Source organism: Fretibacterium fastidiosum, from assembly GCF_964642095.1.
Taxonomy (GTDB): Bacteria; Synergistota; Synergistia; order Synergistales; family Aminobacteriaceae; genus Fretibacterium; species Fretibacterium fastidiosum.
In genome coordinates, this window is the sequence record NZ_OZ209244.1 from 743,451 (window position 1) to 800,145 (window position 56,695).

Genomic DNA, 56,695 nt, shown 5'->3' on the forward strand with positions numbered 1-56,695 from the left:
GCCGTCCGGAGCGTCGAAACGGGCCGCCTCCACGACGAATCCACCCCCGATGGAGTAGTAGGCGTTCGAGTGGAGCTCCGTGCCGTCGGGCCCCAGGGCGTGCAGGACGAGGCTGTTTTCGTGCAGCGGCAGCTGCTTCGGGAGAAAGGCGATGTCGCGCTCCGGATCGAAGGGGATGGAACGCCCGTCCTCCAGGCGGGGGAAGGCCCCCAGGGGCAACCGACGGGTGCGGTCCACGAGGTCCACGAACTCCTGAATGACGTCCGGGTCTGCCTCCTCAGGCTTGACGCCCCAGAGCCCCAGCAGCACGGCGCGGTCCGTCATGTGCCCCTTCCCCGTCAGGGCCAGGGAGCCGTGGAGGTCGCAGCGGACGCTGCCGACCCGCTCCAGGAGCCCCATGGCCCTCAGCTCTTCGAGGAAGCGCAGCGCGGCGCGCATGGGCCCCATCGTGTGCGAACTCGACGGACCGATGCCGACCCTGAAGATGTCAAAGACGCTCTGCATGGCGGGCCTCGTCAGTCAGCGTGTCCGGTCCGCGCAGGCCGGACCTGCCCCGGTCCGGAGGGAAGGGCGCCCGCGAGGACCCGCGCAGCGCCCGGCAGCAGAGCAACGTCAATCCAAAACGCCATAACTCTCACGTCTCCTCATCATAATAAGGTTATTAGGATAGGGCTGCAGCCCCTCCGCGTCTCCCGAACGATACGGTGGAAGGGCGTGCGAATAAAAATTGCGGCCCGCCGCTGGGGACGGACCGCGAACCTTCTCTGTTTTGGCGGCTCAATACCTGCGGTCGAGCTTCGTGCCGACGCCGAAGACCTCCAGGGTGGACTCCATGAGCTCCTGCTGCGTCCGGATCAGGTAGGCCCCCAGCTTCATCTGGACTTTGGCCCGGCCCAGGTCCATGGCCGACTTCGCTACGTCCATGGGGTTCAAGCTGCCGGAGGCGATGTCCTCCGCCGCCGCTGCCGCCGCGCTCATGGACTTCTGCATCAGCTCCAGCCCGGCCTGCCCCAGACGATCGTAACCGTTGACGTTCATCGCATCTTCCTCCTTGAAGAACATGTGCTAAGATATGCTTGATTTTATCAGAGGGCCGCGCCAAATACAACCGGCTCGTTCGGCCCTGATCTTGAGAGAGGTGTTTGTCGATGTTGGAGGCCATGCGGCGTCGCCGCAGCATTCGGAAGTTTGAGGGCAGGAAGGTGGAGGACGGGGACGTCACCCGTCTCATGGATGCGGGGCTCGTCGCTCCTACGGGGAAGAACACCCTGTGTACGGAGTTCTTCGCCGTCACGGACAAGGCGAAGATCGAGCGGCTCGCCCAGTGCCGCGACGGCATGGCGGCCTCCTCACTGAGGACGGCGCCGCTGGCCATCCTCGTGGCGGGCCGGCACAAAGACAGCGACGTCTGGAGGGAGGACGCCTCCGCTGCGGCCGCGTTCGTTCTTCTGGAGGCCACGGAGATGGGCCTCGGCGCGTGCTGGGTCCAGGTTTTCCAAAGGCCCTGCGGGTCGGGGACGTCAGAGGAGGCGGTGCGCCGCATCCTCGGCATCGACCCCGAGTTCTCGATCCTCTGCGCCATCGCCGTCGGATACCCGGCGGAGGAGAAGGAGCCCCGCAACCTGGAGACGCTGGACCGCTCGCGGGCACATCGCCTCTAAAAACGCCCGGGGCGCGAACCTGCGGACGAAAAGAGGACCGACCTGGGGTCGGTCCTCTTGCTTTGAATGGGCGGATGGCATCGGCCGCTCCCGGAACGCTGAGGGTTACGACAAGCCTGCGTGTGCGTCTTTTTTCAGGGCGTCGATCTCATGAGAAGTCAGCCCCGTGAGCTCTGATATCTGAGCCACGGGAAGCGGCACGGCAAGCATCCGGCGCGCTACTTCCATAAGGCCCTTCAGACGCCCTTCCTGACGGCCTTCTTGGCGTCCTTCTTCGCGGCCTTCTTCATGGCCCATCACGCGCCCTTCCGCGCGCCCTTGCGCGCGCCCCTGCGCACGGGTCTGCTCCAGCTCCTCATCCCAAAAGGACATCATCTCACTCTCCCCCTTTATCTCCCTGGCTCCCTTCCTGTACTGCTCCCAAAGCGCCCTGTCCTTCAAGTTGATGACCCTCGCGATAAACGCCAGAAGGTCGGACCGATCCTCCCGGCTCCAGCCCTTCGACACCAGAATCCTGGTGAGCTTCAGCAGGTAGATCAGCTTCTGCTGCTCCTCGTTGTCGTATGCCAACGCCTTTTTTGCCGCGTAAAGCGCCAGGTCGAACGGGTTGTCGCTCGCCAGGAGCCCCTCGTCGTCCAGATTCCACAGCTTGACGCAATTATAACTGTAGTGGAGGCGCGTCCCATACTGTAAAAAGTCGTAGACGCCCGGCGTTTCCGACTTCGGACGCGACGCGGTCAAAATTGCCAGCGCTATGGGGTTCTTGTCGTAGTGCGCGAAGAGCAGGCAGTAGTAGCGCATCATCCTCCGCGAGAGGTCCTCTCCGCCCCTGCCCTGAACCTCGATGTGCAGCAGCACCCACTGTTCGCCGCCGTCCTTCAGCGGGATTTTCAGCAGGGTATCGACGAACTTCGCCGACACCTGTTCCTCGTCGCCCGGCTTCGGCAGGGTGTCCTGGAGTTCCTTGTCGAGCGGCGTGGCCTCCTGCTCCAGATCCGCATCCCTGTACAGGTCGGGAATGGCGCTCCTCAGAAGCTCCCGCCAAAACCTCCTGATGAGGGCCTTCCAGAAGCCGTCGTAGTCGAAACGCTCCGGCTTTTCCTGCATCGTCCGTTCGTCCATCCCGTCAACTCCATTCTCTGTGTCGCTACGGCTGTAACCCTCTTCGCCGTCGCGTCCCCGTTCGCTCCAAACGTGCTTCTCGGTCCGCTCCGTCACGACCTCACGGCCTTTGGAGGTCGCGTCACCCGCGGCACGCTGGTTCTTCAGCAGGCTGTCGCCGACCCAGGTTCGCTGAGGTCGTGAGAGAGAATTTTCACTTGCTTGACATCATCCAGTTTGAAGCTTTTTGTGTGCTCAATTAAGGTTTTTTTGTCATTCTCCGACAACTGATCCAAATCCCCGCCTTGAAAATATGTCATGGTTCGCAGGCTTTCAATAACCGGGAATCGATCTCCATAGATGGCACAAGCTCCGGACAGGCCTTCCGACAGGGAAGTCCCGCTGCGGAGTATGGCAGCGATATCTCTATAGTCCTTTGCCTCGACACGTTTCATGATTACAGCCGCTTTCATCGCAAGAAGATCCTTTAAAGATGCAACTTGAAGGATGCCATCATGCGTTAACAGAGGTTCTCCAATACGTCCAAAGGCAATCCCGCCAAAAAATGAAAGTTTTACGCCCTCCGTCGTCCGATAGGTGCGCGTATCCAGCTCGTTTTGCAGCAACTCCGCCATCTTTAAAAAAGGCATGGATTCCAACATTTTCTTTTCCATAGCCTCAGATAGAGGAAGGCGAGAGAAGAAGTCAAAGTCATTAGACACCCTGTGTCCAAGGTGCAGAGCAATCGCTGTGCCGCCATATAAGACGAATCCAAGCGCTCCACATGGGGACAGCTTATTCCAAAGCTCTCTTTGTGCTTCCGGCAGGATATCCAAATGCGCTTGAAACGTCTTCATGGCAGCTCTCTGACGGGCATGGCGGGAGCTTCTTTTCCCGTGATGCGACAATGCCAGAAGGACCAGGACTTTGGTCTGAACTGCCCGGCCTCCGCCTTTTCCAAAACCTCCATCAATTCATCTTGCGAAAAGAGCTTTTCGAGCTCTCGTGTATCTTCCAGGGTCCCTATATTCATCATCTGAGCTAAAATACGTTCAGGGTATTCCATCGCCTCATCCCTCGTCTTCCACCAGATGTATGAGCTCATCCGTGAAAGGAACTCCAGCTGTGCGCGACTGAATCGCTTTGTCGCCATCAAAAATTCCTCCTGACCGCAAAGTGGCTGCCCTCCGACGAGGCGCAGCATCCGCCATAAGCCGCACCCTAAGCACCGGGCGTCAGGCGGACTTTGCCTCATGGTCCTCTACGCCTGTCCTCAGTATACACCTTACGGAATGAGGCGATCGTTTGCGTTGAGCGTCAGCTATCCCGTCGCGTTCGCGCCGGAGAGGGCGACATTGGTAGGTGGTCAGGCTCCTGCCGGAATAGGGGGATTGCGCTGCAAAAAAACAGCGGCCAATCCCGCTTGAGATTGACCGCTCTTCTGAACCGTTATCATGGTGCGGAGGGGGGGACTCGAACCCCCACAGCTTTAGGGCCACAAGATCCTTAGTCTTGCGCGTCTACCAGTTCCGCCACCCCCGCACAACAAATCTATTATACCCGCAAGGAAGTGGACGTCAAGGGGGCTTTTCGTGCCCTTGTTGGGGGCGAACGCGTTGTGGCATCATGTGAACCCTGGGGCCCCTTGAATCGTATTACCAGGGTTCGATCAGGCTGTCTCTCCGTTCCGGCTCAAGGAGGCTATGCCCGTTAACCTCCGTGCCATCTATTTTTTGTCAAGCTCGGCCAACCTGTCCCTGGCCTCCTGGTTCCCCTGGTCCGCCGCCTTTTGATACCACTCCCTGGCCTTGGGAACATTCTTGCCTACGCCATCAGCGCCATTGGCGTAGAGGTCCCCCAGGGCCTTTTGCGCCTCAGCCATCCCCTGCTTTGCCGCCTCTTGGTAAAGTTCCAGGGCCTTGGGAACATTCTTGCCTATCCCGTCGCCCCTGGCGTAGAGGTCGCCCATGGCCTTCTTTGCCTCAGCCATCCCCTGCTTTGCCGCCTCTTGGTAAAGTTCCAGGGCCTTGGGAACGTTCCTGCCCACACCGTCACCCCTGGCGTAGAGGTCCCCCAGAGCCTTTTGTGCCTTGGCAAGCCCCTGGTCCGCCGCCTTGCGATACCATTCCGCAGCTTCCCCATACTCTCCCAGGAGACAATGGTTATCCCCCATGAGGCATTGCGCGGAGAGGTTCCCATCATTTGCCAGCTCGACAAAGCGACTCAGGGCTTTTCTCGGACACTCCCTGTCCTCCGCCCCATCACCATCCAGATCAATCTTTTCCACTAAAATTGTTTTCCATTCATCGGGGTTCAATGTGCCCTGTTTCATCAAATCCAGGATATGGCCGGAGACGTTCTTTTCGCAGCCGTAATCGATATTGTCGCGAATGCAATTCTCCCCCTCTGTTTTTCTGCCCAATTGAAAGTATGCGATGCCCGCAAAAAGTCTGCTGCCCCAGTCGTTTCGGGGCGCGTGTTTGCGGAGTGTCTCCAATTGCTTCGTAATGGCATCCGTATCCCATCTCCCTTTACGATCGGGAGCCATCAGCTTCTCGATACGGTATTTTGCGACCTCCAGCTTGTAGGGATCACTCTTCAGCACCGGACGCCATACCTCGTCGAATTGATCAAAACACCGGCACTCTTCCTCGGTATTCATAGCATCCCGCGCGGCTCTGCCGCGATAGAACCAATAGGGGGGGTAGACGCCAAACTCCCTCTCCAGGGAACGCAACATCCGAAGGCGTTGGGATGCATCGGATTGCCGCACCGCCTCGTAGAAATCATTCAAGCTGTCTTGAGTCAGGCGATATTCGTCAGGCAGCCCATACAGGTGCAACAGCGTCCACGACGATTTCAATAACCTTTTCTGTAATTCATTGCAATCCTCCATCTCCTTATCACTGATTTCCCAAAGTTTATCCTCCAGCTCCTCCCGTATTTCATTGATCGCCGCCTGGTAGCCGAAGTAGGCCGAGACACAGGAGACGGCAAGGCTGTCCAGAAAACTCCTGAGAGATTCTCCTTGAGCGCTGACACTGGAAAGCGATCTGACAAACTGTTGTTTCTCACGTCGGACGTAGCGTTTCCGAAACCGTTCCATCTGCTTACCGTTCAGCAACTTCCGGGTCATGAAATCCATCAGTTCCTCATAAAGATCGATCAAGTTGCTGTCGGGCGCGATCTCTCCCAACGACAGGTTGTTGATGATGTTCTGATACTCCTGCTCCAGGACGATACGGTCCTTCGTCTTCAAAATGCGGTGCACGGACACGATGGCCATGTTCAGGGTCAGCATCGTGTTGAGCCGATCGTAGTCCTCCTGGGCCCGTGCCGGCCCAACGGGCATGGCCTCGCACAGCAGAGCGGCGAGCAACAGTGCCGCGACCGATCGTTTCCAAACTCTTTCCATTGTCTTCCACATCGGTTTCACACCCTTTCAATCACTTTGCCCCGCGCCCTGTTCCGGCTCGACCAGGTGATGCCCCTGGCCTTCAGTTTTTCCTTGAAGCGTTCGTTCAGAATCTGGGGAATGCAGTATTTCAGCTTCTCCAACAGCAGTTCCGCCCGTTTCCGGTATGTGCGTCCACGCCCGTTTTTGAGCGCCTCCTTCAAATCCGCGTCGATTTTCTGAAGTCGTTCCGTTCGGTCGCCGCGCCTCAGGAGACGCTGCAATCCGTGATCGATCAAATCCCGCTCGATCGCGTCCGAGGCGGCAGGGCCGATATCAGAGGCGTCTCGTAATCGCCCGGCAGGTGCACGTCATGGATGATGGTGGCGACGGCACCCGCATAACTGGGGACATCCGGGGCTGTTTGCCGGCCTCACACAGGCTCGGTTCCCCTTGGCCCCCTCTGGTTACTCCTCAACCAAGACTGATTTCAGCAAGTCATCAAAAAAAACGTCGAGGAACTCCTTAAAATCGCCGCCTTTTTTGCGTTTTGATTTTGGAGCCAAAAAGAAAGTAATATCCCTGCGCTCGTCGTCGAACTTGATGTAGGGTTTCTTCTGCAAAGTCCCATCCAGACGCTTTCCCAGATCGGATACGTCAATACGGCGCCAGTTATCTTTTTTGACAAAAATGTACTTATCCAGCTTCTTACCCTCGGAAAGGTCCTCCATGTTGAGGAGAAGTACCTGATAACCTTCCTTCCCATCCCCGTAGAAAAAAGACAGGTACCCGAACCCCTTATCCTTTTGGGTATCGCTCTTTTCCAGGAGCTCATCCAGACGTTCTTCCAGTGCCTGCCTGTCTTCGGCGATTGGTTGCGTCGCACTCTCAAGGGAAACGCCGGGATTCTTCGTCGTATCTATAAACTGTGACAATTGATCATTTAAGTCATTTTTTAAGCTGCCCCAAGCCTCTATTCCGGCCTTCTTGGGGCTTATGGAGAAAAACTCTCCTCTATCCGTTTCATCCACAACCGAAGAAAAGTCCTTTCCGAGAGGTGACAATACGGTGATTTTAAAATTCTCCTTGAACACACTCACGTTTATCAACTTCTTCTCTTGGCCTCCCCGACCTCCTTGATCGCCCTTTTCAACCAACCATTTTTCGTTTTTCAGCTTCACAGTAAAATTTTCGGAGATTGCCTCTACTATTAAGAAGTCGACTAAGGAAGCCTTCTCCTTCCACGGCTCAGGAACCCACATAAGCCCAGCCAGGCCTTTGAGGTAGTCTTCTCCCTTGTTTTTGGAAAGAATGTCGATAATCGCCTCCCGTTTCTCCCTTCTTTTCTCTCTTCTTTCAGTGATTTCCGGATCCTCCGGGGAATTGGTGGAGGGTGAGGGGTCCCCTCCACCCCACCAGGAGTAGACAGGTTGAATGAGATATTTCTGGGAAAAATCACGAATACTGCCCCAACAACAGGCTACGCCAAAAGTCAGAGCTAGAGCCATCAGCAGGGCCGCGAGCTGGGGCATGCGCAGCTTCCTTTTTTTCGCAGCCTCTTCAGCCGGAGGGCAGAGCGGAGAAGAAAGACTTCTCAGATCCCAGACGTGTCCATCCACCATCAAATATCCCACGTCCTTTTTGGGCCATTTTAGTGAGGAGGAAAGGGGGAAGGGGACCTCCGTGGCCGAGGAAGCCTTTTCTCCGTCAAGGTAAAGCGTATCGGGTCTTACGGAGTCATCTTTGGCTATCCCCTCATCGCTGCCTTCCTTGCCTTCGGGGGAGACGCCAGGTTTTTCGGAGTTCTTTCGGGCTATCCGCTCCAGGTCGTTGGAGCTCCAAAGAGCCCGTGTCACCTCGGAAAGCGACAGAGCATGGACGACGTCCGCCGGCACGACGCAGGCGACCGTGGATATATTCGGTCGCCCCTTATGGTCGCTGCCGGGGAAGATGAAGCCCATCAACGTTCCCTCGTCCTGATCCTTTCCCCCGCCCTGCCAGGGCAGGAGGATCAGCCCCGCCTTCTTGGGCCGCTCCTGCTCCCGCTCCTGCTCCCGCTCCTGCTCCCGCTCCAGACTGGGAGACAGGGAAAAGTCTTTGAGCAGCAAACGGTAACGGCTGTCCAGCTTGCGTTGGTCGGCAAAGCTTTTCGAGGCGTGCTTGATCCCCCAATCCAGCCCGTGAACCCCCTCTTCGCCTGAGGTAAATACCCAGTACGCCAGGTTTTTGCAGATCATTTCGTCCCTCCTTCCTTTTACCAGGGACACTCCGGAATGCTCACGTTGGGCTTGAAGTCGATGGTCAGATAGTAGGCCCCTTCAAGAGTACGCTGCTGCAACTCTTTGTACCCCATAAAGCCCGAGGGGGTCGTTTTCCAGGTGATGAGTTCATCGTCCATCAGGATGTCTTCATCAAACACTTTAAAGGTGAGCTCCGGCGTCTCGACCGCCCACATAAATTCTATCCCTTCATTAAACTTGCATTCCGAAGTTTTTCCATCACCTTCAACCGTTTTGGTGCGAAAGATCTCCTTGTTCCCCATTGAAACCGTCACAAAAATGTCCGGCGTCTTCATCCCCCAAAAGTCAAAGGGCATGTCTTTGGCATCGCCGAAAGTCCCCTTGACCACATTCAACTTGCCTTTGACCCCTCCTTGAATGACGTTGAGGAAATCCCGAACCTTTGCGACGGTTTCCCTCTCGGCAGAGTCGGGCCATAGCTCAAGAAATGCGTCCAGCCTTTTGCGGCATTCGGCGACGTCCCTCCTGTCCCTCGTGTTGCGTCGTCTCGTGAAGTCCTCCCGGCAATCGGCGAGATGTTTTTCCTCCAATTCACCCATTATGGCCTTTTCCTTCCCTTCAAGCCAATTCGATAACGAGTCTGCCTTGAGCGGGAGGATCGTCTGCCGCAGCGCGTTCAGGGCCTTCTGGGCCTCTTGCTTACCCTCGGAGAAATCTTTGAGCTGGACAGCCTTGGAGGCTTCGCTCCCTACGTTTTCAAGCTCCATCTCGATGCGTTTCTGCAGGAGGTCTATCCCCTGCTGCTGCCGGTCGTCCTTATCCTTTCCCCCAAAGCTCGTAATCCTGTCGACCATCTCTTCCATGTTTTTAGAAGCATTGAGATCGCGAAGCCATTCCTGCCTCTGCTTTTCCCTGATGGATTCGACGCGCCCCTCCAGCTTGTCCCTAACCCCTGAGGTCATGGCGGGATAGCGGTCCAGGAGTTCTTGAAGGAGGTCTGCATCGTCGGCGTCCTTTTTCAACGCTTGCTCCACCAGGGCAGCGTAATGCTTCTCCAGGGCATTTTCCAGTTTTTCCCAACCTGTGGAGTCGAATTCCACCTTGTGACGCTCCAAGAGCGCCACGCCCTCCTCCGGCGACCGCGTGGAAGCTGCCTGGATCAAGGTATCCAGTTTTTTCTCAGCCCAGGACTTTTTCTGTGCATTCAGATAATCTTTACTGTCAGGAGAAAGTTTGGGATGATCCGTCAACTGTTCGGCTTTTTTGATATACACATCGAATGCCTCCGGCCCGACATCCAGAGACAGGACACCGCCCCACCGGCGCAGGCTGTTATCAATTCTCTCCTGGATATTCTTCTGCCAGCTTTCCGGGACATCATAATTCAGACAGTCCAAAACCGCGTTGAACATCTCGTCCGGCGACGCATTCTGTACTTGAGAATCCAGGTTCAGCAAGCGCCCCAGGTCGAAATACCACGCCTTGCGCTTCGCCAACTCGTAGTGCTGCGGCTGGATCTCGGCAAAGTGCGTGACGGAAAGATAGCGTTTCACCTTTTCCGCATCCTCCAAAAACGCAGGGCTTGCGTCGGGCGCCTTCTCCTCGTCAATGGCCTCCAGGGCGGCTTTTATCGGCGCGTAGATGGCGGCCTCATAAGCCTGATAAAGCTCCTCCCTCAAGGAAGGCAGCTTTTTGTCCGCCCTGAAAAAAGCGGGCAACCAGGACGGGGAGAAGAAGGCATCCACCTCCTGAAGGGCCTGTTCGTAACGGTCCTCCGTCCGCAGCCTGCCGACCCTTTCCTGCATTCCCCTCCATTGGCTTATGTCGTAGTAGTACATGCCACCCTCCAGGACAGCAAATATGGAGAGCGCCAGAGCGGCAATGATTTTTCTCAGAGTTCTTCCGTGAGCCGATCGGCTGTGGACCATCGCCTCGAAGAGGTCTTCCATCGGCTCGATGACCATGTCGGGCTGGTAATTCCGGGGGACGCTCTGGGGGGATTCCCACTTCCCGATGGCCTGGCTTTTATAGGCGTTGACGTATTTGCCTTTTTTATAGGCGGTTTTCTCAAGCCAATTCCCATGGTCCTGGGATTTTGACGCCGCCTTGAAGAGTGCGGAGTTCTTCTCTTTTAAGGTGTCCAGTGAAACGTCGGGGATCGTATCACCCTTTGTGAAGATAAACCATATCGGCACGTCCGAACGTCCCTTCAGGTCCCCCGACTTGTGCTCCCGAAGCTTCGAGATCGCCCTGGCAAACACGAGGTTGTCCTTCAAAACCCTTTCCGAATCGTTGACGAGGTCCTCTCCCGAGATGAAGAACAACGCTCCATCGGCTCGCTGGAGGTCCGGCAGAATTTTATTTTCCACCCACGCCTCCATGTCCTGCGTAAAGCCGCCCGGGATGTCGAACAGATCCACGTCCATCCCCAGGGAGTCGACGGAGAAGCTGAAATCCACACGCTCCGACGTCCCCTGCACCACCTCGTGTTTCTCGAAAAGCTGCTTTATGAGCTCCGCAATCCTGTCGACGGAGCTCTGTGACTTGACCATAATGGGCCGGCTGCCCCTCCCCAGGTTCGTTACGAGGTTGAAGTAGGACCCGAAGAAGATCGTTTTGCCGACCCCCGTTGCGCCCATCACCGCAATCTTGTATTTTCTGTTCACTCCAACCAATTCTCCCCTCTGCGCGCTTGCCGACCCCAGCCGAAAACAGTTCGATTTTTCACCCGGACCTTGTCGATTATAGCAATGTATACACAAAAATCAACTTTAAGGATACTATCCCCAATCCACAGGCTGTGACGGCCTTATCGAGGATCAAGCCCATCGTTGTAAAGGTTAACCCGACTCTGATACCAAATCGCTCTAGAGAAGGAAGGATTGATATAGCTAATCCTGAAAAACTCATACTAAATCGCGTCTAATAATGTGGATTGCCTCCCCTGAAAGGGGAGGTGCCGCCAAGGGCGGCTGAGGGCGAAGGAAGTCCGGGGGACTTCCGCAGCTCAGCCAGACGACGCAGCTGATGCAATCGCGTCAGCGATTGCGGCGCTGTGTTGGTCGGCTGTGCCGAAGCAAGGCAATTGATTGCCTTGTGGAGGCGTTGACGGGGAATGTCAGACAGGCGCGTCTTATGAAAAACACCCCTCCCCTTCGGGGAGCCTTCCGGCAGCCGTTCGCTAACGCTCACGGGCCGTCAGTCCCAGCCCCTTCGGGGCAGCCCCCCCTTGCAGGGGGGCCTTTCTTGCCCTTCTTTAAACGCGAATTGGTATTAGTTTCGACCTGGACGCGGTGCGTTTCGAGAACGGCAAGGACTGGGCCCTCCGCTTCATAGACGAATGGCTCTCGGTCTATCGCCTGGCGGAGCCGCAACGGGAGGGAGAGGGAACGACCTTCGTCACGATCGACCCCGGCCTTTTCAGCGACGAAGTTCTCGACGTCGTCTCGGGCATCGTGTACGGCATCAACACCAGAACGCCGGACACGGAGATGACCATGAAAGAGATTCTGGAGCTCAAGGAGCAGGGCATCTATGAATTGCTGACGAGCGAGGAGGACGTCGTCGCCTGCGCCTCCGCACAGCTGCTCTTCAAGGACGGGACCTCGTCGGACGTGCGGGTGTTCGAGAGGACGGTTCGTTGAGCGGGCATTTCCATGGGCCCGACGGGCTCCGCGGTTGGGGCAGCCGACCGTGACCCTACGGCTTCAGGGGCTCGTCCCAGAAGGGGAAGTAGATGCGGAGGTGCGTCACGTTCCGGAGCGCGTCGTCCACGCGCCCGGAGACGTCCGGAAGGCGGGTCCATGGGCCGCCGTCCAGGCGGCAGAGGGCCAGGGGCCTGCGCCCGTAGGTACTCCACCAGTCCTCCAGCCGGTCCTCGAGCTGCGTTCCGGGGACGAAGGCGTTTTTGAAGAGCGGCGGGGTCCCCGCAAGCTCGCGGCCCGGCAGCGGGGCCAGGATCATCCACTGGGTCAACTTCCAGGCGTTGGCCATCTCGTGGGAGGTGAGGGCGTGGATCAGCGGCATGATCTGGATGCCCCCCACCTGGTCCCTGGAGGCCGTCGCGATGTCGATGACGCCCGCGTGGGAGGCGCGGATTCGGCCGCGGCCCTGAAACTGCGTCCCCCCGAAGCGCCCGACGCCCCCGATGGGGCGCACGACGCGGGCCTCGACGCGGGGCCCGTCGGCCCCCCACACGATGACGCGCCCGCCGGGGCGGTTCTCGATGTCCACCATCCAGTCCCGTGGACGGCGGGGCAGGGGCGATCGGATCACCAGCGTCTCCCCCTCCTGCGGCGTCCCGTCCAGGGGCCTCTCGCCGTCCTTCCCCAAGATAGTGACGGGGGAGCCCACCAGGGGCGCGAAGCCGCCGAAGGGCCCCGTGCCGGCAGCCGCGTCCAGGGAGAAGAAGGCCCCTGCCGCCGCGGCAGGGGCCACGGTCACCGCAGGGACGAGGCTCAGGATGCGTCCGCGCCCCTCCTCCACGTCCACCAGCAGGTGAATGGCGTTCACGGCCGTGGCGCAGACCGTCGCCGGCGCGCACCACTTGCTGGCGGTGTAGGCCGGCCAGTTCGTCTTGACGGGGGTCATTAGGACCCGCCCCAGGGTCACCTCCGAGCCGTCCGGCATGAGGGCCGTCACGCTTTCGCCGACCTTCATGGGGACGCGCAGCTCAAGCGTCTCCCGTCGGTCGGCCCCCCGCGCGGGGAGCGCAAGCAGGGCCAGAAACAGCAGCACCGCAAGGGTTCTCTTCACGACGATCAAACCTCCTGAAATTGAGGGGCATCTACGGGATCGGAGCCCACCAGACGGCCCAGACGTTGCACAGGGCGTGGTAGAGGATGGAGGGCAGAACGGAGCCGTGGCGCCAGCGCAGCCACCCCATCACGAGCCCCGGAAAGAACGTCGCCACGCGCAGCCATCCGACGAGGGTCACGAGGTGGATGAGCGCGAAGGCCAGCGTCGCCAGGGGGATGCCCGCCCACGGCCCCCACCGGCGCACCGTCAGCGTCTGGAGCCAGCCGCGAAAGAACGTCTCCTCGATGAAGGCCGCCGCCACCCCGCCCCCCAGGCTGTCCAGCGCCTGCCACGGCGTCAGGCTCCTGGGGCCCGGCCCGCCCCACTCGACCGGCCAGTGCATGGAGACGACGGTCAGGGGGACGAGGGTCAGGACGAGGGCCAGCGCCACGTCCCGCCATGCGCCTCGCCCCATGAACCACTTCAACCCGAAGTCCCGCTCGTCCTCCCCCCTGAGGCGGCACCAGGTGTAGGGGAAGTAGAGCATGAAGGCCGCGGCGGCCAGGCCGGCTGCGGCCGTCAATATCCCGTGCATGGGGAGGTTAGAGGGACTTCATGGCTTCGGTGAGGAAGCTCGCGGCGTTGTTGATGCCGAGGACGATGTCGATGCGGTGGACGTAGAGTAGGCGCGAGGCCCTCCACAAGAGGACGATCACCGGCACGGCGACGATGAGCGCCCCCAGCTTGTAGAGGACCTTGGAGGGGATCCGTCCCCACCCCTCAAAGAGCGCGTCGACAAGCCAGCCGGCGGTCATGAGGGCAAAGCCCAGAATCCATAAAGACAGCCCCAAAATTACCCTTGTGTCGATCAAGCGCATGAGCTCGTCCTCCTCGGTCCAGTGTAAAGCACAAGACGGGAAACGGCGCGGCCGTCCTCCGGCGTCCTCGCCTGTATTATACAACGGGACGGATACGCAGTTTATCGTCTGTCCTGCAGGGGACTTTGTGTTAGAATCCCTAAACGTATGCGGTTTTTTTTGAGATGTCCCGCCTTGCGGGATAAAACAGCAGGGAGGAAGAGAACATGAGTAAGCAGTTCAAGTTGAAGTTCGCGGCGGTCTTCGGCGTGGCGGTCCTCGCGGCGGCCTGCGCGGCCTGGGCGGCGACCGAGGCGCCGAAGCCGACCGAGGAGAACCAGGTCCTGGCCCGCGTCGAGGGCCGGGAGATCACGGAAGCGGACGTCAACGCGGTCCTTCAGTCCATGGGGCCCCAGGGCATGATGATGTACGGGAACCCCCAGGGGCGTCAGCTCATCCTGGACGAGATCGTCTCCATGTACCTGTTTTCGCTCGAGGCCGAGAAGGAGAAGCTGGACGGGGAGCAGGACTTCATCGACTTCATGGCCCGCGTCCGCACCCAGAGCCTGGCCCAGCGCGCCATGCGGAACGCCGTGAAGGACGTCAAGGCGACGGAGGAGGAGGCTCAGAAGTTCTACGACGAGCACAAGGACCAGTTCACCCAGCCGGAGCGCATCCACGCCCGCCACATCCTGATCAGCGACGACGCCACCAGCGCGGACACCATCGCCAGGGTACAGGCGGACCTCAAGGCCGGCGCGTCCTTCGACGAGGAGGCGAAGAAGCTCTCGCTCTGCCCCTCCGCCCCGCAGGGCGGCGATCTGGGCGAGTTCACGAAGGAGCAGATGGTCCCCGAGTTCTCCGACGCCGCCTTCGCCCTGAAGGAGCCGGGGGACGTCTCGGAGCCCGTCAAGTCGCCGTTCGGATGGCACATCATCCGGCTCGAGGGGCGCACGCCGGCTCAGCTCATCCCCTTCGACGACGTAAAGGACCAGATCCTTCAGGATCTGACCGGCCAGCAGCAGCAGGAGCGGATCAAGGCGAAGGTCGAGGAGCTGAAGAAGGCCTATAAGGTCGAGATGCTGGCTCCCGTCTCCGACGACGCTGCCGCCGAAGCGGCCTCGGACGACGCGAAGTAGGATCGAGTCGGACCGGCATGGATAGAACAGAGGGGGAAGGCGCACGCCTTCCCCCTCTTTGTCCGGCAGGCGGCCAGAAGCCGCAGCGCCCGACGGCTCTTGAGGGGCTAGAACTCCATGCGGGAATCGTGGCTGCCGGTGATCTTTCCGGTCCTGAGGTCGATGTGGATGGCGTTGACGTCGCCCATGTAGGGCTTCAGGCTGAGCTTGTAGCCCATTTCCGTGAGGGCCTCCACGTCCGACGCCGATAGGCCGTTGTCGTGCTCGATACGGAGCTCGTCGGGCAGCCACTGCATGTGGAAGCGAGGGGCGCTGACGGCCTCGTTGAGGGGCATGTCGTAGTCGATGACGTTCTGGATCACCTGCAGGGTCGTGGTGATGATGCGGCTGCCTCCGGGGCTGCCCACCACGAGGACCGTCTTGCCGTCCCTGGAGACGATGGAGGGGCTCATGGAGCTCAGTGGACGCTTGTAGGGCTCGATGGCGTTGGCATCGCCGCCCACCAGGCCGTAGACGTTCGGCACGCCGGGCTTGGCGGAGAAGTCGTCCATCTCGTTGTTCAGCAGGAAGCCCGCGCCCTTCACCGCAGCCCCCGTGCCCCAGGACTCGTTGATGGTGTAGGTGACGGCCACGGCGTTGCCCATCTTGTCCACGACGGAGTAGTGGGTGGTGTTCGTGCCCTCCTTCAGGGGCTCCAGGCCCGGACGGACCTCGCTGCTGGGGGTGGCACCCTTCGGGTCGATCCTGTCGTAGATCTTTTTGGCGTAGGCCTTGGAGGTCAACTCCTCGACGGGGACCTTCATGAAGTCCGGGTCGCCCATGTACTCGCTGCGGTCGGCGTAGGCCTGGCGCATGGCCTCGGCCATGACGTGCAGCGCAGCCGGGGTGTGGCAGCCCAGCGCCCTCATGTCGGCGTTCTCCACGACGTTCAGGATCTCGGCCACAATGGCCCCCCCGCTGGAGGGCGGACACATGGAGACGATCTTGTAGCCGCGGTAGTCCGCCGTGCTGGGCTCGCGCCACTTGACCTCGTACCTCTTCAGGTCCTCCTTCGTGATCAGGCCGTCGTTGGCCTTCATGTCCGCCTCGATGAGGTCCGCCGTCTTCCCCTCGTAGAAGCCCTTCGGCCCCTCGGCGGCAATGCGCTTCAGCGTCGCTGCCAGGTCCGCCTGTTGGAAGAGCTCCCCCGCCCTGTAGGGCGTCCCGTCCCCGTGCAGAAAATAGCCCTGGGAGTGGGGGAACTTCCTGAACTTGTCCGCGAAGTCGGCCATGCTCTTCGCCTGGCGTTCGGAGAGCTCATAGCCCTTTTCGGCCATCTCGATGGCGGGGGCGATCAGCTGGTCCAGCTTCATCGTCCCGAAGCGCTCCAGCATGGCGCTCATGCCGGCCACCGTTCCGGGGATGCCCACGGCCTTGTAGGTGCGGGTGCTCTCCTGGGGGATCACGTTTCCGTCCTTGTCCAGGTACATGTCCCGCGTGGCCGCGCCGGGGGCCATCTCACGGAAGTCGAGGGCGTAGTCACCGCCGTCCGCCGTGTGGATGACGGCGAAGCCGCCCCCGCCGACGTTCCCCGCCTGGGGGTGGACCACCGCCAGCGCGTATCCCACGGCGACGGCAGCGTCAATGGCGTTGCCGCCCCTGTCCAGAACGTCCTGGCCGGCCTTGTCCGCCAGGGGCTGGGTCGAGACGGCCATGCCGTTCCCGTTGCCGATCAGGAGCTCGTTTCGCGGCGCGGCCAGCGCGCCCGATGCGCCCGAGACCAGGAACAGCGCCGCCGCTGCAATGGCGAGCTTCCTGCTGCGCAGAACCTTCATTTCACACAACCTCCTTATTCAATGTCTGCTTTACTTTATTAGTATAGCACCACTCTATCTGCCTGTGCAGCGAAGACATTCCGGACCTGGCTCTCGTTGTCAGCGAACACTCAACAGGAAACACGTGTCTCGGCCACACCTGTCTAACGCTCAATATGGCTTACAACGACGCCCGCCTGATTGCGCGGCCGGACAGCACGTGGCTCAGGCCATAGAAAAAACAGCACCACAAGCGAGACGCCCCCCTCTCCGGCAAGACGAACCTTGACGCAGAGGCCCAGGGGCCTGAGTTTTCGGCACTCGTCGACAAGGTGAACGTCTCCATACCCGCTGTCGAGCAGGGGCCCACGCCGCCATAACCCGCTCAAAAGGGATCCTTCTGGAGCGCGTCAAGTCGGAGGCGGTAGCGATGCGGCGCCGGGGTATCTGCGTTAAAATCAATGCCGTGTACCTTGAGGACAACGAGGAGACGTTGTCCGAGGTGCTGGTGTTTTCCTCCGCGCAGGACATCACCACCAAGATCATGAATGACATGTTCGGGAGCAGGGAGTACTATGAAAAGCTCCTGGCCTACGCCGAGCGCTGATGGAGAAAAGTACATGGTCATCACGGCGGAAAGCCCTCATGGGAAAGAAAGCGGGCGACGAGGTCGAGCTCAAGACCTCCAGGCTCACGCGCTATGCCGTGGAGTCCGTTTCGTGACGGCTTTTGCCGCGAACGGCATCGAGAGATGAGAAAACGAGGGTGAGAAAACGATGAAACCGCGCGTCAAGAACGATTCATGGTGCTACACGGCATCCAGCAGGTCGGCCCGAAGGAGGGTGAAGCGCCTGGCGCACAAGCGGCACCGCAGAGACGACAGGAATATCATGAAGGAGGAAGATCATCATGACGGAACTGCTCAACACATTCTGCAGGGGGCGTAATATCCAGTTGCTCTGGCAGCCGGAGCTTGAGACGATCCCCGACCGCATCGCGGAAGGTTTTGTGCCCATCGAGATGGCCGAGGGAACGAAGTCCTTCGTTGACTTTCGATGCCTCGATCACCATAACGACTACTCGCACCTTCCTTCGGCCTGTGTCACGGCACTCAAGTTTTATGGAACCCTCGGGTCGGACTCTCCGGTTCGCTTGATGGTCAACCACACCGACGCGGACTGCGTGCTGACGGGAGTGACGCTCCTTGGGCTCCTGCCGCGGAAGCTCCTGGAGAGGCTCAACCCGGAGGTGGGAGTGCTGGATACGGATCCCTTGAGCGTGGACTTCGGAGACTTGCTCTATGGCAACGCTATCCGTCTCTGGAAAGTCGGCATGATGTCCACGAAAAAGAGCGGTTGGAGCTGGCTCTATGGGATGCAGCTGTTCCTTGATATTTTCAATCATTTTACTTATTATGAGGGAAAAACAGGCGAACTTGAGGAAAGAGAGAGGGCTCGGAGGGAAAAAGCCTTTCAGGATTACGATAAAGCGGTCACGGGGCCATCGGGCAAGGTCCTTCTGGTGGCTCCCTCGACGGTCAAGGGGTACGACGTGCAGTTCTTCAGGCAGAGGGCCTTCCCCGCCACGTCCCTTGAGGGGTGGCGCCACTGGTGCGTCGTCTCCCATGTCCGAAAGGTGGGGAATGTCATGTTGTCCTGCCCCAACAAGGAGGTGGCCGAGCGGGCCTTCGGAAGCGGCGGACTGAAAAACGTCTTTCCCCGCCTTCCGGAGATCGAGGGGAAGGAGTGGGGCGGCAGGGAAGCCGTCGGCGGTTCCCCGAGAGGCATCGTCGTCCCCGCCGAGCTTCTGGGATCGATTTTAACAATTCTTGAGGATTCCCTGTTGACAAAGGAGGGCGTCTGATTTGGGCAAAGAGGTGGGAAACGACGCCTGGAGCATCTTATACCAATTTGCGTTTAATATGGATTGCCTCCCCTGAAAGGGAAGGTGGTTCGCGTCAGCGAACCGGAGGGGTTGTTTCTCAGGCTCAACACCCCCCAGCCCCTTCGGGGCAGCCCCCCTTGCAGGGGGGCCTTTCTTGCCCTTTAGACGCAAATTGGTATAAAAATAAAAAATTTGACATCTCGCCCAAAAACTTCAACGCGGCTACTTCAGGAGGACCTCCCGGTGGTCCAGGACCTCGAGGGCCGCGCTGCAGGCGCCGCAGTCGCAGTACTTCGCGCCCTTCGCCTTGATCTCCCGCCCGTGAGCATTGAACTCCTTCGCCTTCTCGGCGCCGAAGAGGGCCACACCCTCCGCCGACCCCGTAAAGGCGATCAGCCCATCGATGGGCACCAGGTCCGCCTCCAGCTCCGCGATCAGGCTCCGGGCCTCGGCGGCTTCGCCGGCCTTCCCCAGCGCGTCCAGCCATCGTTGGCCTGCGGCCCGCGCCTCGGCACAGCAGGACGGCGCCGCCATCATTCGGCGGACGACCTCGGTCATTTCCTTCTTGTCCACAGTAAACAGCTCCCTTCCGAAAAAGACTCCGCGGCGCAGCGTTGGCGCCGCCCCCGGCCCTCAGGACGGCCGGCTCCGTATCCCATGATATAGCGCCTTGCCCCGTCCTGCAACACCTGACCTCTGAGTAAAACAAAATGCGAAAAGGGGACGCCTCGAGGCGTCCCCTTCAAAAATACCGTTCTTATCCCGACGGGGCGTTACTCGCCCTTCAGGATGAGCTGACGGGCCGCCAGCGTCTCGTCCGGGCGGGACACGATGGTGTTCTGCGGGGTGTTCGTGACGCGCTCCGGGTTCGTCCTGGCGTCCGCGGCGATGTCCTTCATCGCGGCGATGAAGGCGTCCAGCTCCTCCTTGGGCTCCGTGTCCGTCGGCTCGATCATGAGGGCGCTGTCCACCACCAGCGGGAAGTACACCGTCGGCGCGTGGAAGCCGCAGTCCAGAAGGCGCTTGGCGATGTCCATGGTGGTGACGCCGTTCTTCTTCTGCTCCTCGTCGTTGAAGATGACCTCGTGCAGGCTGGGCTGCGGGAAGGGCAGGTGGTAATCCCCGCGCAGTTTCGCCTTCACGTAGTTGGCGTTCAGCACCGCCGCCTCCGTCGCGGCCTTCAGGTCGCGCCCCATCGTGCGGGTGTAGGTGAAGCCGCGCACCAGAACGGCAAAGTTGCCGAGGAAGGACTGCAGGCGCCCGATGGTGAGCGGGATGTTGAAGTCCAGGTAGTAGCGGTCACCGTCCTTGCGGACGCGGGGAACGGGCAGGAAGGGCTCCAGGGCCTCGCCCACCACGACGGGGCCCGCGCCGGGGCCGCCGCCGCCGTGGGGCGTGGACAGCGTCTTGTGGACGTTCATGTGCAGCACGTCAACGCCCATCTTCTTCACGTCCACGTAGCCCATCAGAGCGTTCATGTTGGCGCCGTCGCCGTAGACCAGTCCGCCCTTCTCGTGGATGATCTCGGCCACCTCGGCCACGTGGTTCTCGAAGATGCCCAGCGTGTTGGGGTTCGTCAGCATGATGCCCGCCGTGTCCTCGTCCATGATGGCGCGGATGGCGTCCGGGGTCACGACCCCGTCGGCGGAGAGCTCCACCGGCACCGGCGTGTAGCCGCAGAGCGCCCCGGAGGCCGGGTTCGTGCCGTGAGCGGTGCTGGGCATGATGAGCTTGCTGCGCTGGCGCCCCTTGTGCGCGTGGTAGGCGTGGATCATCAACATCCCCGTCAGCTCGCCCTGAGCACCGGCCGCCGGCTCAAGCGTCGCGGCCTTCATGCCCGTAATCTTCAGCAGGTCCTGCTCGAACTCGTACATCAGCTTCAGCGCGCCCTGCATGCACTCGTCGGGCAGCAGCGGGTGCAGGTTGGCGAAGCCCGGCAGCGCCGCCATGGCCTCGTTGATCTTGGGGTTGTACTTCATGGTGCAGGAGCCCAGCGGATACATTCCCGTGTCCAGGCCGAAGTTCCACGTGGAGAGCCTCGTGTAGTGGCGGACGACGTCCACCTCGGAGAGCTCCGGCAGGTTCGGCTCCGCGCCCACGAGGGACGGGTCGAGGTCCGCCCCCGGCACGTCCGCCTCCGGGATGCTGATGCCGACCCGGCCCTTGCGGGACTTCTCCCACAGAAGGTCCTCCTTGTACGCGATACCCCTCATTCCAGGATAACCCTTCATGGCTAGGCCACCTCCTTAAGAAATGCGTCGATGGCCTCGCGGGTGTGGACCTCCGTCGCACAGAACAGATACACGCCCTTGTATTCGGGGAAGAAGCGGCCCATGTCGAGGCCGGCGGCGAAGCCCTTCTTCAGGAGCTCTCCGTACTTCTTCTCAAAGCCCGCGGGGGCCTTCATGGCGAACTCGTTGAAGAACGGCGCGTTGAAGAGCGGCTTGAAGCCCGCCTTCTCCAGCCCGCCCTTCAGGTAAGCGGCCTTGTCGTGGTTCAGCTTCGCGATGGCGTGCAGCCCCCCGCGCCCGGCGGAGGCCATGTACATGGCGGCCGTCAGCGCGCAGTGACCGGAGTTCGTGCAGATGTTCGACGTGGCCTTCTCGCGGCGGATGTGCTGCTCGCGCGCGGAGAGCGTCAGGACGAAGCAGCGATTTCCGTTGCGGTCCACGGTCTGTCCCACGAGACGGCCCGGCATGGTGCGGACGTTCTTCATGGAGCAGGCCAAAAGCCCCAGGGCGGGGCCGCCCGCGTTGAGCGCCAGCCCAAAGCTGCTGCCCTCGCCGGCCACGATGTCCGCGCCGCAGCTGCCGGGGTTCTTCAGAAGCCCCCAGGCCATGGCCTCGGTGAAGGCCGCCATGAGCAGCGCGCCCTTGTCGTGGGCCGCCTTGGCCGCCGCCTCCAGGTCCTCGACGACGCCCGCGAAGTTCGGCGACTGGACGACGACGGCGGAGACGTCGTCCGGGACCTTGCTCAGGTCCGTGCGCCCGTCCGGCAGCACGGGGAGCTCCACCGCCTCAAAGCCCGCCGGGCGGAAGTACGTCTTCATCTCCTCCACGTAGTGGGGGTGCAGCAGGCGGGAGTAGGCCACCTTGTGCTTCTTCTTGACGCGGATGGCCATCAGGGCCCCCTCCGCGACGGAGTTCGCGCCGTCGTACATGGAGGCGTTGGCCACCTCCGTGCCCAGCAGGTTCGCCGTCATGGTCTGGAACTCGAAGATCGCCTGCAGCGTCCCCTGGCTGACCTCCGGCTGATAGGGCGTGTAGGACGTCAGGAACTCGGACCTCATCGCCAGGTAGGGGATGTGGGCCGGGATGTCGTGGGGGTAGCAGCCCGCGCCAAGGAAGGCCGTGCCGCTGAAGTTCTGCGCCGCAAGAGCGCGAATCTCCTTCGACAGGGCCCACTCGCTCTTGGGCTCGATGTCGATGGGCGCGTCGCGCCGCACGTTCGCCGGAATGGAGTCGAAGAGGTCTTCAACGCTCTTGACGCCAATGGCGTCAAGCATCTCCTTCGTGTCCTCCGGCGTCTGGGATAGATACCTCATGGGTTCTCGCCTCCCCTAGTGCTTGGCGTGCTCGCCCTTGGCGTACTCCTTGTAGGCATCAACCGCCATGAGCTTGTCGAACTCCGCCGGGTTGGAGGGCTCGATCTCGATCATCCACCCCTCGCCGAAGGGGTCCTTGTTCACCAGGTCCGGGGAGTCCGCAAGGGCCTCGTTGACCTTGACCACCTTGCCGGAGACGGGAGCGTTCAGGTCGCTGACCGCCTTGGTGGACTCCAGAGAGCCGAACGCCGCGCCGGCGTGGACCTCCGCCCCGACCTCGGGCAGCTCCGCGTAGACGATGTCGCCCAGCGCGGACTGGGAGAAGTCGTCCACCCCAACCCGGACGGTGTTCCCCTCCTTCTTCGCCCACTCGTGCGTCTGGGTGTAGCGCGCGTCGTCCTTGAAGATCAGCTCGTTGAATTCTTTCATTTGCAAGTGTCCTCCCTATATTTTTTGATGATGAGTTACGACAAACGAAAAACGGTAAGACGCGGGCCTCGAACGCCGGCAGGGCGTCAGATGGCCACGCGGGCCGTGCGGCCCGGACGGATGTCCGTGACGATCTCCACCTCGATGGAACGGCGGGCGTCCTTCAGGGTGACCTTCGTCCCCGGCTCCAGCTTGCGGTCCACCCTGACGTAGCCGGCCACCAGCCCCCTCGGCTTGAAGTCCGCGGGCTTGTCCGGGCTGGCCGTGCCGACGATCTTGCCGTCCACGCGGCTGCAGGCCACCTCGAGGCAGCAGGTCGTGACGACGCCGATCTCCTTGCCGTCCAGCAGGACCTTCGCGCCGCTGTGGGCATCGACCTTGCGCGGGTCGAAGCCGCAGTAGGCCAGGGTGTAGCTCTCAGGCGGGTTCTTGTAGATATCCGAGCCGATGAAGGACTTCGTCAGCTTGCCCTCCTTGTCGCGGGGCAGGGCGAAGTCCCAGGGGGTGTTGACGAAGGGCCACGGCCCGATGTCCTGCTGGGACAGGGGCAGCATGGCCCCCATGCGCAGCGAGTCGCGGGCGGCCAGGCCGCAGGGCAGGATGTCGTCGCCGCCCGACTTCACCAGGAGGTTCCACACATCGAGGGTCTTGTCGTTGGGGCAGAGGATCTCGAAGCCCAGCTCTCCCGTGTAGCCCGTGCGGGAGATCAGGACCGGGATGCCGCCCTTCAGATGGACGTCGTGGTTCTTCGCGGGGTCGTAATCGCCCAGGAAGTGGAAGTACTTCATGCCGTTCAGGAGGTCCGGCTTCTCCATGGCCTTGCGCAGGATATCCGCAGACTTCGGCCCCTGGAGGTCGATCTTGCCGAAGTGCCCGGCCTCGTTCTTGATGGTGACGTCGAGGGAGCCCTTGTGCTTGTTCAGGTGATCCGCCACGATGACGTCGCGGTTGGAGTTGACCACCAGCACGTAATCCGTGCGGTTCCCGTCCACGTGGTAGGCGATGCAGTCGTCCACCACGTGCCCCTGCTCGTTCAGGATCATGGTGTAGCCGCAGGCGCCCTTCGCCATCTTCTCGAGGTTGCGGGTGAGGCACCGCTGCAGAAGCTCAAAGGCGTCCTTCCCCGTGACGCGCACCACGCACATGTGGCAGATGTCGAAAATCCCGCTCTTCTCCAGGACGAAGAGGTGCTCCTTCACCGCCCCCGCCTTGTACCACAGGGGCATCTCCCAGCCGCCGAAGTCCGTCAGCTGGCCCTCCAGCTCATGGTGCACCGCGTTCAAAGGTGTCTTCTTAAGCAAGCGAATCCCTCCTCAAAGTCTTTGGGCAGGGCTGCGAGGCACTGCCCGCAAGAAAGTGACAGAAGATAATACAGGAACAAAAAAGTCAGGCTAAAGCACTACAGACTATGTACATATTGTACATGCAGGGGCGTTGAAAGGTCAAGCACGGTCCGTCATGTAAACTATGTATTTTCGTCATAAAAATGGTCCGACAACCCGGCTTCCGAACCGTCGACCCGCCGCCCTCCCCTTCGGAGGCCCGATCGGCAGCGCTTTTCGCGCGCTTTCGTGTGCTATAATGAAAGGCCGTCGCAGTTAACGTCATTGATTAACCGTTAAACTTCCAGAACCACCGGGCTTTTGCTTGAGGAGGCGAGGCTCTTGGCCGGAGATAGAAGCGGAGCCGCCGTGTTTGAGATCGAGGGGCTGACGAAGGTCTACGGAGAGGGGACGGCGGCCGTCCACGCCCTGCGGGGGATCGACCTGACGATCCGCGAGGGGGAGCTGGTCGTCCTGCTGGGGCCCTCCGGAAGCGGCAAGACCACCCTGTTGAACGTCGTCGGCGGCCTGGACCGCCCGACGTCGGGCGCGGTTCGCTTTCGCGGCGCGGACCTCGGCGCCATGACGGAGCCTCAGCTCACCCGCTACCGGCGCGACCACGTGGGGTTCGTCTTTCAGTTCTACAACCTCATGCCGAGCCTCACCGCGCGGGAGAACGTGGAGCTGGTGACCGAGATCGCCACGAACCCGATGGCCCCGGACGAGGCCCTCGCGCTGGTGGGGCTGGGAGGGCGCGTGGACCACTTCCCCTCGCAGCTCTCCGGCGGGGAGCAGCAGCGCGTCGCCATCGCCCGCGCGGTGGCCAAGCGGCCGACGGTGCTCTTCTGCGACGAGCCCACGGGGGCCCTCGACAGCAGCACCGGGCGGGCCGTGCTGAAGGTGCTCTCGAACGTCAACGATGAGCTGGGGACCACCGTGCTGATCGTGACCCACGCCGCGGCCACCGCCGGCATGGCGGACCGGGTGATCCGCTTCGCGGACGGGGCGATCCGTTCGATCGACGAGAACGCGGAGCGAAGCGATCCGGAGGCCATCGAATGGTGATCCCGATGCGGGCGCTGGACCGAAAGCTCCTTCGGGACCTCTGGAGGATGAAGGGGCAGGTCGCCGCCATCGGTGCGGTCGTGGCCATGGGGGTCATGATACTGGTCATGATGTCGGGCCTGTTCGTCTCCATCCAGGAGACCCGCCGGTCCTACTACGAGAGCTGTCGGTTCGCCGACGTGTTCGCGCCGGCCAGGCGCGCGCCGCGCTTCCTGCTCGACACCCTCGCCAAGCTTCCCGGCGTCTCGGCGGCCGAGGGGCGCGTCGTCGGGGAGGCCCTGATCGACCTGCCGGGACTGGAGCTTCCGATTCGGGGCCGGGCCCTCTCCCTCCCGGACGCGGAGGGCGCCAACCTGAACGGCGTCCGCCTCGTCGCCGGACGCCTGCCCGACCCCGGGAACGCCGACGAGGTCCTCCTGCTCCGGAGCTTCGCCTCGGCCCGCGGGCTGAGGCCGGGGGACCGGCTCACCGTTACGATGAACGGCTCGCGCCGGAGCCTGCGCATCGTGGGGCTGGCGCAGTCGCCGGAGTTCATCTACATCACGGCGCCCGGCGAGGTCGTCTCGAACGACGCCCAGTACGGCGTCCTCTGGATGGGACGCCGGGCCATCGCCGCCGCCTACGGGATGGAGGGGGCCTTCAACGAGGCCATCCTGACCCTGGACCGCAGCGCCCGCCTCGCGGAGATCCTCGACGCCGTGGACCGCATTCTCGACCCCTACGGGGGGACCGGATCCTATGGTCGGGAGAATCAGCATTCCAACCGGTTCGTCGGCGACGAGCTCGACCAGCTCCGCTCCATGAGCGTCATGATACCGCCCCTCTTCCTCATCGTGGCGGCGTTTCTGCTCACCCTCGTCGTCTCGCGCATGGTCCACTCCGAGCGCGAGCAGATCGGGCTGATCAAGGCCTTCGGTTACTCCGACCTGGCGGTGGGACTCCACTACTTCAAGATGGTCATCGCCATCGCCGTGCTGGGCGCCGCGGCCGGGTGCGTCCTGGGCGTGCTGGCGGGACGGGCTCTGGCCCGTGTCTACCTGATCCACTTCAAGTTCCCGTCCCTGACCTTCCGCCCCGACCCCAGGCCGTTCCTCATGGGTTTTCTGGTGAGCATCGCCTCGGCCTCGGCCGGGGGCTGCTTCGTCCTGCGCCGCGTCTTTGCGCTGACCCCGGCCTCCGCGATGCGCCCGCCCGCCCCGCCGGACTACAGCCGAACCGGGGGGCTGACCCGACGCCTCGACGCACGCCTGGACCAGCCCTGTCGCATGGTGCTGCGCCGCCTGCTCCGGCGTCCGGGGCGCATGATCGGCGCGGCGCTGGGGATCGCCTTCGGCATGGCGCTGTCCGTGGGCATGATCGCCATCCTGGGAAGTTTCGACACGACGGTATCCCTGACCTTCGACATCTTCGACCGCAGCGACGTGGCCGTCGTCTTCAACGACGCCGCCTCGGACCGGACGCTCCACGAGCTGCGCAGCCTGCCCGGCGTGATCGAGGCGGAGCCGGCGCGCAGCGTCCCCGTCATCCTGCGCCACGGGCTCCGCGAGCATCACGGGACGATCGACGGCCTGATCTCGCCCCAGCGCCTCAACCTCGCCCTCGACGCCGATCTGCGCCCCATCCCCCTGCGGCCGGGCGGGGTCGTCCTGGGGCGCACCCTCGCGAACACCCTGGGCGTGCGGGCGGGCGACGTCCTGGACGTGGAGGTGCGGACGGGGCGGAGGCCACGGCTCTCCCTCCCCGTCGTCGGCGTGGCCGGAACGGTGATGGGCGCCCCGGCCTTCATGGACCTGGACTCCCTGAACCGGGCGCTGCGGGAGCCGAACCGCGTCTCCGGGGCCTGGCTCCGGATCGACGCGGCGAAGGCATCCTCCATCTACCGGGCGCTCAAGCGGATGCCCTTCATAGCGGGCGTAAGGGTCAAAAGCGACTCCCGCGCGGCGTTTCGGCAGCAGATGGACAGCGGGCCCGGCTCCATGCGCTACCTCATCCTCGCGATCGCCGGCGTGGTCGCCTTCGGCGTGGTCTACAACGCCGCGAGCATCGCCTACGCCGAGCGCGCCCGGGACCTGGCGAGCTTGCGCGTCATGGGGTTCACCAGGGGAGAAACGGCCTTCGTCCTGCTGGGCGAGCTGGCGGTCGTCACCCTTGCGGCGCTGGTGGGGGGAACCCTTCTGGGCTACGGGGCCTTTTTCCTGTTTGCCGAGGCCTTCAGCATGGACCTCTACCAGATCCCGACCAACTTCACCTCGGCGAGCGCCGGAACCGGCGCCGCAGTGGTCCTGGGGTCCGCCGTCGTCTCAGGGTGGCTGGTGAAGCGGATCATGGACAAGGCGGACCTCGTCTCCATCATCAAGACGAGGGAGTAACGGACAAGGGAGCCGTTAGAAGATGCACAAAAAAATTTCAAGGAAGTTCTTCACCTTCGGCGCCGTCGCCCTGATCGCCGTCGCTCTGGCCTATGCCTTCCGTCCCCTCCCCCTGGAGGTTGAGATGGAGGAGGTGGCCCGGCGGCCCATGACCCTGACGGTGGATGAGGAGGGACGGACGCGGGTCCGCGACGCCTACACGGTGTCCACGCCGGTGAACGGTCGCCTGCTGCGGGTGGAGGTCCGGCCGGGTGACGCGGTCGCCGCGGGGAAGACCGTCGTGGCGAGGATGGTGCCGTCCGTGCCCACGCCCCTGGACGCCCGGGACGAGAACCGGGGCCGCGCCGACCTCGCCGCGGCGGAGGCGGCGCTGAAGCTCGCGCGGGCCGACCGGGAACGGGCCGTCGCCGATCGGGACCTGGCTCAAATGCAACTGCGCCGGATGCGCAGCCTGAGGGCTTCCGGAGCCGCCAGCCAGCTCCAGTTGGACCAGGCCGAGAGGGAGGCCCGAACCACCGCAGCGGCCCTGCACAACGCCGAGGCGGCGATCGCCGTTCGGGAGGCGGAGCGCAAGGGCGCCCTGTCGCGGCTGCGCCGCTTCGGCGACAGCGAAACGGCGCCCCAAACGACCGCAGCGGACGTCATCCCCATCTGCGCTCCCGCCGACGGCCGGGTGCTGCGCGTGATGCGGGAGAGCGAGGGTCCCCTGTCCGCCGGGACCCCTCTGATGGAGGTCGGGGACGTCGAGGGCGGGCTGGAGGTCGTCGTCGAGCTCCTGTCCTCGGAGGCCGTCCGCGTCACGTCGGGCGACCGGGTCGTCCTGTCGGGCTGGGGCGGGGACAGGCCCCTGAACGGCATCGTCGAGAAGGTCGAGCCCTTCGCGTTCACCAAGGTCTCCGCCCTGGGGGTCGAGGAACAGCGGGTGAACGTCGTCGTCCGGTTCACCGACCTGACGGAGTCCCTCGGAAGGCTGGGACACGGGTTCCGCGTCGAGGCCAGGATCGTCGTGTGGGAGGACCGGGACGCCCTCACCGTGCCCTCCGGCGCGCTCTTTCGCAACGACGGCAAGCAGGCCGTCTTCGTGGTCGAGGACGGCGTCGCGAGGCTTCGGACCGTCGAGACGGGGCGGGACAACGGCGTCGAGGCCCAGGTGCTGGAGGGGCTTCGGCCCGGTGAGCGGGTGATCCTCTACCCCGCGTCGGACCTGACCGACGGGGCGCGGGTCGTGGAGCGGGAAGCGGAGAGCTGATCGCGGCGGCCGGACGTCGCCCGATATCGAGGACGTGCTCCGAAGACACACCAATGGATGCCTATTGATACCGATTCGCGTTTAATACGGATTGCCTCCCCTGAAAGGGGAGGTGGTTCGCGTTAGCGAACCGGAGGGGTTGTTTCTCAGGCTCAACACCCCCCAGCCCCTTCGGGGCAGCCCCCCTTGCAGGGGGGCCTTTCTTTCCCTTTAGACGCAAATTGGTATGACGCGAGGACCGCAGCCCCGATCTTTCGGGCTGCGGTCCTCGCGTCTCTTGTCCAGCGCGGCGCGGGGAGGCGGCCGGGTCTGGCGGCATGGCGCCCGCGTCCTTTCCTCCGACTTGCAGAGGAGACGCTTGACGACGAAGCGCTTTGTGCTTGAATAGGTTAACGGAAAAGGACGCTTTCCCCGTCGCGTTCGAAAAGACCAGGAAGGGAGATGGGTGCATTTGTCCTGGCCCGTTTTGAAATCCATAGCCTGCCGTAGCCTCTCCGTCGTCGTTCTCCTCGTTATGGGGATGCTTTTTTCGACGCCGATCGCCGCTGCCCCCAGGGGGGCGTCCGCGGACGCGCTCCCGCGCTCCGGGGACGTGGCGTCGCAGGGGCCGGCCTCGACCGACCGACCGGCGGCCTCCGCCGACGCCAGAAGGGCCTTCGGCTTCGAGGACGTGGTCGCCCTGGCCCGCAAGTCGGCTGAAGCGGAATACGTCCCTCCGGCGCCGCTGCCCGCGTCCCTCCGCACGCTGAGCTACGACCAGTGGCGCTCCGTCCGCTTCAAGCCCGACCGCGCCCTGTGGCGGTTCGAGAACCTGCCCTTCGAGCTTCAGTTCTTTCACTCAGGCTTCTACTACGACCGCAACGTGAACATCAACGTCGTGGAGGAGGGGCAGGCCATCCCGGTCCCCTTCTCCACGGAGCTCTTTCAGTACCCCAACGACGACCTGAAGGCCCAGGTGGCCTCCACCGACGTGGGCTTCGCCGGGTTCCGCATCCACTACGCCCTCAACGACCCCAAGTACAAGGACGAGGTGACCGTCTTTCTGGGGGCCAGCTACTTCCGAGCCGTCGGCCGCGGCACGAAGTACGGCCTCTCCGCGCGTGGACTGGCTCTGAACACGGCGCTCCCCTCCGGCGAGGAGTTCCCATGGTTCCGCGAGTTCTGGGTCCAGAAGCCCGCAAGCGGCGACGCCGTGCTGACGGTCTACGCCCTGCTGGACAGCCCCAGCTGCGCCGGAGCCTACCGCTTCGTCATCGCTCCGGGGCCGGAGACCTCGATGCGCGAGGAGTTTCAGGTGTTCTTCCGCAAGGGCATCGAAAAGGCAGGGGTTGCCCCCCTCACCAGCATGTACTTCTACGGCGCCCCTGAGAACGGAAGGCGCGGAGACTACCGGCCCGAGGTCCACGACTCCGACGGCCTGCTGGTCCACAGGGACGACGACGTCTGGCAGTGGCGGGCCCTGCGCAACGGAGAGCGGCTGGGCGTCACTGACATCCCGGCGGAGCGGCTTCTGGGCTTCGGCCTGCTGCAGCGCGGTCGGAGCTTCGAGCGCTATCAGGACCTGGAGGCGGAGTACGAGAAACGACCTTCCCTCTGGGTCGAGCCCGATGGGGACTGGGGACCCGGCCGGGTCGAGCTGATCGAGATCCCCACGGACTCGGAGTACAACGACAACGTCGTGGCCTTCTGGCTCCCCAACCGCGAGAGCCCCGACGAGCCGCTCAAGGGCGCCTGCACGCTCTATTGGAGCGGGCTTGAGCACCGCCTGCACCCCCTGGGGCGCGTGGTGGCCACGCGGCAGGCGATGGGCGACCGCAAGAACTGGGTGCGCTTCCTCGTGGACTTCAAGGGCGGGGAGCTGAACGACCTGCCCCCGGATTCGGGGATCACCAGCATCGTGGAGGTCGAAGGGGCCAAGCTGGTGCAGAAGCACCTGGAGAAGAACTCCCGCACCGGCGGCTGGCGGCTCTCCTTCCAGGTGGAGGTGGACGCGGGTGGAGGCTTCTCCGTCTTTCCGGCCCTGCCGCCCGCGGTGCGCCTCTCCGCGGTCCTCAAGAAGGGGGAAAACCTTCCGGACCCCCTCACCGAAACCTGGACCTACGTGTTTGGGAGGTAGGGCCATGACCCCGACTCGCTGCGACCCTCAAGCCCCCCGCCCCGAGGAGGTCCTGCGGGACCGCCTGCTCCTCTACGTCCGGGCCCTTCGCCTCCCCCCGCGGGAGGGGCTGGAGCTGGTGCTGAAAACCATGGACGAGCTCTGCCCCTCTGGGACGAGCGAAACGCTCCCCGCTCATGCCGAGGATTGTGACATGAAGACCGCCATGGAGGCCCTGAGGGCGCTGTGCGCCGACCGGGGGCTCCTGCCCGACGCGGACGCCCTTCCGGTGCCCGTCCCGCCCTACAACCGGGGGTCGATGCCTCCGGCCCGCATCTCCATGACGCGCGGCGGATTCTCTCTGAGGGGCCTTATCAGGAGGCTCCGGCGGTCTGAGGAGGGCCGGACGCGATGACGCCCGCCCCAAACGCCCGGCCCGCCTGGCGTCGCTCCGCGCTCTGGCGCCGCTGCCTCTTTCTGTCGCTGATCGTCGTCCCCTCCGTCCTGGCCGCAGACTACATGTCCGCCCTGCTCCCCCACCAGGGCGGCGCGCCGGTGGAGCTGCTCCTGTGCGCCCTGTTCGGCGTCCTCTTCGCCTGGATATCGACGGGGTTCTGGACGGCGCTCTTCGGGTTCTTCGTGCTGCTCTTCCGATACCAGGGCTACCGAATCATCGACCCCGACGCCCCCCTGCCGGACCTTCCACAGGACGTCCGAACGGCGGTGCTCATCCCCATCTACAACGAGGACCCGAAAAACGTCGGCGCGGGCGTGGAGGCGATGTGGCGTTCCCTGTCCGCCACGGGACAGGAGGGCCGCTTCGACGTCTTCATCCTCAGCGACACCACGGACCCCGACGTCTGGGTGCGCGAGGAGGAGGCGTGGTACGGGCTGCGGGAGCGCCTGGGGATGGACGGGCACCTCTTCTACCGCCGCAGGCCCTCCAACGTGAAGCGAAAGAGCGGCAACGTCGCCAACTTCTGCCGCCGCTGGGGGCGGAACTACCGCTACATGATCGTGCTGGACGCGGACAGCGTCATGGCCGGGACGACCTGGGTGCGCATGGTGGACGCCATGGAGCGGAACCCGCGGATCGGAATCCTCCAGACGCCCCCCAGGGGGGTGAACCGGGAAACCCTGATCGCGCGGGTGCAGCAGTTCGCCAACAGCCTGTACGGTCCGGTCTTTGCCGCCGGACAGAACTTCTGGCAGCTGGGCGACGCACAGTACTGGGGGCACAACGCCGTCATCCGGGTCGAGCCCTTCATGCGCTACTGCGAGCTGCCGAAGCTGCCGGGCCGCGGGCCCCTCAGCGGGGAGATCCTGAGCCACGACTTCGTCGAGTCCGCCCTGATGCGCCGCGCGGGCTACGAGGTGTGGCTGGCCTATGGAGTTGACGGCAGCTACGAGGAAACGCCCCCGACGCTGATCGACGAGCTGAAGCGCGACCGGCGCTGGTGCCAGGGGAACCTTCAGCACCTGCGCCTGATCTTCACCTACGGCTTCTTCCCCACGCACCGGGCCCTCTTCCTCAACGGCATCCTGTCCTACGGCTCCGCCCTGCTGTGGCTGATCTTCCTGATCGCAAGCTCCATCCAGGCGCTGCTGGACGTCCTGGTGGAGCCAAACTACTTTCCGCAGCCCAACATGCTGTTCCCCCAGTGGCACGTCTGGTACCCGGAGTGGGCCCTGACCCTCCTGAGCTGCACAGCGCTCCTCCTCTTCCTGCCGAAGCTCCTCTGCCTGATCCATGCCCTGCTGATCGCGCGGAGCGCGCGGCGCTACGGCGGTGCGCTGCGGGTGCTTCTGGGGGTGGCAGGCGAGACGATCCTCTCCATGCTGCTGGCACCCATACGCATGATCTGCCACAGCCGATTCGTCGTCGTGACCCTGCTGGGCTGGGGGACCGGCTGGGGAGGACAGTCGCGGGACGACCGCGGGACGACGTGGGGTGAGGCGGTCCGGGCGCACTGGTGGGCGGTCCTCATCGGCCTGACCTGGGGCTGGCTGCTCCATCGGGTGACCCCGTCCTTCTTCCTCTGGCTCCTGCCCGTGGTCCTTCCGCTTGCGCTCTCCGTGCCGCTGTCCGTGTTCACCAGCCGGGCGTCCCTGGGGCGGGCTGCCGCCCGCCTGGGGCTGTTCGCCATCCCGGAGGAGCTCCACGCGCCTCGCGAGTTGACGGACAAGGCGGAGGCGCTGGCGGAACGCCGCCGCTACTCGCCCCTGGGCATTTCCCAGGAGGAAGGCTTCCGCCGCGCCGTGGCGGACCCCCACACGAACGCCCTTCACCTCGCCATGAACCGCCGTCTGAGGGGGGCGCTGAACCCCGCGCTGGTCGATCGGGCCCTGTCGGGAGAGGCCCTGTCCCAAAAGGAGAAGATGGCGCTGCTGAACAGCCCGGACTCGATGCGGGAGCTGCACCGCAAGGTCTGGACGCTGCCGGAGCGGCAGGGCGCCCCCTGGGGCCTGTAGGGCGGGCCTGACGGCCCGGCGCAGGGGTGGAGAGGGTGATCGCGATCTTCTCGGAGTGAGTGCCCTCATAAAACGGCTCCATTGCAGAGGCCGGCCGCAGAGCGGCTGGCCTCCCGGTTCAGACGGACCCGTATGGTCCCACTTTTTTATTTTGCGGTCATTCATTCGCCCGCGTAATAATCCAGGCCAATGGGGTCGGGCGTTTCGCCCGCACTCTGCATCAGGCCAACCGGTTTGATTGCCCCGCCGCTCCAGACGAGAGTGCTCGTGCAGTCCGTGACGGAGCAGTCGTAGCCGTATCCGGCGATGCTTCCGACCTGGCTCGCGTTTCCCTTGATGGAGCCGGACGTGGCGCAGCCGGTGATGCGATAGATTGAAGGGGTCGGGTGCTCCTCCAGGAATGCCGACACGAAGAGGTTCCCACCGACCAGCCCGCCGACCCGCTTCGACGAAGCCGAAACCGTGATGTCGACGTCGGCAGAGCAGTTTCGGATCAGGGTGGGGTTGCTCTTGTCGTAGTTGCCGGCGTGGCCCGTCAACCCGCCGACCATGAAGCTCTTTTCGTCCGAGGCATCAATGGTCGCCTTTACGGCGCAGTTCTCCATGATCGGCGACTCCTGGATGCAGCCGACCAGCCCTCCTACCGAGAAAGCCCCGAATCCCTTTGCCGTGACGTTCCCCTCTGCCGTGCAGGCGCGGACGGTCAGCCACTTGCCGCCCCCACAGATGAGGCCGAGCCCCTGCATGCCCTTCCCGTTGGAGGTTACGCTCGCGTTGGCGGTGCAGTTTTCGATGGCGCCGTACCCCATTCCCGCTATGCCGCCAACGGCGCCGACCGCGTAGCCTTCCACCCTGTTCCCGCCGGTCAGCTTGATGCCGGTTATCCCGCCGTTGATCACCCCGACGACGCCCCCAACCATGCAAGCGCCTTTGACGTCCGCATTGCTGACGGTCAGGTTCCGGATGGACTGGGAAGCGGCATTGCCCACGACGAAGCCGAACAGCCCGACGCCTACGGTCTCGGGGCGGTTGACGGTCAGATTCGAGATCGTGTGCCCGTTGCCGTCAAACCGGCCCACGAAGGCGAGCGAGGACTTGGCGACCTCACTTTTTTCGGGGTCGTCGATCTCCCTGTTGAACGTGCCGATCGGGTCCCAGTTGCCGTACGACGACAGGTCGATGTCCGAGATCAGGATGAAGGATTTGTCCCGGTAATCCCTGATCTTTGTGAGTTGTTCCGCCGTCGCGATCCGGTAGGGGTCTTCCTGCGTCCCCTGCCCTCCCGCAAAGGGCGAGGCCGCATTTTCGCTCCTTCCGCTCCCCCCGCAGCCTCCGTTCGCCAGCAGCACGATACCCAGAAGGAAGAGCACGACGATATTCAACGCCCCGCGCCGGCTTCTCAGGTTTCTCGTTCTAAGGCTTTTCATATTGAAGCACCTCCTATGGATAATTTGGCCTCTCTGCCCGTTACAGGGCTTATAGCGCAGTATGGCATAACAAACAGACGAACGCTTATGCGGGAGGAAATTTTCGTCATGGGAGAGGAAATTTTTTCTCGAAATGCTATAATACTTTAGTTTGTCAGGACTAACAAAAGGTGCGATGCCTTGTCGAGAATGGAAGCCTGAATGAGGAAGCCCATAATGATTGAACGGTCTTGCAGCGTCACCTTCAGGGATCACATAGAGTTTTTTGAGGCAATCCATGAGACGGGGAGGCCCGTGAAGGCTCCAAAGGCGGACGACCCGGAGGGTGGGCTGGTTTGTCTATCAGCTCCATTTGCGGAAATCCTTCTGGAAACCCACAGCCTGTTCCATGGTGTGAGCCTGAACGTTCTCAATATCTCGCCTAGGGCGGACATCGTCATACCCTACGATTTCGGCGGTGGCGTCCTGGGGATGGACTACCTCGCAGACGGCTCTTACCTCCTGGACGAGAGCAGCGGCAGAATGGTTTCGCCCGGGGACCTCTTTCTCCTGCCGCCGTCGGGCTGCAGGGGCAGCATGACCTTTCGCGGCGGAAGGCCGAGCAGAACCATCGCCTTTGGCGGTCCCGGGAAGATATTATCGGACCTCCTCGGAGAGGATGGCGGTGCATTGTGGGCGGAAGCGCTCAGGGCTGGCAGCGGATACGGAAGCGAGCCTCGTTTGCTGCGTGCGCCACAGGCCATGGCCGGTTCTTTTCTGCAGATGCTGCATTATGACTATCCAACTCGGGTCAAGCGCTTGTTCCTCGAGGGCAAGCTGATGGAGATACTGTCGCGGATAATCGCCAGGGGATTGCCGTCTGAGGAAAACGAGGGGAATGGCGGGGACGCCTTCGAGCTGGAGCGGATCAGAATGATTCCAGGGATTCTGATGGAGCGCATAGACAACCCACCGTCGATCTCCGAACTCGCCCATGAGCTGTCCGTCAACTCCACCACGATGAAGAAGGGCTTCAAAAATATCTTTGGCGAGCCGATTTATGCCCATCACAGGAACCTGTGTTTGAGCCAGGCCGCGACGCTGCTGCTAGAGACGGACAAATCCGTTTTTGAAATTGCCTCCGACGTCGGCTATTCCAACAGCGGAAACTTCGGCAGCGCCTTCAAGAGGCGCTACGGCGTCTCCCCGATCCGGTATCGGCAGAATGGGCGCAGCGCGCTGCCGCTCCAGGAGCCCTGATTCCCCAGACTATCGGGCCAAAGGCAAGGGGCACGAACAAAGCTCTCGATTTTGAAGACAGAGGAGGGCCAGCAGGGCCAATTTTTTGAAAAAATCTCCCCTGCTGGATAGTTCTGTTTACCCTACCCCTCCCTGCGGATTTGGGAGGCCCCTCCCTTCCTGCCGCCCTGCGGTTGGGTTATAATTAACGTTGTAAACCGTCACTGCGGGACCTCGAAATGGAGGGGCAACGTTGCCGGATTATCTCTCTGCCTTTCAGAATACGTCCTCAGCCGCCGCCGTCATCATGTCCGTAGCGCTCATGCTGTTCTCCGGATTCATCGCGACGCGCCTGACGAAGCGCCTGAGGCTGCCCGACGTGACCGCCTACATCGTCTCCGGCATCCTGATCGGGCCCTACTGCCTGCACCTCGTCCCCCCTCGGATCATCGAGGGCATGGACTTCCTGCCGGACATCGCGCTCGCCTTCATCGCGTTCAGCACGGGCGAGTTCTTCAAGGTGTCCGTGCTGAAGAAGAACGGGCTGAAGGTGGTCGTCATCACGATCCTGGAGGCGTTCCTGACCTCGGTCTTCGTCTTCGTCGCCGCCTGGTTCGTCCTCCGCCTCAACTTCGCCTTCTCGATCGTCCTGGCCGCCCTCGCCTCGGCGACCGCCCCCGCCTCGACCATGATGACGATCCGGCAGACGGGCGCAAAGGGGGACTTCGTCAACACGCTCCTGCAGGTCGTGGCGCTGGATGACGTCGTCGGATTGGTCGAATACAGCATCGCCATCTCCGTCGCCCTGGCGTCGATCTCCGGCAGGGGCGGGTTCAGCCTCCGGAACGTCCTCCTTCCGATCGTCGTCAACGCGGGAGTTCTGGGCCTCGGCTGCTTCTTCGGCCTCGTGATGAAGTGGATGCTGTTCCAAAGGCGCTCCACCGACAATCGGCTGATCATCTCCATCGCCCTTTTGTCCTCGTTCTGCGGCATCTGCACGCTGTTCGACGTCTCTCCGCTCCTGGGCTGTATGTCGATGGGCACGGTCTACATCAACCTCACCGAGGACGACAAGCTGTTCAAGCAACTGAACTACTTCAGCCCTCCGATCCTCCTCCTGTTCTTCGTCCGATCAGGGGTGTCGTTCCAGTTGGGCGCGCTCTTCCGCACTTCGGCCGCCGTTGGTAGCGTGCCGCTCCTCCTCGTCGGGGTCATCTACTTCCTCGTCCGGATCCTGGGGAAGTACGCCGGCGCCTTCTGGGGCTGCTTTCTCGTGCGCAAGCCGAAAAACGTCCGGAACCACCTCGGCCTGGCCCTGATCCCACAGGCGGGCGTCGCCATCGGCCTCGCGGCCCTCGGCGCCAGGACGCTCGGAGGGGAGACGGGGAGTGCACTACAGACCATTATTTTGGCCTCCAGCGTCCTCTACGAGTTGATCGGTCCGGCCTGCGCCAAGCTCTCGCTGTACCTGTCGGGGTCCTACCAGACGCGGATCGAGGACATCGTTCCGGAGGAGGACCTTTCGCAGGGCGAGGGCCAGAAGTCCTCCATAGAGCTGCTGATCGAGAGGATACAGAAGATACAGAAGGACCTCCCGCCCCCAAAGACGCTCCTCTCGGAGGAAGAGGAGGCCTTTCTGGAGGCGTCGGAGAAGCAGTATGCGGCGATGGAGGCGGGCCGCCGCTACGCGAACATCCACCACTCGCGCACGAGGAGGTTTTAGGACATCATGAACGCGCAAATCAACGGCCTGACCGCGTCAATCCTTGGAGGGTGGACGGCGGAGCTCAACGTCCGCTCCGTCATGCTGAGGATCCTGATGTCGGTCGTCCTGGCGGCGATCATCGGCTGCGAACGGTCCAGCAAGCGGCATTCCGCAGGACTGCGCACCTTCATCCTCGTCTCCCTGACCTCCACGACGGCCATGCTGACGGACCTGTACCTCTGCCAATCCGCCCCGGAGCGGTTCCCCTTCATCTCGGCGGCGGCCGTCGTCGGCGCCGCGATGATCAGCGTCAACGCCATCCTGTTCAGCTCGAGGAGCCAGATCAAGGGCCTGACCACGGCGGCGGCCCTCTGGTCCTGCGGGCTGGTCGGGATGGCGCTGGGCGCCGGGCTCTACACGGTGGCCCTGATCTCGTTTCTGGCCCTGTTTTCCTCCCTGGCCCTGTTCCCGCCCATCGAAACGTACATGAAGGACAAGTCGAACCACTTCGAGATCCACCTGGAGCTGAAGAGCAAGGGCAACCTGCAGTACTTCGTCACGACGGTCCGGCGCCTGGGGATTCGGATTGAGGACATAGAATCCAACCCCGCGTACCTGAACTCGGGCCTGAGCGTCTACACCGTCTCCCTCACCATCAACAGCGCCGAGCTGAAGAAGTACAAAAAGCACAGCGAGATCATCGAGGCCCTGAGGTCGCTCGAGTACATCTCCCACATCGAGGAGATCAACTGACCACGCCGGGCGCGGCCAACCGTCAAATCTGGAGGCAACGGATGAAGGAAGTTCATATCGACTGCGGGGCCGCCCCGTCAGCGGAGGGCAAGATGGCTAGACGCGACGTCCTGCTGCTCCTGGCGGTGGCCGTCGTCTGGGGCGTCAACTTCGCGGTCGTCAAGACCGGGCTGAGGTCGGTGCCGCCCCTCTTCCTGGTCTTTTTGAGGTACCTGTTCATCGTCCTCCCTCTGATCTTCTTCGTGAAGAAGCCCGCCGTCTCCTGGCGGACGATGGCGGCCTACGCGCTGCTCAGCGGGGTGGGACAGTTTTCCTTCATGTTCTATTCGCTCAAGATCGGCATGCCCGCGGGGCTGGCCTCGGTGGTCATGCAGTCCCAGGCCATCTTCACCCTGATCCTGTCGGCGCAGTTCATGGGGGAGAGGATCGGAGGAGCTCAGCTCGCCGGCATCGGCCTGGCCGCCGTCGGCCTGGGACTGATCGGCGGCCCCTTCGGGGCGGCAGCGGTCCCGACGGCGGCCTTTCTGATGAACCTCCTGGCCGCGTTCTGCTGGAGCTCTTCCAACCTCATCGTCAAGAGGGCGTCCGAGGAGAGCCTTCGGAGCGGAAGGAGCCTCGACATGATGGAGATGATCGTCTGGTCCTCGATCTTCGTCCCCCTCCCCATGCTCGGCCTCTCCCTCGTCGGCGACGGGCCGTCTGCCATCCTGCAGTCGCTGGCGCAGATCGACGCCGCCGCCGTCCTCTCCGTCCTCTACCTCGTCGTCCTGTCCACGCTCTTCGCATACTCCGCCTGGAACCAGATGATCGCCGCGTACTCCGCCGGAAGGGTCGCGCCCTTCTCGCTCCTCGTGCCCGTCACGGGATTGCTGAGCGGGATGCTGTTTCACGAGGAGCGGGTGGCCCCCCTGCAGTGGGCGGGGATAGCGGCCGTCGTCGCCGGTCTGGCCGTCTTCCAGCTTGGAGAACGCCGGCCCCACGCCCGTTAAGGAAATACTGGTGAAGCCGTTGAGGACGCCGCACGTTTCCCTTTATGCTTTGGGTAGCTTGTTTTTTACGTGGGACGATGAGAAGGCGGAAAGAGAGAGGCGTATGAGCGACAATTATCCAAGTGACTATCCACGCAGCCGGAAGGAAGCCATCGCGGCTTTGCGCACGGTTCGGGATGAGGACATAGACTTCTCGGACATCCCGGCGACAATCGACGAGGAGTTGAAGCGTTTCCGCCGCGGAGGTGTTGATCGCTCGCGCGTCGCTGCCGCAGCCCCCGGAGGACGTTCCTGCGGAATACGGTAACGTTTCGATCTGAAGCGCCGGCCGGGCCGAGTGGGGGCAGCTGGCAGCCTTTGAACGGTCCGTGAGCGCTCTCGAAAACGAGACGATGGATTCTATCGCGCAGTACGACGGAACGGGAGCCTGAGAAAACCGATCGGGGAGGCGACGTGTGATGGAACAAAGCATGGAAGGACTGCTGCTGTCCTTTGACGAACGGTATCCCTGCTGGACGCCCGCGATGCTGGCGCTGGCGGAGCTGGACCGGACGGCGGCCGACGACCTGACGCGCGAGGGGCTGCTGGAGTTCGGAGAGGGCGCCTACAGCCTGTCGCCAACGGGGAGGGAGGCGTTTTTGAAGCTCGCGGGTGAGGCCTGCCTGCCCTCCAGGCCGGGGGAGGCCCCGGACAGGAAGCGGGCCGCCCGATGGGGGGAGCTGATGCTGCTCCTGGACAAGCGGCACCTCCAGCGATGGGGGGTGAAGGAGTACGTCGCCCCGTTCCGGTTCGCGCTGCCCAACGTCAGGGGTGAGGACCTCTTCGTCATGGACGGGGCCGCTCCGGGCTGGCGCTACCCGGACGCGCCCGTCTTCAGGAGGATGGCCGAGGACTTCCCGGAGACGGGGGTGGCCGCGCGAACCCGTCCCATGCCGGGCGCGGAGGAGGTCCGCGCGTGGCTCGCGGCGAACGCCCCCGGTCTGCGGGACGCGGAGTTCGACCTGCTGTACAAGAGCCGATACGACTTTCAGGACTACGCGAAGTTCCCGCCCCTCCCCGCGGACCCCTGCGGCCTGTTCAACGCCGACCATTTCCTCTTTGCCTTCATGCCTCCCCCCGCGCCAGAGAGCCTGCCCGAATACCTGGAAAAGGTCGGGGAGTTCCAGATGTTTCTGACGATGCTCAGGAGGCTCTACCTTCCGGGCTACGTGGACCTGGACGCGATGGATCAGGACGGCGTCAACTGGCTCCTCTTTGCCTTTACGGAGGAGCGGGACGCAGAGCGCTGCGTGAAGCTGCTGGGCCCGATCGCCGAGGCCCTTCCGGGGCCTGCGGCGCCCCTGGAGCTGTGGAGCGTCAGCCTCGAAGGGCTGCGGGACTACCCAGGAGGGCAGGCGGAGACGATATGGGATATCCTGCCCTTCGCGGCCCATTCCATCTACCGCCTCACCTGATCCCCGCGGCACCACGGTCCGCACAGAGGAAAAATCGACGGGAGGAAGGGGCTATCCGTCCCCTCCTCCCGTCTCGCGCCTTGACGAACGGCAATCCCCCGTCAGGCCTTACCGTCCTCCGAGTGAAGCGTCCGCGGACTTCTCCTCTGCCGGGACGGATCCCTCCACGCGCCGGATGATCTCCCGTATCTCGTCGCCCGTGATGGCCTCCTTCTCCTGAAGCACGCGCGCCGCCTCGTGCAGCGTCGCCTCGTGGGCCTTCAGGAGCTCCACCGCCGTCTCCTGCGCCTTGCTCACCAGGCGGCGGATCTCCTCGTCGATCGCCTCGAAGGTGCTGCTGCCCAGGTCCGTGCGGCTCTCGGCCTCACTGTGCAGGTAGGTCATGGCACGCCCGGCGTAGCGCACCGGCCCCAGACGGCTCGACATGCCGAACTCCGTCACCATGCGCCGCGCCGTCTCCGTGGCGCGCTCCAGGTCGTTGGAGGCCCCCGTGGAGGGCTCCTGGAAGATCAAAAGCTCCGCCGCCCGGCCGCCCAGCAGCACCGCCAGGCGCGACTGCAGCTCCGCCTCCCCCACGATGTACTGGTCCTCCGTCGGCATCTGCATGGTGTAGCCCAGGGCGCCCCGGGCCGTCGGGATGATGCTGACGCGATGTACCGGGTCCGTGCCGGGCAGGAAACAGGCCGCCAGGGCGTGGCCCGTCTCGTGGTAGGCCACCCGCCGCCGCACCGCGGGCGTCAAAGGGGTCCTGCGCTGCAGGCCCGCCACCACGCGCTCGACGGCCAGGTCGAAGTCCTGAGCGGACACCTTCTCCGCCTTGCGGCGCACCGCCATGAGCGCCGCCTCGTTGGCGATGTTCGCCAGGTCCGCGCCCGAAAAGCCGGGGGTCACCTTCGCCAGCGCCTTGAGGTCCACGTTGTCGTCCAACGGGACCTCCCGCGTGTGAATCTGAAGGATATCCCGCCGCCCCTCCTCCGTCGGGAGCACTACCTGGATCTGGCGGTCGAAGCGCCCCGGGCGCAGCAGCGCCTGGTCCAGTATCTCCGGCCGGTTCGTCGCCGCCATGATGACGACGCCCGTGTTGGGCGTGAAGCCATCCATCTCCGCCAGGAGCTGGTTCAGGGTGTTCTCCTGTTCGCTGTTGCCCGTCATGGAGAGCGCGCGGGACTGCCCGATGGCGTCGATCTCGTCGATGAAGATGATGCAGGGCGCCTTCTTCTTGGCCTGCTCGAACATGTCGCGCACCCGCGCGGCGCCGACGCCGACAAACATCTCCACGAAGCTGGACCCTGTGATGAAGAAGAAGGGCACGCCCGCCTCGCCCGCCGTGGCCTTGGCCAGCATCGTCTTGCCCGTGCCGGGCGGCCCCACCAGGAGGACACCCTTCGGCAGCTTCGCGCCGAACCGGTTGTACCGCTCAGGCTCCTTCAGGAAGTCGATGATCTCCCGAAGCTCCACCTCCGCCTCCCCCACGCCGCCCAGGTCCTTGAAGTGGACTCCCGTCATCTCGCCCTGAAGCTCCTGGGCCTTGCTGCGGCCGAAGGAGAGCACGCTGCCGCTGCCGCCGCTCATCCGCTTGAAGATGAAGTACCAGAGCAGGAGCAGGGGCAGGAAGGGCAGGAGCACGCCGAGGACCGTGTCCAGGATGGCGCTCTGCTGCGCCACGCCGCCGAAGGTGACGTCCGCGCTGGCGAGCTTCTCCACCAGGAGCGGGTCGAGGACGCGCACGACGTTCCGAACGACCGGGGCGGGGCTGCGGTCGAGGATGATCCCGCCCACGACGGGCCGGTCGCTGAGGTCGGAACTGACGGCCTTCAGCCTGTACACGATGCGCTCCGCCGCCAGATTGACCTCGTCGACGGCCCCGTTCTCGAGGTCCGCCAGAAACGTGCTGTACGGCACCTCCGTCCGGCTTTCCATGTAGGGCTTGTAGACGAGGTCCGCAAAGAGCCACGCCAGGACAAGCGCCGCCAGGAAATACCCCGCGGAGAACTTCTGCCCCTTATTCATCCGGTTCCTCCATACTTTTTGCCGTTTATATTTATGTCAACCGCGGCTTAAAGCCGCCGGCTGCGGATCAGGGCGATGCCCCCCTCGTTGCGCCGGGTGCGCCCCTTGATCCGCTCGAACTCGCTCCGCAGGTCCGCCCGGCTGGCGTCGGACACCCCCATGTGGTCCAGCAGGACGTTCAGTCGCCCCTCCAGCTGTTCGATCTCCTTCGTCGAGGGCGGTATGGTGCGCCCCACCCCCTTCAGGCCGCTGACGGCCAGCTCCGCCACGAACAGCGCCAGCTCCGAGAGGTCCGCATCGCTCACCATGCCGCGCTCCTGCGGCTCCTCCGCCTCCCGCCGCCTGAGGGCGAACCAGAGGGCTCCCGACGCCGCAGCAAGGCACAGGGCGCCCGCCACCACGTGGTCCAGATAGAAGAGCCCCCCCGTCGCCCCGGCGAACAGTCCCGCCAGAAACAGGCCCCAGCGCGTCATCCCGCTCATCCCGCCGTTCGCTCCCGGTCCCAGGGTCACTGGCTCAGCAGCGACTCCGCGATGGCGGCCATGGCCCGCGCGCCGAGGATCATGCCCCGCTCGTCCACGTCGAAGCGCCCGTTGTGGTGCGGCGCGGCGATGTCCGCGCCCAGCGCCATGTAGGCGGCCTCGCCGCCCCTCTCCTGCACGCGACGCATGAACCACGTGGCGTCCTCGCTGCCGCCGGCCCGCACGGTATCCAGTACGCTGCGGAATATCCCCGAAGCCCGCAGCGCAGCGCCGACGCGCCGGACCAGCTCCTCGTCGCCCCTGGCGGTGGTCCCCTCGCCCGCCTTGCTCAGCTCCACCCGCACGCCATACATCTCCGCCGCGCCCTTCAGGACCTCCTCCGCACGCCCGTAAACGTAGTCCGCCACCTCCTGAGTTTCACCCCGGGTCTCCACCTTCATCAGGGCCTCGGCGGGGACGACGTTCCGACCCGTTCCGGCCTGGAGCACGCCCACGTTCAGGCGCATGGCCCCATCCCGATGCGGCGCGATGGAGTGCAGCCCCAGCGCGGCCGCAGCCGCGGCCAGGAGCGCGTTGCGCCCCATGTGCGGGGCTCCCGCGGCGTGGGCCGGCACGCCCGTGAAGCGCGCGTCAAGCTTCGTCGTGGCCAGGTAGCCCAGCGAGTTCAGCCCGAAGGTCCCCGTCGGCACCCCGCCTCCGATGTGCATGGCCAGGAAGAAGTCCACGTCGTCCACGACGCCCTTCTTCATCATGGCGTAGGCGCCGCGGCAGCCCTCCTCGCCGGGCTGGAAGATCAGGCGCACCCGCCCGCAGAGCCGCCCCTTCATCTCCGTCAGGAGCTCCGCCACGCCGAGGCCGATGGCCGTGTGGGCGTCGTGCCCGCAGGCGTGCATTCGGCAGGGGTTGACGCTGGCGAAGCCCTCCTTCGCAGGACGATGGTCGGGCGACATGTCCTCGCCCACGTCCACGCAGTCCATGTCGAAGCGGAAGGCCAGTGTCGGTCCAGGGCGGCCCGTGTCCAGGTCCGCCGTCACGCCCGTGTACCGGCCCATCCTCTCGATCCGCTCCCGATCCCCGCCCTGCTCGACGGCACGGGCGATCTCCCGGTCGATCTCCTCCTCGGAGGGGCGCCCCATCACGGAGCCCGCGTCGATGACCTCACTCCCCATCTTGAGGGCGTACCCCAACCCCTCAAGCCGCGCTGCCACCAGCGCGGAGGTGCGAAACTCCGTCCAGGCCGGCTCCGGGAAGCGGTGCAGGTCCCGCCGCGTCTCGATCATCCTTCGCTCCAGTTCCTTCAAGTCCATCGCTCTCATCCCTCCAGATCCCCCAAGTCCGTTCACAACGTTCATCCTTATACTTTAGCACGACCGGCACCCCGTGGACAGGATGTTTGTGCTTAGACCACCCTCCTTCCCGCAGGGAAGGGCTCGACCGGGACGGAGCCGGACAACACGAGGCCCCTCCTGACGGAGGGGCCTCGTGTAAGGGGGAAGGATTCAGGTATGGATGAAGCAGGGGGACGCCGTGACACAAATGTCTCGCGGGAACCTGGACGTGCCTTCCGCCGAGCGTAGGGGACTTCGGATGGGGACGAAGGCTCACAGAAACATTTACGCTTATTTTATCGCATACGGCTCCAAAATCCAACCCCGTCTTTTAAGTTTCTCAACGAAATTTTGCCCCGCGGCGGCACGTCCCAACGGGAGGGGCGTCCGGGGCCCGTCTCCGGGCAAGGCCTTCCACCAGACGAGGGGGGGCTTCGCTTCGGATCGACATGCGCCCCTCCGAACCGGGGAGGGGCGCACATAAGGGGGAAGGATACAGGTTTCGATGACGCAGGTATGGCCGCCCTGGAATGGTGGAGAACAAAGTCCAGCAGCACGCCTCCACAAGGAAGAGGCGTGCCCCGCGGCACGTCATTGAAAGCGGTTGTCAAAAACGGACTCGAAGGCCCGCTTTTCAATTCTATCGCAAGCGCCCAAAAACTCCAAGGATTTTTTACGACAACTTCAGCCTTTCATCCGGTGCCCAAAAACGTCCCGGAGCGGGCTGCAAGCTGAGATCAGCCTCGAAACCGCCTCCGAAGGGTCCGCTTGCGCGCGAAAATTTTTTGCGCTTTTTTACGCATTTCATTGTACAATAAAGCCGCTGAGAAGTTATTCAGGACGGCTGGAAACGGAGAGAAGGGTATGTCCATGAACATGAAGAGGATAACGGGACGGGCGATCCTCGCCCTTTTGCTGGCCTCCGCGATCGGGGCTGCGCTGGCGCTGGGAGCGGACGCGGCAAGCAGCGCGAGGAAACGGGCCCGCCTTAAGAACACGCCGCCGCCGGGCTGGCAGTTCGAGGTGGGCTACACGCTCTGGCGCGCCCAACGAGGGCTGGACGCCACGCCGCAGACGTGGAAGAAGTATCAGCGCGAGAGGAAGCGTCTCGCCCAGCGGGGCAAGCTCCGGGGGCTGGACACCAGGCTCCTGAACTCCGTGGACTGGACGATCGAGGAGCTGGCGGAGTTCCTCGAGGTGCAGCAGGAGCAGATGAGGGCGGACAACTAGCCCTCCAGGGGAGCACCGCGACAACAGGACGTTCAAAGCGAAAGGGCGGGGCCTCAAAGAGGCCTCCGCCCTTTTGTGCTCCCTTACGGCTTAGAGCTCCCGTTTCCACTTCGTGCCCTGGGGCGTGTCCTCCAGGATGATGCCGCGCTCCTTCAATTGGGCCCGGATCTCGTCGGAGCGGGCGAAGTCCTTCGCCTTGCGGGCCGCAAGCCGCTCCGCGATCAGGCGTTCGACCTCCTGGTCCCCACCCTCTTCGGACTCCGCCTCGTCGGGGCCGATGACGCCCAGCACGTCGTCGTAGGTCTTGAGGGCCGCCTTCGCCGTCTCGAAGAAGGCCCTGGGGAGCGTCTCGTGGTCCTTCAGGGTCGTGTTGACGAGGTGCACGACGTCGAAGAGGACGCCAAGGGCCGCCGCCGTGTTGAAGTCGTCGTTCATGGCGTCGGCGAACCTCCCCTCCAGCCGTTTCATCTTCGCCTGGAAGGCCGCCGGGTCCAGGTCCGACTCATCGCTCTGACGGTTCTTCGCGGCGAAGTCCAGGTCGGACCGGCAGTTCCGGAGCCTCGTCACGCCGCTGGCCGCCTGCTCCAGCCCGGAGGGGGCGAAGTTGATGGGGCTCCGGTAGTGGGCGCTCAGCATGAAAAACCGCAGCGCCAGGGGAGGGTACTTCTCCAGCGCCGCCCGCGCCGTGAGGAAGTTGCCGAGCGACTTGGACATCTTCTCGCTGTCGATGAGCAGGAAGCCATTGTGCAGCCAGTAGCGCACGAAGGGCTTTCCGTTAGCGGCCTCGCTCTGGGCGATCTCGTTCTCGTGGTGAGGGAAGACCAGGTCCACGCCGCCCGAATGGATGTCGATGGTTTCGCCCAGGTATTTCGAGGACATGGCGCTGCACTCGATGTGCCAGCCGGGGCGCCCCCGGCCCCAGGGGCTGTCCCACGCCGGCTCGCCGGGCTTCTCCGCCTTCCACAGGGCGAAGTCCAGCGGGTCCCGCTTCTTCTCCCCCACCTCGACGCGGGCGCCGGCCTCCAGGTCGTCCAGTCCCTGCCGGCACAGGGTGCCGTACTTCGGCCAGCTTCGGACGTCGAAGTAGACGTCGCCGCTTGAAACGTAGGCGTGGCCGTTGTCCATGATCCTCTGAATCGTGGCCACGATCTCCGGCACGTTCTCCGTGGCGCGGGGGGCGACCGTGGGCGGACGGATGCCCAGCGCCTTCGCGTCCTTCCGGTACTCCGCGATGAAGCGCTCCGCCAGCTCCGGGACCGTCGTCCCCTCCCGGTGCGCCCGATGGATCATCTTGTCGTCGATATCCGTGAAGTTCTGAACGAAGGTTACCTTGTACCCCAGGTGCTCCAGCCATCGGCGCAGCACGTCGAAGACGATGAAGGGCCGGGCGTTGCCGATGTGGAAGTAGTCGTATACCGTCGGCCCGCAGCTGTAGAAGGAGACCTCCCCCTCCTTCAGCGGGACGAACGGCTCCTTTTTGCGCGTAAGATCGTTGTACAGCATCAGGCTCAAATCAACAGCACCTCCGAAAAAATACGATCCGCCCGCGTCGGGACAGCGCGCTGCGGGCTCTCCGCACCGTGCGTTAGTTGAGTATAATAGTGCGGACGGGGCAGGGCGCGTCCTCGCCCCACGTCTATTGTACCTGTTTTTCACTTTGATTCGGAGGTAGAATAACCTTGTCCGTTAAAAATCAGTTTTCCCTGCTGATGACGAGCCGCTTCCTTCCGCTCTTCCTGACGCAGTTCCTGGGCGCCTTCAACGACAACTTCTTCAAGAGCGCCCTCATGATGCTCATCACCTTCCGCCTGGCGGACGAGTCGGGCACGGACCCCCGCGTCATGGTCAACGTCGCGGCGGGGGCCTTCGTCCTCCCCTTCTTCCTCTTCGCCTCCCCGGCGGGGGACCTCGCGGACCGCTGTGACCGCGCCTTCCTCATGCGCCAGGTGAAGCTGGCGGAGATCTTCATCATGGCCGGCGCCGCCGTCGGGTTCTGCCTCGGCGACATCTGGCTCCTGATCGTCGTGCTCTTCCTGATGGGGGCACAGTCCACGTTCTTCAGCCCCGCCAAGTACAGCATCCTGCCCCAACACCTGGCTCAGGACGAGCTGATCGCCGGCAACGGCCTGATCCAGATGGGGACCTACCTGGCCATCCTGAGCGGCGCCATCCTGGGCGGCGTCCTCATCCTGCGCCAGGGGGGGATTTACGTGGTGGGGGGGATCGCCGTGTTCATCGCCGCCGCGGGGTGGGTCAGCAGCTGGTTCATCCCCCCGACCCGGCCCATCGACCCGACGCGCCGCATCTCCCCTCGTTTCCTCCGAAGGACATGGGAGATGGTCCAAAGCATCGTCCCCATGAGGGAGGTCTTCGTCCCCATGCTGGCCATCTCCTGGTTCTGGCTCGTGGGGGCGACGTTTCTGGCGCAGTTCCCCACCTACGCGCGCCTGGTGCTGGGGGCGGACGAGAACGTGGCCACCTCCTTCCTGGCCATCTTCTCCTTCGGCATCGGCATCGGTTCCATAGCCTGCAACGCCCTCCTGAGGGGACGCGTCACGGCGCGCTTCGTGCCGGCGGCCGCCTTCGGCATCGCGGCGGCCAGCGTCCTCCTCTGGATGTTCAGCGACAGGCCTCCCACGCCGCCGGGAGCCTGCCTGATGGGCCTCGGCGCGTTCCTCGAGAGCCCCGCCAACTGGCCCATCCCCCTCTGCCTCCTCCTCATCGCCTTCTGCGGAGGGCTCTACATCGTCCCCCTCTACGCCGTGATCCAGAGCCAAGCCCCGGAGGGCTGCGTCGCCAGCATCATCGCCTGCGCCAACATCTCGGACTCCATCTTCATGACGGCGTCCGCGGTGGGGGCGAGCCTCCTCATCTCCTGGGGGTGGAGCATCGCCCAGATATTCATCCTCATGGGCCCCCTGACGGCCGTCGCAGGCTTCATGATCTCTCTGCACCTGAACGGCTCCGGCTGTCGGATAGAAGGATGAAGGCAGAACGCGCAGAATCGCAAAAATATTGTACAATATAAAGAGGATATGGGTTCAGACGACCGCCGCACCCACCTCCCGCCAGGGGTGGAGGGCGGTTCCCTTGAAAGGAGAGAGCACGAATGAGCGAGAACGGTGGCAAAAGGAAAGTTTCCCTGCTTGTAAAGATCAGCATCGGCTTCGTTTTGGGCGTCCTCTTCGGCTTCGGGATCGGTCCGCTCCTGGGCACGTCCCCCTTCCTCAGCGGGTGGGTCATGCCCTTCCTGGACCTGGTGGGCAAGATCTTCCTGACCCTGCTGAAGATGATCATCGTCCCGCTGGTGTTCGCCTCGCTGGTGACGGGAGCGGCCTCCGTCGGGGACACCAGGAAGCTGGGGCGCATCGGCGTCAAGACCCTGGCGCTCTACCTCGTCACCACGGCGGTGGCCATCGTCATCGGCCTCATGCTGGGCAACGTGATCGACCCCGGCACGGGCATGAACATCCCCACCGGGCTGAAGGCGGAGGCCAGGGAAGCCGTGCCGATCCTGGACGTCATCCTCGGCATCTTCCCCTCCAACCCGCTGGAGTCCATGGTGAAAGCCAACATGCTCCAGATCATCGTCTTCGCGCTCTTCTTCGGCGTCTCCTGCATCCTGGCGGGCGAGCGGGGCCGAAAGATCGCGGACTTCTTCGAGGGCGTGGCGGAGGTCATGTACGCCATGACCCACACGATCATGCAGACGGCCCCCTTCGGCGTCTTCGCCCTCATCGCGGTCACGGCGGCGAAGTACGGACTCGCCATCCTGGCGCCCTTCGCCAAGGTCATCGCCGCCGTCTACCTCGGCTGCGTCCTCCACGCGGTCATCGTGTACTCCGGAATGATCGCCGCGCTCTGCCGGCGCTCGCCCCTGTGGTTCTTCCGGGGCATCCAGGAGGCCGCCATCACGGCCTTCGCCACGCGCTCCAGCTCCGGCACCCTGCCCATAACCTACAGCAACGTGCGCTCCAACCTCGGCGTCTCGGAGGGGGTCAGCTCCTTCGTGCTGCCCCTCGGCGCGACGATCAACATGGACGGGACGGCCCTCTACCAGGGCGTGTGCGCCCTGTTCGTGGCCCAGGCCTTCAACGTCCCGCTGACGCTTCAGATGCAGATCGGCATCGTCGTGACGGCGACTCTGGGCTCCATCGGCACGGCGGGCGTGCCCGGAAGCGGGCTCATCATGCTGACCATGGTGCTGACGAGCGTTGGGCTTCCCATCGAGGGCCTCGCCCTCGTGGCGGGCATCGACGCCATCCTGGACGCGGCGCGCACCTGCCTGAACGTGATCGGCGACACGGCCGTCTGCGCCGTCGTGGCAGTCAGCGAGGGCGAAGAGCTCCTCGGAGGCCGGGAGCAGGGCTAGGAGCCAGGCGACCGGAGCCGAAAACGACGACGAAGGGACGGGCCGATCCCACTCGGCCCGTCCCTCTTTTGTGCGCCAACGTCACTCCGGCGTCCTGCAGGCTCCTGCGCCTGCCGTCATCGCCCCCAGCCAGTCCGCCAGCGCGTTGCCGTGCCGGAGGAGCCTGCCGTCGGTCGAGGTGAAGGCGTGCCGCGTGTACCCCTCCGCCGCCAGCTTGCCATCCGCCGCACGGAACACGCGGCAGCGAAAGGTCACGCTGACCTTCGACAGCTCCACGACGGCCGTCTCGATCTCGATCTCGTCGTCGTAGCGCAGCGAGGCCTTGTAGCGGCAGTGCGCCTCGACCACCGGCAGCAGGATCCCCTGGGCCTCCCACCCCGTGAAGCTTCGGCCCTGAGCTCGACAGAACTCCGTCCGGCCCATCTCAAACCAGTCCATGTAGCGCCCGTAGTAGGCGATGCCCATCTTGTCCGTCTCGCCGTACCGCACCCGGGTGCGGCAGACGAACGCCCCTCTCCCCTCCATCATCCCATCCTCCCAAGGGCACGGGACGCGCCGTCCCGTCCGTCGTTTGACGCCTATTTTAAGGGCGGCGGCCGGCGAATTCAAGGCGTGAAATCCCCGCAGCTCCAGGGATTGTGATATAATCGCAGGCGCGGAGGACTGGCCGAGCGGTCGATGGCGGCTGACTTGAAATCAGTTGAGGCGCAAGCCTCCAGGGGTTCGAATCCTCTGTCCTCCGCCAGTCGTTAAAACCGATGGTTCCCGATCCTCTCAATAGCCCCCGCTCACTGGGCGGGGGCTCTATCTCCCGGTCATGCCCAACGGCCGAAAGTACTGGCGGATGCGCTATTCCTGGAGGGGGAAGGAGCCCCCCCTGCCTTCGGCGTGTACCCGGAGGTCTCGCTCAAGATGGGCAGGATGAAGCGGGACGAGGCCCGGCTGACACTCGCTCAGGGGGTCAACCCCAAGACGGGCAGGTGCTTCGGTACGTGGTGGCCCGGTGGGTGGATTACTTGGAGCGATTGGTTGGGGTGTAATTTGAATTGGGAGGTGGACAGGATGATCTCTATCGATATGGCCCGCACGGACACCATCGATGTGGATCCGGCAGAGTTTTTCAGGATGATACCAATTTGCGTCTAAAGGGCAAGAAAGGCCCCCCTGCAAGGGGGGCTGCCCCGAAGGGGCTGGGACTGACGGCCCGTGAGCGGCAGCGAACGGCAGCCGGAAGCCTCCCCGAAGGGGAGGGGTGTTTTTCATAAGACGGGCCTGTCTGACATTCCCCGCCAACGCCTCCACAAGGCAATCCATTGCCTTGCTTCGGCACAGCCGACCAACGCAGCGCTGCAATCGCTGACGCGATTGTATAAGCTGCGTCGTCTGGCCGAGCTGCGGAAGTCCCCCGGACTTCCTTCGCCCTCAGCCGACCGACCGGCCGCCGCAATCCTCCCGAAAGATCGGCTTGCGTGAAGCCGGTCGTCTGGCTGAGCTGCGGAAGTCCCCCGGACTTCCTTCGCCCTCAGCCGACCGACCGGCCGCCGCAATCCTCCCGAAAGATCGGCTTGCGTGAAGCCGGTCGTCTGGCCGAACCCCTCCGCCGCCCTTGGCGGCACCTCCCCTTTCAGGGGAGGCAATCCATATTAAACGCGAATTGGTATTATGCGTGAGGGCGTTGCAAGCGAAACGATGAAGGATAAAATAGCGGGGCCCCAAGGAGCCCCGCTTTATATCTTCGCCGCCGTATCCACGGCCCCACGGACCGCCAGGCAGCGTCCTTCCTCTACTCGAAGGCCCGCGCCATGCGGTCCACGGCCTCCCTGAGGGTGCTCCTTGGGCAGGCGAGGACGATGCGCTCAAAGCCCGCGCCCCCCTCGCCGAAGATCCAGCCCTCGTCCAGCCAGACCTTGCCCCGCGTCAGCATCCGCTTCTGCAGCGCCCTCTCGTCGCTCTCCATGGCGCTGAAGTCCATCCAGGCGAGGTACGTCCCCTCGAGGGGCATCACCTTCACCTTCGGCAGCTTCTTCCCCATGTACTCCACCAGGAAGTCATAGTTCCCCTTGATGTAGGCCAGGACCTCGTCCAGCCACTTATCCCCGCGGCTGTAGGCCACCTCCATCGCCGTGATGGCGAAGAGGTTGGGATCGGACAGGCTGTTGCGGGCCTTGACGTTCTCAAACCGCCGGCGCATCTCCGGGTCCGGGATGATGGCCGCCGTCGCCTGCAGGCCGGCCAGGTTGAAGGTCTTGCTGGGGGAGATGACGGTGATCGAGTGGGCGGCGAACTCCGGGTTCAGGCCGGCGAAGGGGATGTGCCGGTAGCCCGGCATGACGATGTCGCAGTGCAGCTCGTCCGCAAAGACGCGGACGCCGTGCCTCATGCAGATTTCGCCGACGCGCTCCAGCTCCTCCTCGCGCCACACCCGCCCTATGGGGTTGTGGGGGCTGCACAGGATGAAGACCGTGGTACGGTCCTCCGCCGCCCGCCGCTCGAAGTCGTCGAAGTCCATCTCGTAGCGGCTGCCCGAACGGCGCAGGCAGCTGCAGGACAGGAGGCCGCCGTTGTTGTGCACCGTGCGGTAGAAGGGATAGTAGACCGGCGGCTGAATGATGGCGGTGTCGCCCACCTGACAGTACGCCTGCATGGCCATGTGCGCCGCGCTGACCGCACCGGGGGTGAAGGTGATCCACTCCCGCTTGATGCGCCAGCCGTGACGCCGCTCCTGCCAGCCGATGATGGCGTCATAGCAGGCATCCGGCACCTTCGTGTAGCCGAATATCCCGTGCCTCACCCGCTCCGCCAAAGCCTCCGTGATTTCGGGGGCCACCTCGAAGTCCATGTCCGCCACCCACACCGGCAGGACGTCACGGTCCACCGGGTACTCCACCCCCGGAATCGTCTTGTTGGGGTCCGCGTCCCACTTGGAACAGCTCGTGCCGCGCCGGTCGATCACCTTGTCAAAATCATAAGCCATTCAAAAAAGCTCTCCTCTCGAAAACGCTCTCGGAAGCCGGAAACGCTCCTCAATCGCTCCTTAAAATAAGTTCTTAAACCTTCACTCAGGTTATGATATCCTATGTCCTTGAAAAAATCCTCCGAAAGGGTGTCGAGATCGTGCGGAAAAAAGGACGGCGCAGGCGGCTGAGCAAAGCTCTTTTCGTCGCGGGGGGCCTGGCTTCCCTGGCGGCCGGCGCGACCGTGTGCCTTCTGCTGCAAAGCGCACCGCACCGGGACGCGCCGGCTCTTTCCTCCGCTCCCTGGCGTCAAGGGACTGCGGTCCCCCTCCCACCCAATCCGCCCGCCCAAGTGGCGCCGCGCGGGGACGAAGTTGTCCGTCTGCCCGCAGGGCGGCCCGGCCGCCGCGCGGACGTCCCGCCCACGACCGTGCCCATCCCAACAAGCCCCTCCCCCAGGGCCGTGGGGGCACCCAGTGGGGCAGCCGCGAACGCCAAAAAGACGCGAGAGGCGGGCCCTGACCTCTCGGCTTATCGCGTCAGGGCGCGGAGCTCGAGCGGGGACTCCCTGCTGCCGGGGGACAGCAGCCTGTCGGCCGAGGCTCTGACGGAAAGCCTGAAGCCGCAAAAGAAGGTTTCCCGCAACGACGAAGGCGGGTGGATGGGGGACGTGTACAGGGGGGCCCTGCGGGCGGTGCACTCCATGGACGAGGCGACGCTCGCCGCGTCCCGGTCGGCGCTGCACGGCGTGGCGGACCCCAGCTCGGCCAGGCTCCGCCCGGGTGGAGGCGGCGTTCAGCTCAAGATCGAAATCCCGCCCGAGACGATAGGGAGGAGGAAAAAGTAACCTTCCTCAGCTTTTCCCTTCCCGCTCCTTCTTCTCCTGGTAGATCTTCATGACGCCCTCGACGAGTTTGTAGATGTCCGGCTTCAGGACGTGCACGATCTTGAGCTTGTCCGCCCTCTCCAGCAGGTCCTTCACCATGATGGACGAGAAGAGGATGACGGGGACCTCCGCCGTGCAGGGGTCCGCCCGCAGGTCCGACACCAGCGTCAGGCCGTCCATCACGGGCATCTCGATGTCGGAGATCAGGAGGTCGAAGTTCTCGTGTTTCCCGATCAGGAGATCGTGGGCCTCCGCGCCGTCCTTGACGGGGTAGACGCTGCTGAAGCCCGACTGCTCCAGGACGTCGCAGATCTGCTGGCGCAGCAGGGGCGAGTCGTCCGCCACCAGGATGTGAAAGTCCTCCACGTTCCCCACTTGATTGAAGTAGGCACTGATGCGGTTCTTGTCGAACATGTGCCGGGCCACCGCCGGCGCCGTGTCCTGGATGATGGCCTCGTAGTCCAGGAGCAGGATGTTGCGGGCGTCGTTCTTGATGACGTAGAGCACCCACTTGTCCGAGATGCCGCTCATCTTGGAGGAGTCCAGGTCGTCGGCACTGACCTGACGGATGCGCTCCACGGAGTCCACCAGAAAACCCAGGCGCAGGTCGTTGAACTCCACAATCATCACCTTCGTCCGCTCCATGGGGATGGGGGAACGGATGCCCAGGAAGACCCGGAGGTCGATGAGGGGAAGGATCGTCTCCCGCACCGTCGTGATGCCCACGAAGGCCTCCGTCGTGGTGGGGACGGGACGACACCCCTGCCAGCGCAAGATCTCCCGCGTCTTGTTCACGTTGATGGCGTAGGCTTCCCCTCCAAGGTCGAAGACCACGACCTCCCACTTCTTTCCCGTCTTCAGAGAGACCTCCCTGACGTCCGCCTGAGCCTGTGCCCGATCTTCCATCTGCCGCTCCTCCGTTTCTGCGCATCCGCTAAAAGGGCGGGGCGGCGCGCCGCCCCGCAGGCGAAAAAAGGACATGCTTTTTGTAAATTATAGCAAAATCCAAGCCAAAAGGCGCGCGAGGGGGATTTTCAGGGTATAATCCTGACATCAAGCTTCATTGTCCCCGGTGAAGGGACAGGGGGACCTGTTCCGCTTTCGGTTTGTTCAGCTCAAGGTTAAAGGAGGAGCATCGACATGAAACTCACGGATCTTTCGCTTAAGGACTTCACGGCAAAACTCGGCTCGGACGCCCCCGCTCCGGGCGGCGGGAGCGCGGCGGCGCTGTCGGGCGCCCTGGGGGCGGCCCTGGTCTCCATGGTCTGCAACCTGACGAAGGGCCGGGAGAAGTACGCCGAGTTCGAGACCCTCGTCGTGAACACGCTCAAGGAGTCGGACGAGTTGGCCGCAGCGCTCCTGGAGGGCGTCCAGAAGGACACCAACGCCTTCGACGGCGTCATCGCGGCCTACGGTATGCCCAAGGGCACGGACGCGGAGAAGGCCGCCCGCAGCGAGGCCATCCAGAGCGCCTACAAGGTGGCCATCCTCTCCCCCGAGGAGACCGCGGACAACTGCCTCGCCGTCATGCGCCTGTCCAGGGACCTGCTGCACAAGAGCAACAAAAACGCGGCGAGCGACCTGGCCGTCAGCGCCCTGCAGGCCTACGCGGGCCTGATCGGGGCCCTGGAGAACGTGGCCATCAACCTCGCCGCCATCAAGGACCAGAACTACGTGAACGACAAGCGCAAGTGGATGGACCTGGCCTCCGACGAGGGCGAGAAACTCCTGAAGGAGGTCCGCGAAGGCGTTCGCGCCATGCTGGCCTGAGGGGCGCCCTTGATCCTGGGCATTGGCATCGACCTGTGCTGCATCAGCCGCATGGAGCGCGCCATCCGCTCGCGCCACTTTCTGGAGCGCGTCTTTCGGCCGGAGGAGATCGCCTACGCGGAGGGCAGGGGCCGCGGACGGGCCGCCAGCCTCGCCGCCGCCTTCGCCGCGCGGGAGGCCTTCTGTAAGGCTTCCGGCGTGCCCCTTGCGACCGTGACCCTGGGGGGCGGCTTCGCACTGCTGCATGAGGGGGGCACACCGCGCGTGCGCCTCTCGCCGGACGTGGAACGCGCCCTCTTCCGCGGACGACCGGGGCGCGTCCTGGTGTCCCTCACCCACGACGGGGACTGCGCCGCAGCGGTGGCCGTCGTCGAGGTTGCCCCGTAACCTCCCGCAAGAGATGCCCGCCCCACCGACGCTCCCTTCGGTCCGCCTCAACGGCGCGCCAAAGGGAGCGCTCTTTGTTAGCAACGCCGCGCCATCCCTCCCCAAGGCCCCATCCGTCCTTTATTGAACCGAAGTAATTGAAATATATTATTCCCCATTTCACGCAACTCCTCTGTATTTTTTCTTCTCAAGCATGTATACTAAATACGTAAGTCTATGATGATTGAAGCGCATAATACCGTTGATCTCTCATATCAACGCTTCAAGTTGGGTCGGAAGCGGGCCGTCAGGCTCGCCAAGTCATAACACAAGGAAGGGGCATGTATCATGGTATTGGGCACTTTTGCGGCGGCAGCGGCGGTATCCGCCGACGTGGCCG

The 56,695-nt window shown here is 63.5% G+C and carries 51 protein-coding genes and 2 tRNA genes (2 of these 53 only partly in view); 26 read left to right on the forward strand and 27 right to left on the reverse strand.

The window, feature by feature from the left end:
- Positions 1-504 carry the 5' portion of an L-serine ammonia-lyase gene (locus ACK28C_RS03395; RefSeq protein WP_015556088.1) on the reverse strand. The gene continues 885 nt to the left of window position 1, outside the view, so 504 of the gene's 1,389 nt are visible here — the first part of the coding sequence; its start codon is at positions 502-504; its stop codon lies off the left edge, out of view.
- 273 nt (positions 505-777) lie between these two features.
- The gene (locus ACK28C_RS03400) at positions 778-1,038 is read right to left on the reverse strand and encodes a hypothetical protein (RefSeq protein ID WP_015556087.1); all 261 of its coding nucleotides are present in this window, start codon (positions 1,036-1,038) and stop codon (positions 778-780) included.
- 110 nt (positions 1,039-1,148) lie between these two features.
- Here ACK28C_RS03400 and ACK28C_RS03405 point away from each other — a divergent pair, with 110 nt between their 5' ends.
- Positions 1,149-1,661: a nitroreductase family protein gene (locus ACK28C_RS03405; protein WP_015556086.1), complete on the forward strand. Its 513-nt coding sequence runs from the start codon at positions 1,149-1,151 to the stop codon at positions 1,659-1,661.
- A gap of 105 nt (positions 1,662-1,766) precedes the next feature.
- Here ACK28C_RS03405 and ACK28C_RS03410 read toward each other — a convergent pair whose 3' ends face one another.
- The 8 genes from ACK28C_RS03410 to ACK28C_RS03445 all read right to left on the reverse strand — a co-directional run bounded on the left by ACK28C_RS03410 (position 1,767) and on the right by ACK28C_RS03445 (position 11,062).
- Positions 1,767-2,783, reverse strand: coding sequence for a transposase (locus tag ACK28C_RS03410; RefSeq protein WP_015556085.1), 1,017 nt, complete (start codon positions 2,781-2,783; stop codon positions 1,767-1,769).
- A 143-nt stretch (positions 2,784-2,926) separates the two neighbouring features.
- The gene (locus tag ACK28C_RS03415; protein WP_015556084.1) at positions 2,927-3,619 is read right to left on the reverse strand and encodes a nucleotidyl transferase AbiEii/AbiGii toxin family protein; all 693 of its coding nucleotides are present in this window, start codon (positions 3,617-3,619) and stop codon (positions 2,927-2,929) included.
- Positions 3,616-3,915, reverse strand: coding sequence for a hypothetical protein (locus tag ACK28C_RS03420; protein WP_015556083.1), 300 nt, complete (start codon positions 3,913-3,915; stop codon positions 3,616-3,618). The genes ACK28C_RS03415 and ACK28C_RS03420 overlap by 4 nt, the downstream gene beginning before the upstream one ends.
- A gap of 302 nt (positions 3,916-4,217) precedes the next feature.
- Positions 4,218-4,304, reverse strand: a tRNA-Leu gene (locus ACK28C_RS03425).
- 184 nt (positions 4,305-4,488) lie between these two features.
- Positions 4,489-6,189, reverse strand: coding sequence for an SEL1-like repeat protein (locus ACK28C_RS03430; RefSeq protein WP_015556082.1), 1,701 nt, complete (start codon positions 6,187-6,189; stop codon positions 4,489-4,491).
- Between the two features lie 5 nt (positions 6,190-6,194).
- On the reverse strand, positions 6,195-6,440 hold the full coding sequence (locus tag ACK28C_RS03435) for a hypothetical protein (RefSeq protein ID WP_409152446.1): 246 nt from the start codon (positions 6,438-6,440) through the stop codon (positions 6,195-6,197).
- Positions 6,441-6,623: 183 nt separating this feature from the next.
- On the reverse strand, positions 6,624-8,393 hold the full coding sequence (locus tag ACK28C_RS03440; protein ID WP_015556081.1) for a hypothetical protein: 1,770 nt from the start codon (positions 8,391-8,393) through the stop codon (positions 6,624-6,626).
- Positions 8,394-8,410: 17 nt separating this feature from the next.
- Complete coding sequence (locus ACK28C_RS03445; RefSeq protein ID WP_409152447.1) at positions 8,411-11,062, reverse strand: hypothetical protein; 2,652 nt, start codon at positions 11,060-11,062, stop codon at positions 8,411-8,413.
- Positions 11,063-11,689: 627 nt separating this feature from the next.
- Between ACK28C_RS03445 and ACK28C_RS03450 the strand changes: the two genes are divergently transcribed.
- The gene (locus ACK28C_RS03450; protein WP_409152448.1) at positions 11,690-12,040 is read left to right on the forward strand and encodes a hypothetical protein; all 351 of its coding nucleotides are present in this window, start codon (positions 11,690-11,692) and stop codon (positions 12,038-12,040) included.
- A gap of 55 nt (positions 12,041-12,095) precedes the next feature.
- On the opposite strand, the gene ACK28C_RS03455 is transcribed toward ACK28C_RS03450, so the two are convergent.
- Genes ACK28C_RS03455 through ACK28C_RS03465 form a run of 3 tightly spaced genes read right to left on the reverse strand, consistent with a single transcriptional unit; the run spans position 12,096 to position 14,011 of the window.
- The gene (locus ACK28C_RS03455; RefSeq protein WP_409152449.1) at positions 12,096-13,151 is read right to left on the reverse strand and encodes a hypothetical protein; all 1,056 of its coding nucleotides are present in this window, start codon (positions 13,149-13,151) and stop codon (positions 12,096-12,098) included.
- A gap of 31 nt (positions 13,152-13,182) precedes the next feature.
- Positions 13,183-13,728 carry a Synerg-CTERM system glutamic-type intramembrane protease MrtS gene (gene mrtS, locus ACK28C_RS03460; protein ID WP_015556078.1) on the reverse strand — a complete coding sequence of 182 codons (546 nt, stop codon included), beginning with the start codon at positions 13,726-13,728 and terminating at the stop codon, positions 13,183-13,185.
- 7 nt (positions 13,729-13,735) lie between these two features.
- Positions 13,736-14,011 carry a hypothetical protein gene (locus ACK28C_RS03465; protein ID WP_015556077.1) on the reverse strand — a complete coding sequence of 92 codons (276 nt, stop codon included), beginning with the start codon at positions 14,009-14,011 and terminating at the stop codon, positions 13,736-13,738.
- Between the two features lie 206 nt (positions 14,012-14,217).
- On the opposite strand from ACK28C_RS03465, the gene ACK28C_RS03470 reads away from it, so the two are divergent.
- Entirely contained in the window at positions 14,218-15,129 is a 912-nt protein-coding gene (locus ACK28C_RS03470; RefSeq protein WP_015556076.1) for a peptidyl-prolyl cis-trans isomerase, read from the forward strand.
- A 107-nt stretch (positions 15,130-15,236) separates the two neighbouring features.
- Here ACK28C_RS03470 and ggt read toward each other — a convergent pair whose 3' ends face one another.
- On the reverse strand, positions 15,237-16,943 hold the full coding sequence (ggt, locus tag ACK28C_RS03475; RefSeq protein WP_015556075.1) for a gamma-glutamyltransferase: 1,707 nt from the start codon (positions 16,941-16,943) through the stop codon (positions 15,237-15,239).
- A 62-nt stretch (positions 16,944-17,005) separates the two neighbouring features.
- On the opposite strand from ggt, the gene ACK28C_RS03480 reads away from it, so the two are divergent.
- The 3 genes from ACK28C_RS03480 (at position 17,006) to ACK28C_RS03490 (ending at position 18,785) form a co-directional block, all read left to right on the forward strand.
- On the forward strand, positions 17,006-17,158 hold the full coding sequence (locus ACK28C_RS03480) for a DUF3825 domain-containing protein (RefSeq protein ID WP_409152634.1): 153 nt from the start codon (positions 17,006-17,008) through the stop codon (positions 17,156-17,158).
- A 194-nt stretch (positions 17,159-17,352) separates the two neighbouring features.
- On the forward strand, positions 17,353-17,529 hold the full coding sequence (locus tag ACK28C_RS03485) for a hypothetical protein (RefSeq protein WP_015556074.1): 177 nt from the start codon (positions 17,353-17,355) through the stop codon (positions 17,527-17,529).
- A gap of 302 nt (positions 17,530-17,831) precedes the next feature.
- Positions 17,832-18,785, forward strand: coding sequence for a hypothetical protein (locus ACK28C_RS03490; protein ID WP_015556072.1), 954 nt, complete (start codon positions 17,832-17,834; stop codon positions 18,783-18,785).
- 243 nt (positions 18,786-19,028) lie between these two features.
- On the opposite strand, the gene ACK28C_RS03495 is transcribed toward ACK28C_RS03490, so the two are convergent.
- From ACK28C_RS03495 to ACK28C_RS03515, 5 genes are all read right to left on the reverse strand, one after another.
- A complete protein-coding gene (locus ACK28C_RS03495) occupies positions 19,029-19,379 on the reverse strand; it encodes a heat-shock protein Hsp90 (protein ID WP_208872626.1) in 351 nt (116 codons plus the stop codon).
- Between the two features lie 200 nt (positions 19,380-19,579).
- A complete protein-coding gene (gene gcvPB / locus ACK28C_RS03500; protein WP_015556071.1) occupies positions 19,580-21,037 on the reverse strand; it encodes an aminomethyl-transferring glycine dehydrogenase subunit GcvPB in 1,458 nt (485 codons plus the stop codon).
- Between the two features lie 2 nt (positions 21,038-21,039).
- Positions 21,040-22,350, reverse strand: a complete 1,311-nt coding sequence (gene gcvPA / locus ACK28C_RS03505) for an aminomethyl-transferring glycine dehydrogenase subunit GcvPA (RefSeq protein WP_015556070.1) — start codon at positions 22,348-22,350, stop codon at positions 21,040-21,042.
- 15 nt (positions 22,351-22,365) lie between these two features.
- Positions 22,366-22,779, reverse strand: a complete 414-nt coding sequence (gene gcvH, locus ACK28C_RS03510) for a glycine cleavage system protein GcvH (RefSeq protein ID WP_015556069.1) — start codon at positions 22,777-22,779, stop codon at positions 22,366-22,368.
- 86 nt (positions 22,780-22,865) lie between these two features.
- A complete protein-coding gene (locus ACK28C_RS03515) occupies positions 22,866-24,080 on the reverse strand; it encodes an aminomethyltransferase family protein (RefSeq protein ID WP_208872624.1) in 1,215 nt (404 codons plus the stop codon).
- A gap of 363 nt (positions 24,081-24,443) precedes the next feature.
- On the opposite strand from ACK28C_RS03515, the gene ACK28C_RS03520 reads away from it, so the two are divergent.
- The 6 genes from ACK28C_RS03520 to mdoH all read left to right on the forward strand — a co-directional run bounded on the left by ACK28C_RS03520 (position 24,444) and on the right by mdoH (position 33,351).
- Positions 24,444-25,166 carry an ABC transporter ATP-binding protein gene (locus tag ACK28C_RS03520; RefSeq protein WP_243440565.1) on the forward strand — a complete coding sequence of 241 codons (723 nt, stop codon included), beginning with the start codon at positions 24,444-24,446 and terminating at the stop codon, positions 25,164-25,166.
- Complete coding sequence (locus tag ACK28C_RS03525) at positions 25,160-27,535, forward strand: ABC transporter permease (protein ID WP_409152450.1); 2,376 nt, start codon at positions 25,160-25,162, stop codon at positions 27,533-27,535. The genes ACK28C_RS03520 and ACK28C_RS03525 overlap by 7 nt, the downstream gene beginning before the upstream one ends.
- A 22-nt stretch (positions 27,536-27,557) precedes the next feature.
- Complete coding sequence (locus tag ACK28C_RS03530; protein WP_015556068.1) at positions 27,558-28,784, forward strand: efflux RND transporter periplasmic adaptor subunit; 1,227 nt, start codon at positions 27,558-27,560, stop codon at positions 28,782-28,784.
- A gap of 514 nt (positions 28,785-29,298) precedes the next feature.
- Positions 29,299-30,900 (forward strand): glucan biosynthesis protein, encoded by a 1,602-nt coding sequence (locus ACK28C_RS03535; RefSeq protein WP_208872621.1) that lies wholly within the window; start codon positions 29,299-29,301, stop codon positions 30,898-30,900.
- 4 nt (positions 30,901-30,904) lie between these two features.
- Positions 30,905-31,294: a hypothetical protein gene (locus tag ACK28C_RS03540; protein ID WP_015556067.1), complete on the forward strand. Its 390-nt coding sequence runs from the start codon at positions 30,905-30,907 to the stop codon at positions 31,292-31,294.
- On the forward strand, positions 31,291-33,351 hold the full coding sequence (gene mdoH / locus ACK28C_RS03545) for a glucans biosynthesis glucosyltransferase MdoH (RefSeq protein ID WP_015556066.1): 2,061 nt from the start codon (positions 31,291-31,293) through the stop codon (positions 33,349-33,351). Before ACK28C_RS03540 ends, mdoH begins: the two co-directional genes overlap by 4 nt.
- 161 nt (positions 33,352-33,512) lie before the next feature.
- Here mdoH and ACK28C_RS03550 read toward each other — a convergent pair whose 3' ends face one another.
- Complete coding sequence (locus ACK28C_RS03550; RefSeq protein ID WP_015556065.1) at positions 33,513-34,778, reverse strand: GLUG motif-containing protein; 1,266 nt, start codon at positions 34,776-34,778, stop codon at positions 33,513-33,515.
- 216 nt (positions 34,779-34,994) lie between these two features.
- On the opposite strand from ACK28C_RS03550, the gene ACK28C_RS03555 reads away from it, so the two are divergent.
- The 6 genes from ACK28C_RS03555 (at position 34,995) to ACK28C_RS03580 (ending at position 40,897) form a co-directional block, all read left to right on the forward strand.
- Positions 34,995-36,017 carry an AraC family transcriptional regulator gene (locus ACK28C_RS03555; protein ID WP_015556064.1) on the forward strand — a complete coding sequence of 341 codons (1,023 nt, stop codon included), beginning with the start codon at positions 34,995-34,997 and terminating at the stop codon, positions 36,015-36,017.
- Between the two features lie 232 nt (positions 36,018-36,249).
- Positions 36,250-37,719 carry a cation:proton antiporter gene (locus ACK28C_RS03560; RefSeq protein WP_208872620.1) on the forward strand — a complete coding sequence of 490 codons (1,470 nt, stop codon included), beginning with the start codon at positions 36,250-36,252 and terminating at the stop codon, positions 37,717-37,719.
- Positions 37,720-37,725: 6 nt separating this feature from the next.
- Positions 37,726-38,454, forward strand: coding sequence for an MgtC/SapB family protein (locus ACK28C_RS03565; protein ID WP_015556063.1), 729 nt, complete (start codon positions 37,726-37,728; stop codon positions 38,452-38,454).
- A 41-nt stretch (positions 38,455-38,495) separates the two neighbouring features.
- Entirely contained in the window at positions 38,496-39,443 is a 948-nt protein-coding gene (locus tag ACK28C_RS03570) for an EamA family transporter (RefSeq protein ID WP_015556062.1), read from the forward strand.
- Positions 39,415-39,750 (forward strand): hypothetical protein, encoded by a 336-nt coding sequence (locus ACK28C_RS03575; protein ID WP_208872619.1) that lies wholly within the window; start codon positions 39,415-39,417, stop codon positions 39,748-39,750. Before ACK28C_RS03570 ends, ACK28C_RS03575 begins: the two co-directional genes overlap by 29 nt.
- Positions 39,751-39,901: 151 nt before the next feature.
- The gene (locus ACK28C_RS03580) at positions 39,902-40,897 is read left to right on the forward strand and encodes a hypothetical protein (RefSeq protein ID WP_015556061.1); all 996 of its coding nucleotides are present in this window, start codon (positions 39,902-39,904) and stop codon (positions 40,895-40,897) included.
- Between the two features lie 108 nt (positions 40,898-41,005).
- Here the strand turns inward: ACK28C_RS03580 and ftsH are convergent, their stop codons facing one another.
- The 3 genes from ftsH to ACK28C_RS03595 are packed head-to-tail and all read right to left on the reverse strand — an operon-like array spanning position 41,006 to position 44,696.
- A complete protein-coding gene (ftsH, locus tag ACK28C_RS03585; RefSeq protein ID WP_015556060.1) occupies positions 41,006-42,907 on the reverse strand; it encodes an ATP-dependent zinc metalloprotease FtsH in 1,902 nt (633 codons plus the stop codon).
- A gap of 47 nt (positions 42,908-42,954) precedes the next feature.
- Entirely contained in the window at positions 42,955-43,389 is a 435-nt protein-coding gene (locus ACK28C_RS03590; RefSeq protein WP_015556059.1) for a hypothetical protein, read from the reverse strand.
- Between the two features lie 26 nt (positions 43,390-43,415).
- Positions 43,416-44,696: an amidohydrolase gene (locus ACK28C_RS03595; protein WP_015556058.1), complete on the reverse strand. Its 1,281-nt coding sequence runs from the start codon at positions 44,694-44,696 to the stop codon at positions 43,416-43,418.
- 885 nt (positions 44,697-45,581) lie between these two features.
- Here ACK28C_RS03595 and ACK28C_RS03600 point away from each other — a divergent pair.
- Positions 45,582-45,947 carry a hypothetical protein gene (locus ACK28C_RS03600; protein ID WP_208872618.1) on the forward strand — a complete coding sequence of 122 codons (366 nt, stop codon included), beginning with the start codon at positions 45,582-45,584 and terminating at the stop codon, positions 45,945-45,947.
- Positions 45,948-46,037: 90 nt separating this feature from the next.
- Here the strand turns inward: ACK28C_RS03600 and cysS are convergent, their stop codons facing one another.
- Positions 46,038-47,459 (reverse strand): cysteine--tRNA ligase, encoded by a 1,422-nt coding sequence (gene cysS / locus ACK28C_RS03605; protein WP_409152451.1) that lies wholly within the window; start codon positions 47,457-47,459, stop codon positions 46,038-46,040.
- A 167-nt stretch (positions 47,460-47,626) separates the two neighbouring features.
- On the opposite strand from cysS, the gene ACK28C_RS03610 reads away from it, so the two are divergent.
- Together ACK28C_RS03610 and ACK28C_RS03615 are read left to right on the forward strand one after the other, a co-directional pair.
- Complete coding sequence (locus ACK28C_RS03610; protein ID WP_208872617.1) at positions 47,627-48,934, forward strand: MFS transporter; 1,308 nt, start codon at positions 47,627-47,629, stop codon at positions 48,932-48,934.
- A gap of 122 nt (positions 48,935-49,056) precedes the next feature.
- Complete coding sequence (locus tag ACK28C_RS03615; RefSeq protein ID WP_015556056.1) at positions 49,057-50,319, forward strand: dicarboxylate/amino acid:cation symporter; 1,263 nt, start codon at positions 49,057-49,059, stop codon at positions 50,317-50,319.
- A gap of 81 nt (positions 50,320-50,400) precedes the next feature.
- On the opposite strand, the gene ACK28C_RS03620 is transcribed toward ACK28C_RS03615, so the two are convergent.
- Entirely contained in the window at positions 50,401-50,847 is a 447-nt protein-coding gene (locus tag ACK28C_RS03620) for a thioesterase family protein (protein WP_015556055.1), read from the reverse strand.
- 129 nt (positions 50,848-50,976) lie between these two features.
- Here ACK28C_RS03620 and ACK28C_RS03625 point away from each other — a divergent pair.
- Positions 50,977-51,064, forward strand: a tRNA-Ser gene (locus tag ACK28C_RS03625).
- A 1,038-nt stretch (positions 51,065-52,102) separates the two neighbouring features.
- Here the strand turns inward: ACK28C_RS03625 and ACK28C_RS03630 are convergent.
- A complete protein-coding gene (locus ACK28C_RS03630; RefSeq protein WP_015556054.1) occupies positions 52,103-53,293 on the reverse strand; it encodes a MalY/PatB family protein in 1,191 nt (396 codons plus the stop codon).
- 332 nt (positions 53,294-53,625) lie between these two features.
- Between ACK28C_RS03630 and ACK28C_RS03635 the strand changes: the two genes are divergently transcribed.
- Positions 53,626-54,120 (forward strand): hypothetical protein, encoded by a 495-nt coding sequence (locus tag ACK28C_RS03635; protein ID WP_208872615.1) that lies wholly within the window; start codon positions 53,626-53,628, stop codon positions 54,118-54,120.
- A gap of 6 nt (positions 54,121-54,126) precedes the next feature.
- Here ACK28C_RS03635 and ACK28C_RS03640 read toward each other — a convergent pair whose 3' ends face one another.
- Positions 54,127-55,065, reverse strand: a complete 939-nt coding sequence (locus tag ACK28C_RS03640) for a chemotaxis protein CheV (RefSeq protein ID WP_015556053.1) — start codon at positions 55,063-55,065, stop codon at positions 54,127-54,129.
- A 234-nt stretch (positions 55,066-55,299) separates the two neighbouring features.
- Here ACK28C_RS03640 and ACK28C_RS03645 point away from each other — a divergent pair, with 234 nt between their 5' ends.
- The 3 genes from ACK28C_RS03645 to ACK28C_RS03655 all read left to right on the forward strand — a co-directional run.
- Entirely contained in the window at positions 55,300-55,929 is a 630-nt protein-coding gene (locus ACK28C_RS03645; protein ID WP_015556052.1) for a cyclodeaminase/cyclohydrolase family protein, read from the forward strand.
- Positions 55,930-55,938: 9 nt separating this feature from the next.
- Entirely contained in the window at positions 55,939-56,316 is a 378-nt protein-coding gene (locus ACK28C_RS03650; RefSeq protein ID WP_208872614.1) for a 4'-phosphopantetheinyl transferase superfamily protein, read from the forward strand.
- 327 nt (positions 56,317-56,643) lie between these two features.
- Positions 56,644-56,695 carry the start of a sodium:alanine symporter family protein gene (locus ACK28C_RS03655; RefSeq protein WP_015556051.1) on the forward strand. The gene runs 1,496 nt beyond the window's last position, so the window shows 52 of its 1,548 coding nt (coding positions 1-52); its start codon is at positions 56,644-56,646; its stop codon lies beyond the right edge, outside the window.

Bases quoted from the DNA above. Each gene is read 5' to 3' on its own strand.
- ACK28C_RS03400 (WP_015556087.1), bottom strand. From the start codon at position 1,038: ATGAACGTCAACGGTTACGATCGTCTGGGGCAGGCCGGGCTGGAGCTG.
- ACK28C_RS03620 (WP_015556055.1), bottom strand. From the start codon at position 50,847: ATGATGGAGGGGAGAGGGGCGTTCGTCTGCCGCACCCGGGTGCGGTAC.
- ACK28C_RS03530 (WP_015556068.1), top strand. From the start codon at position 27,558: ATGCACAAAAAAATTTCAAGGAAGTTCTTCACCTTCGGCGCCGTCGCC.
- ACK28C_RS03540 (WP_015556067.1), top strand. From the start codon at position 30,905: ATGACCCCGACTCGCTGCGACCCTCAAGCCCCCCGCCCCGAGGAGGTC.
- ACK28C_RS03590 (WP_015556059.1), bottom strand. From the start codon at position 43,389: ATGAGCGGGATGACGCGCTGGGGCCTGTTTCTGGCGGGACTGTTCGCC.
- ACK28C_RS03580 (WP_015556061.1), top strand. From the start codon at position 39,902: ATGGAACAAAGCATGGAAGGACTGCTGCTGTCCTTTGACGAACGGTAT.
- mdoH (WP_015556066.1), top strand. From the start codon at position 31,291: ATGACGCCCGCCCCAAACGCCCGGCCCGCCTGGCGTCGCTCCGCGCTC.
- ACK28C_RS03415 (WP_015556084.1), bottom strand. From the start codon at position 3,619: ATGAAGACGTTTCAAGCGCATTTGGATATCCTGCCGGAAGCACAAAGA.
- ACK28C_RS03640 (WP_015556053.1), bottom strand. From the start codon at position 55,065: ATGGAAGATCGGGCACAGGCTCAGGCGGACGTCAGGGAGGTCTCTCTG.
- ACK28C_RS03630 (WP_015556054.1), bottom strand. From the start codon at position 53,293: ATGGCTTATGATTTTGACAAGGTGATCGACCGGCGCGGCACGAGCTGT.
- ACK28C_RS03410 (WP_015556085.1), bottom strand. From the start codon at position 2,783: ATGGACGAACGGACGATGCAGGAAAAGCCGGAGCGTTTCGACTACGAC.
- ACK28C_RS03595 (WP_015556058.1), bottom strand. From the start codon at position 44,696: ATGGACTTGAAGGAACTGGAGCGAAGGATGATCGAGACGCGGCGGGAC.
- mrtS (WP_015556078.1), bottom strand. From the start codon at position 13,728: ATGCACGGGATATTGACGGCCGCAGCCGGCCTGGCCGCCGCGGCCTTC.
- gcvPA (WP_015556070.1), bottom strand. From the start codon at position 22,350: ATGAGGTATCTATCCCAGACGCCGGAGGACACGAAGGAGATGCTTGAC.
- ACK28C_RS03645 (WP_015556052.1), top strand. From the start codon at position 55,300: ATGAAACTCACGGATCTTTCGCTTAAGGACTTCACGGCAAAACTCGGC.
- ACK28C_RS03565 (WP_015556063.1), top strand. From the start codon at position 37,726: ATGAACGCGCAAATCAACGGCCTGACCGCGTCAATCCTTGGAGGGTGG.
- ACK28C_RS03525 (WP_409152450.1), top strand. From the start codon at position 25,160: ATGGTGATCCCGATGCGGGCGCTGGACCGAAAGCTCCTTCGGGACCTC.
- ACK28C_RS03600 (WP_208872618.1), top strand. From the start codon at position 45,582: ATGTCCATGAACATGAAGAGGATAACGGGACGGGCGATCCTCGCCCTT.
- ACK28C_RS03485 (WP_015556074.1), top strand. From the start codon at position 17,353: ATGCGGCGCCGGGGTATCTGCGTTAAAATCAATGCCGTGTACCTTGAG.
- ACK28C_RS03420 (WP_015556083.1), bottom strand. From the start codon at position 3,915: ATGGCGACAAAGCGATTCAGTCGCGCACAGCTGGAGTTCCTTTCACGG.
- ACK28C_RS03490 (WP_015556072.1), top strand. From the start codon at position 17,832: ATGACGGAACTGCTCAACACATTCTGCAGGGGGCGTAATATCCAGTTG.
- ACK28C_RS03430 (WP_015556082.1), bottom strand. From the start codon at position 6,189: ATGTGGAAGACAATGGAAAGAGTTTGGAAACGATCGGTCGCGGCACTG.
- gcvH (WP_015556069.1), bottom strand. From the start codon at position 22,779: ATGAAAGAATTCAACGAGCTGATCTTCAAGGACGACGCGCGCTACACC.
- ACK28C_RS03570 (WP_015556062.1), top strand. From the start codon at position 38,496: ATGAAGGAAGTTCATATCGACTGCGGGGCCGCCCCGTCAGCGGAGGGC.
- ACK28C_RS03615 (WP_015556056.1), top strand. From the start codon at position 49,057: ATGAGCGAGAACGGTGGCAAAAGGAAAGTTTCCCTGCTTGTAAAGATC.
- ACK28C_RS03535 (WP_208872621.1), top strand. From the start codon at position 29,299: ATGGGGATGCTTTTTTCGACGCCGATCGCCGCTGCCCCCAGGGGGGCG.
- ACK28C_RS03470 (WP_015556076.1), top strand. From the start codon at position 14,218: ATGAGTAAGCAGTTCAAGTTGAAGTTCGCGGCGGTCTTCGGCGTGGCG.
- ACK28C_RS03440 (WP_015556081.1), bottom strand. From the start codon at position 8,393: ATGATCTGCAAAAACCTGGCGTACTGGGTATTTACCTCAGGCGAAGAG.
- ACK28C_RS03555 (WP_015556064.1), top strand. From the start codon at position 34,995: ATGATTGAACGGTCTTGCAGCGTCACCTTCAGGGATCACATAGAGTTT.
- ACK28C_RS03465 (WP_015556077.1), bottom strand. From the start codon at position 14,011: ATGCGCTTGATCGACACAAGGGTAATTTTGGGGCTGTCTTTATGGATT.
- ACK28C_RS03550 (WP_015556065.1), bottom strand. From the start codon at position 34,778: ATGAAAAGCCTTAGAACGAGAAACCTGAGAAGCCGGCGCGGGGCGTTG.
- ftsH (WP_015556060.1), bottom strand. From the start codon at position 42,907: ATGAATAAGGGGCAGAAGTTCTCCGCGGGGTATTTCCTGGCGGCGCTT.
- ggt (WP_015556075.1), bottom strand. From the start codon at position 16,943: ATGAAGGTTCTGCGCAGCAGGAAGCTCGCCATTGCAGCGGCGGCGCTG.
- gcvPB (WP_015556071.1), bottom strand. From the start codon at position 21,037: ATGAAGGGTTATCCTGGAATGAGGGGTATCGCGTACAAGGAGGACCTT.
- ACK28C_RS03405 (WP_015556086.1), top strand. From the start codon at position 1,149: ATGTTGGAGGCCATGCGGCGTCGCCGCAGCATTCGGAAGTTTGAGGGC.